The following is a 57,671-nucleotide window of genomic DNA, read 5'->3' as shown; positions in this document are numbered from 1 at the left end:
TTAGGAACCCAAATAATTAAAAATCATGATTGAAATTAAAAAATCTTCGTTAGTAATTGTCTTGGTGGCATCTTTTCTGCTCGCATTTTGCAACGCAGTTTTTGCTCAGGAGAGAAAAGAAATAAAGCCTAAGAAGTTTGTGAGCTTAGTTCACATGACCAGTGATTCAGATTTTGTGTATTACGCACTTTCAGAAAAAACAAAAACTTCAATAACCGTTACCGGTCCTGGAAAACTTATCGTGTTCAATAGGGTGCGATTAGAAGATAATCAAAAAGCTTCAAGGCCTTATTATCTTAAGTATATTATAGATGGAAAGCGTATTATATCCCAAAAGATTGGACCTCAGGAAATGTCGAAAAAGGTAAGCTATAAAAGTAATTTACCTGGAACACCGAGTAAAGTGGACAAAGAAGTCATTAATATTCCACCTGGTAAACATCAACTTAATTTTTATAAATACAAAACGAAACAAAAAGCCCATGTGAGGTTTGTTTTTCAGCCTACCAAAAAGTTGTTTTGGAAGGAGCTGAAGTCTATTTCCAATTTAAATAGGGTGAAAATTGAACACCAAAAAAATAAAAAACAACAAACCTATTACCGTATTGATAATAAAAGCGGCTTTAAATTCAGAAACGATAGTAGCCAAAAGCTAAGAATTTTTCTTCGGGCAGATTTTAACTATAAAATGCATGATGAAAATGTGATACGTTTTGCTTTGAAGAAAAATGGCGAGGTCATCAAAACTTACAAGGTTACTTGTAAAAAATCTGCGGCTGTACAGAATATTACAGACAAAGCGCTTATGCCCGGAGCATTAGAGAAGGTCTTTATTGACATTCCTTCTCAAGATAAAAATCAATATGAGATTGTTTTAAAGAACTCTGATAAATCTGCCATTATTCGCGTTTTTCTTGGAAATAAAAAGCAGGAGAAAAAAATAAATGCAGCCTAATAGCAAGGAATCCCCTCATTCCCAATTAACAATTCATTAATGAAATTAATAATGAGACAATTTATTTTAATAATTGGCCTATTAAGCTCTGGGGTTGGTATTTCACAAATACAGTCTGAATTTGAGATGGAGACGGCATCGGGTTACATGCACAATATTTTCAGGTCACCAAGTTCGTTTATTGATGAAGATGAACTTTTTGGAAAAGATGATTTGATAAGAAGTAGTATTTATCAAGACATGGGTTTTAAAGGGATTTTTAAGAAATTTTGGAAAAATGAAAATATAAGTCTGAGATTATACCCTAAAGGACGTTTATTTTTATCTGATACTGAAGCTACTTTCTATACGGTTTATTCAAGATTCAGATACGAAAAGAACTTCTCGAGAAAAACGAGACTTTGGTTGACATCTCATTGGAATTTAAGGGATCGGGAGGGCGAGAACTTGGATGACAATGAACTTAGAACGCCTTTAGGGTACAGACATCTAGATATTTCAGCTGGATTATTTTTTAGGTTATACGACCAGCACCGCGGGTTTATTAACCTTGAAATTGGAAATCGGAATTATCAGGATGCAGAGTCAAACGATTTGCAATATGACTACTATACTATTAATACGGTGTTCAGAAACGTATTTGAAAGACCTGAAGGATGGCACAGCTATGGTATTGAAGCTCAATTGTCAAAACGATTATATGAAAGAACGTATTTTGAGCCCGAAGTTCCCAAAGAAACACGGGATTGGAGTTATATAGTATTGGAACCTTTTTACCGTTGGCCTGTTAGTAAGAATTGGAGACTAAGAGGGGGTGTTGAGTGGTCAAAGCGAAAGGATAATAACAAGGGAACATTTACATATAGACAAATAAGACCATCATTAGAACTACGATATAAAAATGAAAAATGGCTAATCGAAACAGAGGGGAGTTATACAATTAGGGATTTTGATGGTCTAAACGCAACAAATAGTGCTGAGGAGATTCTAGGTAAACTAAATTTTAAATATTACAGACTAAAGGTTGATATTGAATACGAACTGGGAAGGAAGCTTTACTTAACGGCAAATATGTATGTGAATAATCGTAATTCTAATCGCACCAATATAAACACAATTACATTTAGAAGTTATGATTATTACTACGCGGGCATTGGACTAAGATTTGAGTTTTAGGAAAATGTTAGAATTGTTTTTTTGGAACTAAAATGTTAAAAAAATAACTAAAACAGAAAAAAACTTACTTTCTAACAATTAATAAGTATTTTTGCAAATACATTTTGAATGCTATACTTTGATGTTAGAAGATAGGGTGAATTGAGAATATTTTGTTTAAACAAGAAGAATTAAAATCAAAGGAAAATGAAAAAAAACTATTTAAGAGAGAAATTTTTATTAAAAAGTAAGATAAGCAAATTATGGATAGCACTTATCATGGTAATGCAGGTAATTACCTTATTGGCTCAGACTCCAGTTCAAGTAGCAGGTACTGCCAACAAGACCGCAGTACAAAGTGGTAATTGGAGCAGTGCAGCTACCTGGGGAGGTTCTGTTCCTTCAGATTTAGATAGGGTGCTCATCCCAAATGGCATAACGGTTACGGTAGACGGTATGATATCCCAAGAGATGAAATCCGTTAGAATTGCAAATGGTGGTAAGCTTCAGTATGCCACCAATGTCAATACCGAATTGAGGACAGAATTCTTAGTAAGTGAAATGGGTGGGGCTTTTGAAATTGGTACAGAAACCAATAAAATCAATCCCAATGTGACCGCAAGTTTGGTCTTTGCCGAAAAAGGGGGCACCTCAAAGGCCCAAGACAAAAACAATTTTGTGCCCGGCGCGGTCTTTATGGGGCCTGTACGAATGCATGGTGCCGACAAAACAAGTTGGGACGCCCTATCGGTACAACCTGCTGCTGGAGCTAATCAATTGGTCTTAAAGTCTGCGCCAAGTGGATGGCGTGTAGGTGATAAATTGGTCGTAGCTGGTACAGACCCCAATAGCTATACCAGTGATGAGATGGTGACCATAAGCAGTATTTCGGGAAATACCGTCACCCTATCCGAAAATCTAGCCAGAAGCCATCAGGCACCCAGCCAAATTGCAAGTCTGGTCGATGTTCATGTGTCCAATAACACCAGGAATATCATTATTTCATCGGAGGATAAACGAACCATAGCCATTGGGCAAAGCGGGTATCATAAACCTCGCGGACATATGATGTTTATGCATAATGCCGATGTTATTCTCAAATATGTCCAAACCGATGGCCTTGGTAGAACAGATAAGAAAATACCCTTAGATGATTGGGATGCCACAGGGCTGCCAAGAGCACCACAACCACTTCCGGAAGTTCCCGGTGGTTTTAAAAACCCTAGGGGGCGCTACTCCATCCATTTTCACAGGTCCATCCAATTTAAGACCACAGAGCCCGATTATACCATAAATCCACCACAAGCGAAAGTGGAGGGTTGTGTGGTTAACAACGATCCAGGATGGGGCTACGTCAATCATTCATCGAACGTAGAATTTAAGAACAATGTATCCTATGATGTCGTGGGCTCAGCGTATTGCACGGAAGCTGGAAATGAAATAGGTTCCTTTATTGGGAATATTGCTATTAGAACCTATAATTCCAATACACCTATGGAACCTGGGCGTCCTTCGGTCTCCTCGGGTGAGGGTAGAACCGATGCCATTGCCGATTCTCGGGAAAACCTGTCCGATTTTGCCTGGCAAGGCGATGGTTTCTGGTTTCACAGTACGGGTGTAACCGTTGAGAACAATGTAGTATCCGGTAGTACAGGGCACGCCTATGTGTATTGGTCAGAAGGCTTGGTGGAGCACCAATTGGGTATTACCAAAGGAGATATCGATATTCATGTACCGGCAGCAGAATTCGAAACATTAAACACCGAGCTCAAAGCCTGGAAAACCACACATCCTTATTGGAACTATGATATATGGTATATCAAATGTAGACCATTTAAGAACAATCAGGCTTATAGTATGGCCAGGGGTGTACATGGCTATTATATGATGACCACGTTCCACGAAGCTACCGATTTCTCGGATGCCGAAGCCCAAAGTGAATTCAACCTGGTACCTCCGGGTTATCGCGCAGCCAATAAAATGGTGATGGAAAATACTACCCTCTGGAGTATGAAACGGGTCGGTTTTGGCTTTACCCATTGTGCCCAAATAGACTTGGTCAATAATAAGGTTTACGGCTATGGTACCGATACAGGTGTAGCCCCTTGGCAACCGCCCTTAAACGATCCGTATACCCAATATATAGAAGTAGAACCTGCCGTATTGGGCATGGATCTGGATCACGACCACAATACCAGAAACTGGAATTTAATTAACAATACGGTCGTAGGTTTTGATGGCAGTGCCGTGGCGGTGGCGCTCCCAGTCAACGATGGGAACGTTGTTGTTAATGGTGGGGTGTTCGACAATAGCGGGGTTGATCTTAAGATCCGGGAAACCAACTGGGCTAAAACATGGCCGGACCGGGTAGTAAGCTACGAAGACGATTCTATGGATGGATTGCCAATTGGAGCTTGGAAAACGACGCCCTGGCGAACCATTACCATTCAGGGTAATATCCAGTTTAACAATTCGAATAAAAATATTGTTCTCGCGCCGCAATACCATATGACAAACCCGGGTCAAGATGGATTCGCCATTCTAAACGGCGGCGTTAAAATGCCTGGCTGGTTCTTGATACCAGACAACATTACGCTCAATTTTGGCCCATTCAGTAATGCCAGAGTCTATTTTGATGATCAACGGGCAGACTTTATTCCAGTACCCAACAGTACTTTAGGCAGGCCAATTGGAATCCCTGTTGGCGACCTGTTCCCCGAAAATTTTGTGAATCCAAAATACATAGGAAAGACAAACCAACAATTGCAAACCCAGTATGGTTCGTCATTTGGTGGTGTAATTATGCCGGCTGGCACTGTAACTCATGCCATGATTACAGGAGGAAAAGTAGACGGAAATGGCTTATCTGTTTCAGAGAATGCACTACAAAAAATAAGACTATATCCAAATCCGGTTAAGGATGAATTTGTTATCAATTTACCCAGCCTGAACCATAGTCGTGTAAAACTAGAGATTTTTTCCCTAACCGGAAAGTTGTTGAAGCGTACTTCAATAGATGCCGGGAATACGGAATTAACGGTTCCGGTTTCAGGTTTATCTAATGGTATCTACCTGGTAAAACTGCATATGGATCGCGCCAGTAAAATATTTAAAATAGTTAAAGATTAAAATTATGAACAATGAATATTAAACTACCACAGATTCTTTTAACCTGCCTTTTTGTGATCTGTTCCATGAGCTGCACAAAAGGCCAAACACCGATACAGGTGGCAGGAACGGCCACAAAAACAGCCGTTCAAAGCGGGAATTGGAACGATCCAGCCACTTGGGGCGGTTCGTTGCCTGGAAACGACGCGCGGGTGCTTATTCCAAGCGGGATTACAATTACTGTCAACAGTATGATTTCAGAAGAAATGAAGTCCATCCGCATTGCTAATGGCGCTAAACTGCAATATGCTACCAGTGTGAATACGGAATTAAGAACAGAGTATCTGGTGAGTGAAATGGGCGGTGCTTTTGAAATAGGAACTGCCTCCAATAAAATAGCTCCAAATGTTAAAGCACGTCTCGTATTTGCTGAACGAGGAGGAACCACCCAAGCTGAAGACCCCGAAAGGTTTGCTCCTGGTGCAGTGCTGATGGGGCCAGTAAGAATGCACGGGGCCGAGAAAACCAACTGGTTGGCCTTTAATAACGCTAATCAGCCCTCACAGGGCGCCACATCATTGGTCTTGAATTCGGCACCTTCAGGCTGGCAGGTGGGGGATAAATTGGCCCTGGCCGGAACAGATATCAATAGCTTTACCAGTGATGAGGTTGTTGAAATTACAGGGATTTCGGGTAATGTAATTAATATAAAGTCTCCTTTACAATTGGATCATAAGGCGCCGTCTCAGGCTTCGGACCTCGATGTGCACATTGCTAATATATCTCGGAATATTGTAGTGACATCTGAAAACCCAAGTGTAACTTCAATAAGTGGCGATTTTCGAAAACCACGAGGCCACATGATGTTCATGCATAATCAAGATGTTGATTTAAGATATGTTGAAGCCAATAATACGGGGAGGACGGATAAGTCAATCATACTCGATGACTGGGACTTTGAAGATTTGTCAAGGGGCCGTAATACAGGAAACCCCATTGCTAATGGTGGCAGGAACCCGAGAGGGCGCTATTCATTTCATTTTCACAGGGGAGCAGTCGATACCAGTGTCTATCCGGCAAAAGCCTTTTTGCCCAATCCGGCACATGTGGAGGGCTGTGTGGTCAATAACGATCCAGGATGGGGCTTTGTTAACCATTCTTCGAGGGTGAATTTTGTAAGGAATGTCAGTTATGATGTGATTGGTAGCGCCTTTTGTACAGAATCAGGCAATGAAACAGGATCCTTTATTGAAAATATTGCCATACGGACCTATAATCCGGCCGAGCCTATGACCGCCATTCCAAGGCCCAGAAACTCGTATTTTGATGGTGGTCCCACCCAGGCATTAGCGGATATAAGAGAAGGTAGGCAAGATTTTGCCTGGCAAGGAGATGGCTTTTGGTTTCATGGAACAGGGGTAACCGTAGAAGGGAATGTGGTTGCAGGTTCAACCGGACATGCCTACGTGTATTGGGTAGACGGACTCATAGAAAAGGGATTGGGCATGGCTCGTGGGGATATCGACACACACGTCCCGGCCAACGAATTCCCAGTTTTAAATCAAGCATTGAAAGATTGGAAAGCACAGTACCCGGGCTTTGTATTGGATATATGGTATTTACAGCCGAGACCCTTTAAAAATAACACGGCTTATACCTTCGCCAGGGGCGTACATACCTATTATGTACATACAGAGTTTCACCTTAGTAAGGAGGAAAGCAATGATCCCGAAGAATGGATGAATTTAACACCGGATATTTACCGAAAACAATTGAATCTTGTTTTTGATAATACCATATTGTGGAATATTCGTAGGCGGGGATTTGGACATAACCATACCTCCAATGTCACCATTCAGAATTCTCGGGTGGTGGGATATAATGCCTCTGGTGAATTTGAAAACTATGGTACCAATCCACTACCGGGCGTAATAGCCGAAGAACCTGTGGCTATTGGAATGGACTTAGATTTTTATCACAACACATATAATTGGACCCTGATAAACAATACAATAGAGGGGTTTTCTGGAAATGCCGTTGGATTAACTACACCCTTAAACGGTAAAGTAATTATTGACGGAGGTACGTTTAATAATTCGGGAACGGACATAGAAATAAAAAACCCTACTCATGAACCCAATGAGGACTTTCCTCTGGTATTTGATGGCAATCCAGGGGTTACCATTAAAGAAGAAGCTGGGCCCATTCGTTTTTTAAATGAAAACAAAAATATAGTACTGTTACCTCAGCTGCATAATCATATTTTCGATCAGGATGGTTTTGCACTATTAGCGGATGCCAAAGAAGGCGATTGGTACTTTACTCCACATGAGTTAACCTTTAACTTTGGACCTTTTATAAACTCAAGGGTTTACTATAATGCCCAAGATTCGGATTTTATTCCAATTACATCTGAAACACAATGCACTCTGGGAGGAGGAAGCATTGATTGTATCCCCAATAGATTTGTTGGAAAGACTAACACGCAGTTGAGTTCTCAAAATAACGGTAAGTCGTTTGCAGGATCCATTACCCCAGATAATGCTATTCCGCACACACAAATTGTTGGTGGTAAGGCTACCGGAGTTACTATTGATGGTTGCCCCTTAGATAATCTGCAAACCAATAATTTCAATATAGTTGTCAATAATGAAACATGTAAAGGACGTTCAAATGGGGAAATACTTATAACAAGCCAAAATTCAGAAGTTTATTATGTGAACATTGGAGGGAGCACACACGCTTTTTCAAAAGAATTCAAGATAGGTAACCTTGCTCCCGGTACGCATATGTTATGTATTGGTGTACGGGGGACTAAAAAGACTTGTGAATGGTGTTATGAAGTGGCAATTATTGAGGGTACACTTCTAACGGGGAAATCAAGTTTAAAGGTAAAACAAAATCAAAGTAAAATGCTTGTAGATATTGGCGAAGGTACTTCTCCTTTCAAAGTGAAGGTTAATGATAAGGAGGCTGGAAGTTACACTAATTCAACGTTTGAAATATTTGTAGCGGACAAGGATAAGGTTGAGGTTACATCTAATAAGAGTTGCGAAGGGAAACTCCAATTTACGGCAAAGTTATCTGAGACCATGGAATTGTTTCCTAATCCTGTAAAAGACAGTTTTTCGGTAGTTACTTTAGAACCAAATGTAGAGGAAGTCTATATCCAAATCTATAATATGAACGGACAGGTTATAATTCAAGGTAAGTATGAATTATTTGATAAAAGAGCAGAGGTGTCAGTCGACCAACTTGCCGAGGGAACTTATTTAGTGAAAGTTTATACCAAAGGAACTAATAAAATATTTGAAATGGTTAAACAGTAAATCAAAACCATCCGAAGATTGTAATCAACTTACTTTCTAACATTTAGTAATATATATGATATGTTGTTTCCAATAATTTCAATTTCTAAGGTAGGGTGGATTTAGAATTAGTTGTTCAAACAATTAAAGGTTAAAAATAAATTATGAAGAAAAAATATTTAAGAATGAAACTAACACATAGGTTATCACTGTTCTTATTAGCCATAGTATGCAGTGTGGTATCGCAAACCTATGCCCAAGGCCCTGTCCAGGTAGCTGGTACGGCTACTAAAACGGCAGCGCAGAGCGGTAACTGGAGTGATGCTGCAACTTGGGGCGGATCCGTTCCAGCCGATGATGCACGGGTACTGATCCCCAATGGCATCACCGTTACCGTAAATGACATCATTCCAGAGAAAATGAAATCCATTCGCATTGCCAATGGCGCCAAGCTTCAATATGCCACCAATGTGAACACAGAGCTAAGAACAGAATATCTAGTAAGTGAAATGGGCGGTTCCTTTGAGATTGGGAACAGCACAAACAAAGTAGCCGCTAATGTTACGGCCAGATTGATCTTTGCCTGGCGCGGGGGTACAACCAAAAGCCAAGATCCTAGTAGGTTTGCCCCGGGTGCCGTGCTTATGGGGCCTGTGCGCATGCATGGTGCCGAAAAGACCAGTTGGACCACCCTTGCGGTACATCCTACTTCTGGTACTAGCCAGTTGTCCTTAGGTACTACGCCTACTGGTTGGCGGGTAGGTGATGAATTAGTGGTTGCCGGTACCGATATTAATGATTACCGTAGCGATGAGAAGGTAAGCATAAACAGTATCGCTGGGTCAACAGTCACCTTAAGTGCTGCCCTGACCAAGAACCATCAGCCGCCATCACAACTAACCGGTATGGTAGATGTGCATGTGTCTAACAACACCAGGAATGTGGTTATTTCCTCCGAAAACCCAAGTGTTGCAGCCTTAAGCGGAACCAATGGTTTTGGCAAGCCTCGAGGGCATATGATGTTCATGCACAATCCAAACGTGATCTTAAAATATATAGAGACCGAAAATACAGGTAGGACAGACAAAGCCATAGATCTTGACGATTGGTCGGTTCCTTTAGAAGGTGAAGAAGGTCAGCCGGATCCCCGATGGAGTACCACGGTTCCCTATCCTGCGGGGCCAGGAATGAACCCTAGAGGTCGCTATTCCATTCACTTCCATAGGACTCTAGATACAAACACAAATAAAGCACTTGTAGAAGGCTGTGTAGTAAATAATGATCCGGGGTGGGCCTATACAAACCATTCCTCAAATGTTGATTTCATAGAGAATGTAAGCTATGAGGTGGTAGGCTCTGCCTACTGCACCGAGGCCGGAGACGAAGTTGGAAACTTTCTCCGAAATATTGCAATACGGACCTATAACCCGGCAGAACCCTTAAACTTAGGAAGACCGGCCGGTGGTGGTCTAGGGGTGGAGGCAGGAAGGACTAATGGCCTTACCGACGGCAGGGAACAGATATCCGATTTCGCCCATCAAGGTGACGGCTTTTGGGTGCACGGAACTGGGGTTACCATTGAAGGAAATGTGGTATCAGGTTGTAGTGGACATGCCTATATCTATTGGACGGAAGGGCTCTGGGAAAGCCTTCGCGGTCGACCTCAAATGCAGGATAATATTGATTTGTATGTAGATCCGGTTCAATTTAAAGATTTGAATGCGGAAGTAAAGGCCCGTGCCGCACAATATTCCAATTGGATTTTTGATGTGTGGTACATCCTTCCCAAGCCGTTTAAAGATAACATAGGCTACACATCGGCTCAAGGGTTCCGTGGCGATTATATCATGACAGAATTCCATGAAGTGGGCGAAACCACCAGTATCGAGTTCAACATGATGCCACCAAATTATAGGAATACCATGAACCTAGTCATAGAGAACACCTTGTTGTGGAGTATCCGCAGAACCGGTATGCAGTTTGAGAACTGTGCCCAGATTACCCTCAAAAACAACAAGGTTTACGGTTACGGTGCCTCAACTGCATTAGCACCATGGCGGCCGCAACCCAATCCATACCCAGGATTATTAGAGGTAGAACCCCATTCCATTGGATTGGATTTAGACCAATATCACAACACCCGTAGTTGGACTATTGAGAATAACATTATAGCCGGTTGGGACGGGGAGTCCCAAGCCGTTACACTACCCATAAACGCTGAGGTTGTGGTTAATGGCGGTACTTTTGATAACTCCGGAACCGATATTTTTATAAGGGAAGTGAACTGGGCCAAAGACTGGCTAGATAGGGTAGTCAACAATGAAGAGGTCACAGATCCCAATAATGGAACAAGAATGGTTATAGCAGACCCAACACCGCTAGATAAGACCACGCCCTGGAGGAATATCACCATTCAAGGAAATATCGTGTTCAATAATCCTGCAAAGAACATTGTACTGGATGCCCAGATGCACCTGCTTAACAATGCAGGCGATTCCTTTGCGCTTTTACATCCTGATGGTTCCGGAGTAAAAATGACGGGTTACTTTTTACTACCCGATAATATTACCTTAAACTTCGGACCCTTCAATAATGCCAAAGTCTACTTTGATGAGCAGGCAGCCGATTTTGTGCCAGTGCCTACTACCAATTTATTAGACCCACTATTATATGAGTCCGAAGCAAAGTACCCTGAAAGATTAACCCCTACGGTATTCCGGGGCAAGACCAATCAGCAGTTACAAAACCTTTACGGCACTTCCATGGGTGGTGTTATTACTCCGGCCACTGCGGTATCGCATGCCATGATCACAGGTGGGAAAGTTAGTAACGTAACGATTGAAGGCTGTCCCATTGATGCCCTGCCTTCAAATAATTTCTCAATTATTGGAAACAATGAGACCTGTGTAGGACGCTCTAATGGCGAGATTATTATATCCAGTCAACAGGTGGGTTCCTATACCGCAACTGTCAATAATAATACCCAATCTTTTTCTAGTCAGCATAAAATAACTGGATTGGCACCTGGAACCTATACGCTCTGCATTGCAGTGCCGGGAGCCACCGTGAATTGTGAACGTTGTTATGAAGTGGTCATTGGTGCAGGGATTAGTATAACCGGTAAATCAAGTATTAAAAATGGGCCCGGTTCACAAGGAACTGTTATGACTATAGATATAGATAAGGGAACGGCACCGTTTACAGTAAAAGTGAATAATAAAAACATAGGCCGTTTTAGTAGCTCAAAATTTGATATAGCCGTTTCCGAACAAGACCAGGTGGAGGTTACTTCAAGTAAGCAATGCGAAGGCAAATTGGCATTCACCGCCAAAGTCTTGGGAGGTTTCAAAGTGTTTCCTAATCCGGTGAGAAGTGCCTTTAATGTTCAGGTGGCATCCTCAAAATCAGATAAGATCCATCTTGAGATTTACGCCATAACGGGAAGTTTGGTCTACCAAGGAGATCATAGCTTGGTAGGTTCTACGGCGCGTATAAACTCCAGTAGCCTAAAGCAAGGCATTTATCTGGTTAAGGTATATGCAGATAATAAAAGCAAAGTATTTAAAATAATAAAACAATAGCATTTAAAAGTTAGAAAATATGAAACAAGGAAGCATCATAATAGCAGTAGTTTTTGTTCTTGCACTGGTGTCGTGCAGCAAAAGTGAAAGTCCCCAACCTCCAACCAATCCGGATCCCGAATTGGTAGCAGCCACTTTGGGCTTTCCAACCAACAACTTAATCTGTACCAACTTCCAATTGGAGTTTAGGTGGACCAATAACAATACGGGGACTGTAGAGAACCAGATTGAAATAGCCCAGAATGAGAGTTTTACCAACCCAATATTTAAGGAGAATGTTACCGGGACCTTTAAGACCTACACCTTAGAAAAGAATACTACCTATTACTGGCGTATCACTACAAAACGTCCAAATTCCGAGGCCTCAGTGACCTCGCAAACTTGGAAATTTGATACGGAGCCCAACCCAACTTCCAATAACATTCCTTATGCCCCTACCTTGATAGGACCAACAAATGAAGGAACGGTCTCAGGTAATACGGCAAGTTTATCATGGAGTGCCCAAGATGCAGATAACGACCCCCTGACCTACGATATTTATTTCGGAACCTTAAATCCGCCGCCATTGCTGGCTTCGGGTATTTCCGAGACTTCGAGGAGTGTTGACCTGCCAGCTACAGGAACCTACTACTGGCGTATCGTAGTGAAAGATGACAAACAATCGGCAGCCATAGGTCCCGTATGGCGTTTTACTGCTAATTAATTGCGTCTATTTAAATACCATTGGAATGCTTTCCAATGGTATTTTTTTAACAACCAAAACCAAAACTAAAATCAAAATGAGAACAGAATTCTTTTGTTTAAGTAGAAGACCCTTGCGACTTGGTCTTTTTATTATTTATGCCCTAGTTGGTATGCATATATTTGGCCAATCAGAAAAGTGGTTCGATACGGATTTAAGTTTCGAATCAAGGGTAGAAGCTTTGGTCAGTGAAATGACCCTGGATGAAAAAGTACAGCAGTTAGGTAACATAACAAGATCGATAAATAGACTTGGTATTCCTAAATATAATTATATGGGAGAGGCATTGCATGGTATTGCCGAGATGGCAGGAGGCCTTTATTTCCCGGCAACCTCGTTTCCGCAGTCCATCGCCATGGGAAGCACTTGGAATCCGGAACTTATGTACCAGGTTTCTACCGCCATATCGGATGAGGCAAGAGCGTATTACAATATGGGACAAATGGACCTGACATTCTGGTCGCCTAATATTAACGTATTAAGGGACCCAAGGTGGGGCAGGAACGATGAGGCCTTTACAGAAGACCCCTATTTAATGTCTAAAATGGGCGTGGCATTTGTAAAAGGTTTACAGGGCAATGACCCTAAGTATTTAAAGACGGTGGCCAGTCCAAAACATTTTGTTGCCAATAATTCTGAGTTTAACAGGCATGATGGGAATTCTGAGGTAAAGGAACGTTGGTTACGGGAGTATTATTTTCCAGCGTTTAAAGCAGCTGTGCAAGATGGTAAAGCATTCTCAACAATGTGCGCCTATAATAGGGTCAACGGAGTGCCTGCTTGTGGTAACGAGTGGTTATTAAATCAAGTTTTAAGGAATGAGTGGGGGTTCTCTGGCTATGTGGTTTCAGATTGTGGAGCCATTGAGGACGTGTTTTTAAGACATAAGTTTAAAGAGAACGCAATAGAGTCGGCCGTACTCGGTATTAACGCGGGTTGCGAGTTAAATTGCGGTGATGTTTATGAAAACTATTTAAACAAGGCCGTGAAAAAGGGGCTTATAGAAGAGTCTGTTATAAATGCAGCGTTAAAAAAATTATTGGTGTCCAGATTTAAAATGGGTATGTTCGATCCAAAGGAAGATGTCCCATATTCCAATATTCAAAAGGACGTTATAGAGAGCCCAAAACATCAAGCCCTTGCTTTAAGAGCCGCTCAAGAGTCCATAATACTACTTAAAAGCAACCATAATACTTTGCCGCTTTCAAAAGATATTAAGTCCATTGCCATTATAGGTCCAAATGCAAATGCTACAGAACTGGGAGGTTACAGTGGGAGGCCAAGTAGAAAAATAACCCCGTTGGATGGCTTAAAACAAAGGCTGGATGAAGGCGTTGCGCTTTTCTACGAACGTGGGTGTAATATAACTACTCCAGATAAACTGGTGTTTGATGTAGAAAATAGGGAACTAGCTGAGAAAGCGGTAGCAGACGATCTGGAAGCACAGGTTTGGATGGCTTTTTATGAGGATTATAAAAAGGAAGTAGCCGAAACAGACGACGTTTTGATACCACGGGCTGTAGAGTTGGCCAAAAAAGTAGATCAGGTAGTCCTTGTAATGGGAACCAATGTCTTTATTTCTGCAGAAGGCACCGATGCCGAAAACTTAGAGTGGCCTGGAAACCAAAGAAAGTTAATAAGGGAAATCTATAAGGTGAATAAAAATGTTGTTCTGGTAACCGTGAAAGGTTATCAAATTGATTTAAGATGGGAGAACGAAAATTTACCTGCCATAGTAGAGGCCTGGTATGGTGGCCAAGAACAAGGACTGGCCATTGCAGATGTATTATTGGGGAATGTAAATCCTTCCGGTAAGTTGCCGGTAACTTACTATGCAACCGATAAAAACCTGCCACATATCGCCGATTATGACATTACAAAAAATAGAACCTATTGGTTTCATGAGGAAAAACCCTTATTTCCCTTTGGATTCGGACTAAGCTATACCGATTTTGATTATTCTAGTTTGAAAATAACGAGTGCATCTTTGGATTCATCCGCTGGCCTTGAAGTAAAAGTGTCTTTCAAGGTGAAGAATATTGGCGGAATGGATGGAAAAGAGACGGTGCAGTTATATGTAAAAGATTTAGAATCAAAAGTCATCCAACCAAATAAAAGACTTAAAAGATTCAAAAAGGTTGATGTAAAATCGGGAGAAACCAAAGTCATTGAATTTACCCTTAACAATGAGGACTTCCAGTTTTGGGACGAAGCTGTTAAAGGTTGGAATATCGAGCCAGGAGACTTTGAAATTCAAGTGGGTAGTTCTTCAGAAGATATCCTTTTGAGAACAAAACTTGTGATTCAATAATACAGCCTACTTAAATTTAAGTTAAACAGTAATTTACTTTCTTACATATAGAAAGAAAGTAGTATATTTGCGTTCAATTGTAATAGTATAATAATAAATCATGAAAATTACGTACACCTCGTTTCTCATTTTTGCCATACTTTTAGTGGGTTGCAAAAATCAAGAAAACCCTTCCTATTTAAACACGAGCTTGTCGGCAGATGATAGAGCGGCCGATTTAGTCTCTAGAATGACCTTAGAAGAAAAGGTATCGCAATTAAGCCATTTAGCCCCTGGTATTGAGCGTTTAAAGGTACCGGCCTACGACATGAATTTTGATAATCCCTATGGTCAGATTTCAATAGAGTTTGAAAACGAAGATGCCCCGGAATACGAGCAGAAGCGCCCTTGGGAAAAGGAAAATTGGCACCATTGGGAGGATATGGGATTGGGATGCCTCGATGGCGGTTACTGGAATGAGGCCCTGCACGGGGTTGCCCGTTCAGGATTGGCAACCGTATTTCCGCAGGCCATCGGATTGGGGAGTACCTGGAATCCTGGCCTTATCCAAGATATGGCCGATGTTACTTCAACAGAGGCACGTATCCATCATAATACCTATGGCAAGAAGCTTACCTATTGGTCACCCACAATAAATATATTAAGGGATCCTAGATGGGGCCGCAATGAAGAGTCCTATTCAGAAGACCCCTACTTACTGTCCAGAATGGCCGTTGGTTTTGTTAAGGGCCTACAAGGTAATGACCCAAACTATTTAAAAGCCGTTGCTACGGTAAAGCACTTTGTTGCCAATAACAGCGAGTTTAATCGGCATACCGGATCATCCGATGTCAGTGAACGCTTGTTGCGAGAGTACTATCTACCGGCTTTTAAAGCATCTATAACCGAAGGCGGGGCCATGTCGGTCATGAGTGCCTATAACAGTTTAAATGGTATTCCGGCAAGTGCCAACACCTGGTTGTTGGATGATATTTTGAGAAAAGAGTGGGGTTTTAAGGGCTATGTGGTTTCAGATTGTGGTGCTATTAGCGATATCGTTCATGGGCACAAATTTGAAACAGATCCAGAAAAAGCTGTAGCCATGGCCGTTAAAGCAGGTACCGATCTAGAATGCGAAACCTGTGGGAATGAGCAATTTTTATACGATAAATACCTTCCGGGGGCTTTGGAAAAGGGCTATATAAATGAAGCGGAAATAGATAAGGCGGTTACAAGGTTATTCAGAACACGGATACTACTAGGGGAATTCGATCCTTCAGAGAAGGTGCCGTTTAATGCGATCCCCCAAAGTGATCTTGATAGCAAACCACACAAGGAATTGGCATTGCAGGTGGCCAGGGAAAGCATGGTATTGCTAAAAAACGATGGGATCCTTCCCTTAGATTCGAAAAAACTAAATAGTATTGCTGTCATAGGGCCCAATGCCAATGTTGCGGTGCTAGGCGGCTATAGTGGCACCCCTTCAAAAGAAGTTAGTGCCCTTGAGGGCATCAAGTCTATGGTTGGGGAACAGGTTGATGTGGCATTTGCCAAAGGCTGCTTGATTTCCCACCATATAAATGAAGAGGAAGTCAGTGCAGAACAGTTAGCAGAAATTGAAAGTTTCGATAAGGAGCGTGAACTTAAAAAGGCCGTTGCATTAGCTAAAAAATCTGATGTGGCCATTGTATTTGTTGGGACGAATCTCACTGTGGCGAATGAAGAAGCAGACCGATCCAATTTAAACCTTCCCGGCGATCAGCAAAAGCTCGTTGAAGAAGTTTATAAGGTTAACAAGAATATGGTGGTCGTTCTTATAAATGGTATGTCCCTGACTATAGATTGGATCAACAGCCATGTGCCCGGTATTCTAGAGGCCTGGTATCCGGGGCAATCTGGTGGAACTGCTATTGCCGAAGTGCTCTTTGGTGCCTACAACCCCGGTGGGAAGTTACCGGTTACATTCTATAAAAATTTGGATGACTTGCCGCCAATGGGAGATTATGATATCACGAAAGGACGCACCTATATGTTCTTTGAAGGTGATGTTATATATCCATTTGGACATGGCCTTAGCTATACCGATTTTGAATACAGTAATTTAAATGTAAAAGGCGATCAAGTTACCTTGAGTATTAAAAATACTGGTAATTTAAAAGGCGATGAAGTAGTTCAGCTTTATGTACGGAATCAGGCAACCCCAGCTGTCATCCAACCCATGAAAAAACTGCGCAAGTTCCAAAGGATTTCCTTGGGTAAAGGGGCGTCTAAAACAATAGATTTTACCCTTGATGAATCGGATTTTGCATATTGGGATGAATATAAAAAAGAATGGGTAGTTGCTTCTGGAGATTATGAGATCCTCGTTGGTTCTTCTTCAGCCGATATTAGAGTTAAAATGTCAATTACGCGATAAATAATTGAAAAAGTAAGAACATGAATTTCAGAAATATTACGTTGGTTATTTCCTTAGCATTTGTATTATTGGGAATTGAGGTAAGCGGACAAGAAAGTTTTTATGCTTATCACACAAAAGTGCAGCATTCGCCATCCGACTATGTTGGCAAGTATGCCGATTTAATTGTGGTCTTGGGTGAGAATAAATTGGAATTCTCCAGACCAACGGGGTATTTGCCAAAATGGGTAACCGCTAAGGGAACGTTTTTGGTAGATGATTTCTTCCCGGATAAGGATATAGACCGTAATTTTGAGTATACCTATATTAGGCTGCTCGAAGAAAGTCCAGAGAAGATAGTTGTGCACTGGCGTTATGTAAAGGATATTGCCATTTTTAAGGCGGCCAATAAAAATTTAGACCCTAAGTTTGAGCAGGGGCTTACCCATGTGGTACATGAACTATTTACCATTTATCCAGATGGTAGGGTAGAGCGCCAGGTAAAAGATGCTACAGGCTCTAGTTATAACAGTTGGTCCAGTGAAAATTACGCCGACAGGCAAAGCTTTCAGCTATCCAGTTCCGGCATTGATTACGATCCTGTGGTATGGGGTAATAAAGGCTGGGTAAAACCAGAACGCGTACCTCAGAATAAGGTTATTGCAACCAAGGGGCTTAAGGCACCGGTATTACATTGGAAATTCGATATGGATATTCTGGACGCCGGTGATGTAGATGGTATTGCCGATTGGGAAATGGAATATTATAAAGACAGTGCCCTTGAATCTGTTAACGAAGCTGTCGATACTATTTTAGGAGGTAGCTATATTGTTAAGAAAGGTGTGTCCGGTAGGGCATTGGCCTTTGATGGTTATTATACTGGCATTGAGCATATAGAGCCCTTCGAACTGCCAACTAATTTTTCAGTTGAAGGCTGGTTGGCGCTTGATGTATATCCATACAATGAGGCACCCCTAATCCATAATGCTGTTGGCTTTGGGGAACAGGGATTTTACTTGGGTGTAGATGCCTATGGACATCCATTCCTTAGGGTAAACGGAAAAACCATCAAAAGTGATACAAAGCTGCCCTTGTACCAATGGAAACACTTGTCGGCCACGGTACAGGAAAACAATGCCGTATTCTATGTAGACGGTGCTGCAATAGGAAGCACCAGTTTCAAGGGATCCCTAAAGAATGATAAAAGGCTGTCAATAGGGCTTAATGCAGACAAAGCCCGAGGCACGGATTATGTCCGTGAATTTCCTCAAAATTTGCCATTTATCTATGGTATTCAAGGCATTATAGATGAAGTTAAGGTTTACGATACCGCGCTGTCCGATAAGCAAATAGCCAAGCATTATACGCGGTTTGTACCAGCCGATAGAACCTCACCGGTAGCCAAAGCGGTCCTGCCCGGAGAAGTGGGGGTGGCCCAAAATTTTGGAGCCTATTACAAGACCCTTGATTATCATGAGCTGTGGGATAAAATGTGGAGGCTTACAGATAAGACGGATGTCGTTGTTAAGTTTGAAGATTCGCCCGTAAGTGTGGTGTATTGGCACGGTTCTAATTTTGCTGCCAACTGGGTGCTGGACAACAATAGGTGGATGGCCGACCAAAGCTCCGAAATATTCACCAGGCATGGCTGCTCAGAGCATATGTCCGATAAACAAAACCGACATAGCTATGCCAGAATTATAGAAAGTAATCCTGCCAGGGTAGTGGTGCATTGGCGCTATCCTTGCGTAGATATCGGCTATGTGTGTACCAATAAAAGAAATTATACTGATGAGTACCACACCATTTATCCGGATGGAACCGCCATTAGAAAAGCCGATTTCAATAATAAATTAATAGAAGCTCCCGGTTTTCAGGATGTACAGTTTTTTACCAATCCCGGAGAAGGTGCCCTAGACGTTGTTAATATAAATGCCGTTACCGTGGCTAATACAAAAGGAGAAATCGTGGAGTATGTTTGGGAAAAACCAAATGTGATGCCTGAAGGGGAGTTGGAAGACGCCTCCATACAGTGGATGAATTCCAAATCCGACTGGAAAATATATAAAATTTATGATGAAGAGGGCATCTTTGCTTGGGGCGAGAACGAACAATCAAAATACACCGATGACCCATTTGCAGGGCCCTGGAATCACTGGCCTATTAGCCTGTTGCCTTCAGATGGAAGATTTGCCATTGACACGGATCGCGTAACGCATTTTGCATTAGGTTCTGGTGGGCCTGGGCCAGAGGCTACTGTTTTCTATGGGTTCACAGATCAAACCATTCATACTTTAATTGACCCTGCCAAATACTTCCAAAATGCTCCAGAAATTTCCAATATTGATAATGGGAAAAGTATGGGCTTTATGAAAGCTGAAAAGGCTTATATGATTGCTGAGGCCAATCAAGGTGATATCAATATTAACATGGCCGCTTCAAAAGATTCACCAATCTATAATCCCGCTTTTGTTTTTGATAACATTAGACTGGAGATAAATCAAATTTCAGTCAATGGTAAAAAATTAGCCTTAGGAAAAGAGGCCAGGGTAGGCTATGAATATAACACAGAAGGAAAGCCTAAAACCATTGTATGGATAAAATATAACAGCGAAAAACCTGTTGTCATTGAAATAAAATAACGCCTTAATAGCATATTTGTCTGCAGAATGAATAGATATATTTTAATACTGACTTTGTTGTTGGCTACTGGTCATAGTATATCGGGTCAAGAAAGGAGTACAGAGCTTTCTGTTGGATATTTTGCACCCTATGGATTACAATTTGGAGGAAAAATAGGAGCATCATTCAATTACAAGCAATGGAAACTCAATGCTGAAGATGGGGCAGCCCCAATTCATAAATTGAACATTAATCCGCAACTGGGATATTTTGTAAACCCAGATGTACAACAAAATGTTCTTTTCAATACCGAATTATCGTATCAAAGAAAGAAAGCAAATAAAAGATTTGCTCCCATTGCCGCACTAGGTTTGGGTTACCTATTGGCTTTTCAGCAACTAGGGGGAACCGTAAACCTTGCGAATGGTCAAATACATACAGAAAAGGAAACCTTGCATTATTTTACCCCAACATTAAATCTGGGGTTTGAAGTTGAGCCAAAAAAATCGATAGGATATTATTTTAAACTTTTTTATGGAAGGAAATTTGGCGCTCAACGTGTAGATTCTTCCATTTTCGGAGTAGAATTTGGGATGCTCTTAAAAATGAAAAAGAAATGAAAAAAATAACAAGACAAGAGTTTATAAAAAGTAGCTTAATACTTGGCGTAAGTCTGCCATTTATTTCATCATTTTTAGTATCCTGTGAAGATGAACAAGGCGTGGTGCTTCCAAAATTTGAAACCAATTTTTCCGGAAAAGTTATTGTAATTGGCGCAGGAGCCTCTGGTCTTTGTGCAGGCTATTTATTGCAGCGTCATAATATAGATTTTGAAATAATAGAAGCCTCTTCAACTTTTGGTGGACGGGTGAAAAGAGCAACAGGTTTTGCAGACTTTCCCATAGACTTGGGCGCAGAATGGATACATGCCTCCCCATCAATACTGGCAGATATTGTTGATGACCCAACCAAGAATTCCAATATTGAGTTTATAACCTATAATCCGCAGGAAATCAGTGCTTGGAATAATGGAAAATTAAGAGAACATAATTATGCAAGCAATTTTTATAGCGAATATAAATTTAAGAATACGACCTGGTTTGGTTTTTTCGAAAGATATATAGTGTCCGAGTTTGTCGATAAGATTACATATAACCAGCCCATAGTTGAAATTGACTATTCGGCTAACAAGGTCTTAGTTAGGTCAATAGACAATACAGTTTACGAAGCAGATAAGGTATTGGTTACTGTGCCCATAAAGATATTACAGGGTAGAACAATCAATTTTATACCAGAAATGCCTGTCATCAAACAAGATGCTATCAATAGTATCAGCATGGGTGATGGCATAAAAGTATTCATTGAGTTCAAGAAAAGATTTTACCCAGATATACTTGCCATTGGAAGGTTGATAGAAACTTTGTCTAGTAGTGATAAGGTGTTTTACGATGTTGCCTTTAGAAAGGATTCTAATAAAAATATTTTTGGTCTTTTCGCAGTACAAGAAAAGGCGTCCCCATATACTGATTTAAACTCAGATCAAGAAATTGTGGATAAAATTTTGGTCGAGTTGGATGAGATATACGATGGTAAGGCATCAGCAAATTACATCAAGCATTTGGTGCAAAATTGGTCAAAAGAGCCTTACATAAAAGGGAGCTATTCAGCAAATGGTGATGGGCTAACCATTGATACGATAAAACAACCTCTAAATAACAGGGTATACTTTGCAGGAGAAGCACTGGCAAACAACGGTAGCGCAACGGTTCATGGGGCTTGTGAAGACGGGTTTCAGGCCATAAAACTAATATTAACCAGTAATACATAAACATTTTTTAATTTAAATAGAATATCATGACTATTACAATGCAACTTCAAAAAGTTGTTTTAGACGTACAATACACGCTAGTATATTCAATTTCTAAAATAATCTTTACGGCTCTTATTATGACCTTGGTTGTAAGTTCGAGCATGTATGCCCAAGAAAAAAAAATACATAAACTGCCATCAGGTCCTGAGGGGCCAGGGGAATTCGGAGCCTATTATGCGCGTTTGGAATATGACCCGGTTTGGGATAAGGACTGGCGTATTGGGGACCATCCGGATATTGTTGTGAGATTTGAAGACGGCGCACATAAATTCGTGTTTTGGAGGGGTACCAGTTATATCCCGTCATGGGTTTCAGAAAATGGTATTTGGTATACCAATGAATTTGTGGAACGCAGAGATGTACACAGCTCCAATACCACCAGTATTGTGGAACCTATGAGCGACAAGCAATGTCGATATTCCCAGGTGCGGATCATTGAAAATAACGATGCCCGCGTGGTCGTTCACTGGCGCTATGCGCCGGTAGATGTTACCTATGAGCATCCCTTTATAGATCAGGAAACCGGGTGGTTTGATTGGGTAGACGAATATTATACCATTTATCCCAATGCTAAAGGTGTGCGCAAAATTACAGCCCACAGTAGCAATTTAACAAAATGGATGGAATTCCAGGAGGCTATCGTAATCAACCAACCAGGTACCTTACCCCATGAAAATATTCAGAATGAGGCCATCTCCATAGCTAATATGGCCGGAGAACATATCACCTATGTTTGGGATGAAAATGGGGCGCCGTTTTTTGATAAAAACCCTTCAAGAGCAAACATTTTTAAGGTTAACCTAAAAAGTAAATGGCATCCCTTTGCTCTGGTCTCCCAACCTAAGGCCTTTGATAATTTAATTACGCCTTACAGAGGAACCGGAAAGAATTCCTTTTTCAATTGGTGGGATCATTGGCCTGTTTCGCAGGATGCAAGTGATGGTCGTGGCGCCGAATCGGCCGATAGACCCTCGCATTCCTCATTGGGGCATATTGCCCTGGCAATCGATCCTCCAGTGGATAGTTGGGGGACCTATGGATATCATACGGTGATCCGTAATAAAGCACTACAATGGACGGCAACAGACTGGGGCGCTTTGGATTTAATGTTTAAAAAACCTGAAAACTTGAAGGGCGGGATTACGCTTTCCTTTGATTATGCCAATTTATGGACCTCAGACATCAAACTTATCATGTATGATAGGGCTTCTGAGATCACCAAAGATATTGAACTTAAAAAATTAGGGACCGGTTTTAAGTTGCATAATAAGGGCTTTAATACCTATACGGCCGATATCATGCTGGAAGATTATCAAGGCGATGCCAATCTGGAAAGCATGTATGAGATTTATTTGGAGATAGCAGGCTCAGAAAATCCCAAGACCTTTTCCCTTGATAACTTAAGGCTAGCAAGCAAGACCCATGGTTTTGTCTATGACTTAGACTTTAATAAACCCGATGGTACGATGATTGAAAGCCTGAACTTGCCAGACAAGGCCCAATGGGAACCCTATGCCAAAACTAAAAATAGCGTGACCAAACTTATGTTGCATGGTATGACTACAGGAACGGTTGAAGATTTGGTGCCATTTGCAAGGAGTTGGGAGCATCCGGCAACATTGCTGCTTAGTGGAAATGATTTTATTAACGAAGGTTATGATCCAACCGAGATGGCCTATGTTCTAAAAGCGGAATCAGACCAAACATCTACCGTAGCGTTAACCTTAAAGGCCAGCGCAGCAAATCCGGTAATTGATCCGGCATTTATCGTGAAACATTGGGGAGACAAACCCTTCCATATTAAATTAAACGGAAACGCCTTAGAAAATGGTAAGGACTATAGGTTTGGTTATAGAAAGACATTACAGGGTACCGATCTGATACTTTGGCTGGATATGGAACGTACAAACGGGGAAGACCAAATAGCAATTGAGCCGTTTTAGTAGTTATGATCGGGATAGTTTCTTTTCTTGTTTAACTTATAGCAATAACAAGGCCCGAGTATTTAAATGTGCTACCTGATTTAAAAGGCTTTTTTGGGTGTTAAGAAGATAATTCAAATTGGAAAACGCGGTCCAAAATGATGGATAGCGCACCAACCAATGAGGCATCTTCCCCAAAAGAGGAGGGCAGGATATGCACTTCCCGTTCTAATTGCTTAAATCGGTTCAGGACCATGTTTTCCTTTAGCTTATCAAAAAATATGTCGCCGTTTTTTGTAAGCCCTCCGGTTAATATAATGGCTTCCGGATCAAATAATTTGATTAAGGCATCCAGTCCAATTCCAAAATACTTCATGGCATCATCAAAAATTTGTACCGCCAAAGGATCATTTTCCTTGGCTGCAGCCACCACGGTTTTAGCCGTTATGTCCGCTATGTTGCCATTAGATTTTTCGAGTATTTTACTATTCGGATCTGCGGCAACTTTTTCTTTGGCAATTTCGGCAATGGCATAACCCGATGACAGCGATTCCAGACTTCCCCTTAGGCCATCTTTACCAACCTGCTCGCTTTCTGCGTTAAGAATGATATGCCCGAATTCTCCCGAAAAGCCTTTGTGTCCGTAAAACGGTTTCCCGTCAACCACGATCCCGGAGCCAATCCCGTACCCAGCATTTACAAAAATGAAATTTTTAAACTGCTTACCGTGTCCTTGGATTAATTCCCCAAACGCTGTTACCCTAGAGGCATTATCATATATTATTGGCAAGCTTATGTACTTTTGTAGCTCTTGCCTGAAGTTTACTTTATTCCAATTGAAAATAGGCGAATACTCTATGATGCCGTTGTCGTAATTAATTAAACCGGCCACCGCAATACCAACTCCTTGAATTAAGGAGTCCTCTAGTTTGGACCTGGTCTTTAATTTTTCTATGATCTGATGGATCTGCACGCAAATTTTCTCAAAGCCGCCACTCAAATCGGTTTGGGTCTCTACTTCGATAATTATATCGCCGTTGAGGTTAGATATGGCACCCCGAATGCTGGTAGCCCCTAAATCTATACCAATAACATAGGCGTTGCTGCCATCGAACTGAAGCATTTTAGGAGGCCTACCGCCCGTTGAATTACCATCGCCCACAACCTTAACAAGTTCCAATTCTACCAAAGCATCAACAATTCTCGTGACCGTAGGGGCACTTAGTTTGGTAATCTTAACGATTTCAGCCCTAGACGTTAAGTCCGAATCGCGGATAATTTTTAAAATCTCAATTTTGTTCAGTTTGTTAATGTATGAAGCGTCCTTTCCTATCATAATCCGTGTCTTTTTACGTGATGGTTTTTAGGTGCTAAGATAATCATAATTCTTACTTTTTAACAGTAAATTAAAAATGATCGTGGATTCTACGCTTTATGAGGTGCATTTTAAGGGCTAATAATTTGATTCTTAGGGAGTAAAAAATAAAATTAGCTAAAAACACAATTTGCGATGTGCTTTTAGCCAATTAGAAACCTTAAACTAAAACCGGTATTTAGGGGTTAAAATAAACACGCTCCATTTCTGTCCAACCGTTAGAGCCTTCTAATGGTATTTGCATGGGGTCACACACTTTTAACCAAGCAATAGTTCTTTCTTCCTCACCCATTTTTTTCATATCCGCTTCAAAATCATTCCCAACGTATTCGTAATAGCCAAACTCATAGTATTCGCCATTGATTTCTTGCAGAAAGATTGAAAAATTGCGCATACCATATTTCGTTAATAAGTCGCGCACACCAGGATTGGAATCGGCATGTAATTTCTTGTACTCCTCAATAGACTCAGGCTTCAGTTTGATGACCATGCCAACACGCTTTGTTATTTTTTCGTTCTCAGGGCTATTGGTTGTTGAATTGCATGAAACCAATAAAAACAAGGTGAATAATAGACTAAAAGTTTTAAAATAAGTTTTCATAAAAATTAGTTTTTAAGATTAAAAATAGCAGGGAAGGAATTTATGTAGACATTAAGTCAATAATATCTTGGATTTTTATTTTTGGATTCGGTCCGCTGTTTTGAGCCACCATGGCTCCGGTGGCACAGGCAAAATTCAAGGCGTACTGAGGATCATTATGGTTTTGCAGTAATTGTGTTACCAATCCTGCCAAAAAGGAGTCTCCAGCACCAACCGTGTCAACTACGGTTATATCGTAGCCCTTACAATAGTAGAATTTCGCGTCATAAAAGAGCAAAGCGCCCTTTGCACCCATGGTAATACAGATACTCTTGGTTTTTGTGATTTGAGATATATACTGAACATTAAGTTCTGTTGAATTATAAGTGGACTTATATAATGAAGTGATTTCATCAAATTCTTCATCACTAAACTTTATAAGATCTGCATTAAACATGAGTTCCTTTAAGGTGGATGGCTCGTAATGTGGTGCTCTAAGGTTCAAATCCAAGATACTGTATTTAGTATGCTGCAAAAGTTCAAGTAAGGTAGCCCTAGACGTCTCATCCCTATTGGATAGGGTCCCAAAGATAAGGGCATCTGATTGGGATACCAATGTGGTTATATTTTGGTTCAATAGAATTTCATCCCAGGCAACCGGATGCTTTATTTCATAAGATGCATTGCCTTTATCGTCAAGAGAAACCTTAGCCTCACCCGTAGGGTAATGCTTGTTGGGTTGTATAAACTTTGTTGGGAAATTAAGCGCATTGAGGTAATCAATGATTTCTTTTCCGTCTTGATCGGCACCAACGGAACTAATGAGTTGTGTTTGACAGCCTAAAGAATTCATTCTAAGTGCTACGTTTAAAGGCGCTCCACCAATTTTTTTTACAGTTGGAAGTTTGTCAAAGAGCACTTCTCCATAACATACAACCTTGGGTATTTTCATCATTTGTCAAAATAAATAATAATAAAGGAGAGCGCTACTAGATGTAACGCCCCTCTTATCAACTAAACACTAAACACTTGAAATGCAATTTCTGACATGAAGAAACTGCTACAAGGCTTTTAAAAAAAATTTTAAAAACTTTGTAAAGGTATATAAAAAAGTTATATTTGCAATGCTGATATCTTAAAAATTATAAAAAATTTTAGTTATATTAGTCTAAATTTAACAGTGTATTTCAGAGTTTTATTATATTACTTTTGATAATTTAGAAAGTAAACTACTGTTCCTGTTATCATCCAAGTTGTGTGTAAATTTTAAACATCATATAGATAATGAACATTTCGATTGTAGATTCAATAATAATTATTGCGTATTTGGTAGGGATAGTAATTGTAGGTTTGCTGTCAACAAGAAAAGTAAAGATGACTGGTGAAGGGTATTTCCTTGCGGGCAGAGGTCTTAAATGGGCAACAATAGGAGCGGCCCTTTTCGCTTCAAATATATCTACAATTCATTTGACAGGTTTAGCCTCAGACGGTTTTAGTTTGGGATTGGTAGCCGGTAATTGGGAGTGGATGGCCACATTTACTTTATTGCTGTTAGGCTTAGTTTTTGCACCGTTTTATTTTAAAACCAAAATATCGACCTTGCCCGAATTCCTTGAAAGGCGTTTTGACTCCAGGTCTAGATCTTTGTTGGCCTTTATGGCCATTATTGGTGCCCTTTTTATTCATATCGGTATCAGTTTATATGCGGGGGCCAGTGTATTCTATAAGTTCTATGATGTCAATATATATGTGTCTATTGTGGTCATTTCGGTAATTACAGCTATTTATACCGTTGCGGGTGGCCTGAAAGCCGTAGTGGTTACGGAGAATATTCAAACCGTGATTCTGTTGCTAGGCTCGATCATATTAACAGTTTTGGCGATTTTTGCCGTTAAGGATGCCGGTTTTTCTGGTATTTCCGATTTGAAAGGAGCCATGAAACCGGGGCAATTGGAAATGCTCCATGGTGCCGATTCTACTATAGGTAAAGAACATGGGTATACTTGGTACGCTTTTTTCCTGGGCTATCCGGTTTTGGGAATTTGGTATTGGTGTACCGATCAGACTATTGTGCAAAGGGTGCTAGGTGCCAGAACCCAAAAGGACGCCCAATATGGGCCATTGTTTGCAGGACTTTTAAAGATACTGCCGGCGTTTATATTGGTGCTGCCCGGTGCTTTGGCCTATGTGCTTTTCAAGGAACATATCAACGAGCCCATTGAAACATTGCCCGTATTAATAGATAAGTTGTTGCCAATTGGCCTAAAAGGTGTTTTCGCCGCGGCCTTACTGGCAGCCTTAATGAGTACCATTGCCGCGGCCCTAAATAGTTGTTCTTCCTTGGTGGCCTTAGATATTGTGAAGCGTATGAAACCGGATTTATCAGATAAATCCCAGGTAAAAATAGGGAGGATAACAGCTGTTGTTGTCATGGTTGCAGCCATACTGTGGTCTACACAGGGCGGTAAGTTTGAAAGTATCTTTAAGGCCATCAACGATATGGCAGGTGCTTTGGCCCCACCAATATCTGCGGTCTTTCTTCTAGGCGTATTTTATAGAAGGGGTACGAAAGAAGCGGCCTTTTACACCTTATTGATAGGCTTTGTGCTAGGTATTGTGCTGTTCTTGATCGACTTTAAGCCAGTAAGCGGCTACAGCTACATAACAGATGGTATTGGGATTCCCTTCCTGATGCGAACTTGGTGGATGTTTTGCTTGTGTTGCGTGCTTTTTGTTGCCTTGAGTTTGCTTACCCCCAAACCGGATGAGGCGCAGATTGCCAATACTACCTTTGCAAACCCGGGTCAAATATTTGCGGGATCATTGAAAGGTCTAAGAGATGTTAGGGTGCTTGGGTTGCTGTTGTTTGTTACAATTGTTGTGCTGTATACAATATTCGGGTAACCAGATGCCGATGCATTTTATAAAATAAAAATATAAAAGTTACTTATTAACTGTAAAAAAGAAATTATGAGACAGGCTATAATGCCCAAACCAGGAGCCATAGAGTTTAAAGAGGTTGAAAAGCCGTCCAGTATTGGAGCCAATGAGGTGTTGATTGCCGTAAAAAAAATTGGTGTTTGCGGAAGTGATATCCACGTTTTTCATGGCAAGCACCCTTTTACGCCCTATCCCGTAGTTCAGGGCCATGAATATAGCGGCGAAGTCGTGAAAATTGGTAAAGCTGTCACCAAAGTTAAGCTGGGAGATAAGGCTACGGCCAGACCACAATTAGTGTGCGGAAAATGTGGGCCTTGTCTTAGAGGCGATTATAATATTTGTGATGTGCTAAAAGTACAAGGCTTTCAGTCGCCAGGTGTGGCACAAGACTATTTTGTGCTCCCCGAAGACCGCATGATAAAACTGCCTGATGCCATGTCATTTGAAATTGGTGCTTTAGTTGAGCCTACGGCGGTTGCAGCGCATTGTACACTCAAAGCGGGCGATTTAAACGGTAAAAATGTCGTGGTTACTGGCGCCGGACCAATTGGTAATCTTGTGGCGCAGTTTGCTCAGATAAGGGGCGCTAATGTATTAATAACAGACTTAAGTGAATTTAGGTTGAAAAAGGCCAAGGATTGCGGCATTGAATATACCTGCAACCCTAAAGAAGAACAATTGGAAGATTGCCTAGAAAAAGTTTTTGGAGACGCGGGCTTTGATGTCGGCTTTGAATGTGCCGGTGTGGAAATAGCACTCGATAATCTCATTCAGAATGTAAACAAAGGCGGCGATGTTGTAGCAGTTGCTGTTTATGGTGACCGCCCTAGGGTTGATGTTTCCATATTGGGGGATCGCGAGCTTAAACTCATAGGAACTTTAATGTATACGCATGAAGATTATGAAGCCGCCGTGAAGTATTTAGATAACGGCGCGCTGATCACAGAACCGCTTATAACCAAAAGATTTCCTTTTGAAGACTACTTAAACGCCTATAAATATATTGATGATCAGGGGGATCAAACTTTAAAGGTCATCATTGACCTTTAGCAAACAGAGCAATTAAATTATAATAATACATAGAACGAAATATGAAATCATTTACATACCACCAACCAACCGAAATTATCTTTGGAGCAGGAAAGGTTCAGGAAGTCGGAGACATAGTCAAGAAATACGGCAGCAGATGCCTTGTTGTTACTACACCAGCTATAGAGGCCACACAGCCCATGTATGATCGGGTCATAAAATTACTGGAAGATGCCGGAATTGCGGTGGCCCATTATGACCAGGTTATTCCAAACCCAACAACCCAAGTGAGTGCTGCAGGGGCTACATTAGCCCAGGAACATAAAGCCGATGTTATTCTGGGGCTAGGTGGTGGTTCCAGTATGGATGCCGCCAAGGCCATAGCCGTAGAGGCTTCACACGACGGAAGCGCTTGGGATTACCTGTTTTACAAGAAGGAACCAACGAAAAAAACCTTACCGGTAATTAGCATCAGTACTACATCGGGTACGGGCTCGCAAGTAACGCAGGTTTCTGTGATTACCAATACGGAAGAAAGAGATAAAAGCGCCCTCTATCACCCCTTGATCTTTCCTGCAGTGTGCATAGTAGACCCGGAACTAATGGTTACACTACCAAACTTCATAACGGCTCCTACTGGTTTTGATGTTTTCTGTCATGCTTTTGAGAGTGCCATTCATCCTGGAAGCGGAGCTTATATAGATTTATTGGCCTGGGAAGCCATAGAACATGTTGTCGAGTACTTACCTAAAGTTCTGGAGGATCCCAAGAATGTTGAATATAGAGAAAAAATGGCATGGGCAGACACCCTGGCCGGATTATGTATTGCCAGCGCGGGTGTTACCCTGCCACATGGTATGGGTATGGCCATTGGGGGCATGTATCCGCATGTTGCCCATGGGGAAGCCCTTGCCATTGTTTATCCGGCATGTACCAAATTTACGGCAAGTTCAGCGCCGCAGGCCTATGGAAGAATGGCTAAATTAATGGATCCAGAATTAGGGGATTTATCAAATGAAGCTGCCGCCGGACATGCGGAGCACGCCATTGTTAAGTTCCTTAAGGCAATAGGCATGTATAAAAAGCTTAGTGATGTGAATATGCCAGAACATGAAATCGAGGCGCTTGCTGAACAGTGTATGGTGCTTCCAGATTATGAAAATAATCCAAAGGTAGCTACCAAAAGCGAGATGATCGCCTTGGTAAAAGACTCCTTTTAATAACACCTAAGAAACCCATTTATAGTCCCAAATTTATTAAAACGCAGGTTTACTTATGGCATAACCAAATACAGGCAGATGGTACCTTAACAGGCCGCATCTGCCCAGCTAAAAGTACGCCATATGAATGACAAAAAGTTACCGACAGGTAATTCTATTTACATAAATAAATTTAATAAAATAAGGGTCTTACATCTTATTAGAAATGAAAAGCATATTAGTAGAGCCGAAATTGTAAAACGAACGGGATTGAGTGCACCAACCGTTACAAGAATATCTGATGATTTAATTAATAAGGAAAAGCTTGTTTCCGTAGTCGGTATCGGGGAATCCAGCGGCGGTAGAAAACCTAAAATTTTAAGATTTAATGCCGAGGAGAATTTTGTGGTAGGCATAGATTTAGGGACTACTTACATTCGTGGGGTGTTATCGGACTTAGACGGGAATTTTATTTTGGAACGTGAAATTCCAACTAAGTTTGAGGACGGATTTGAAAAAGTGATTGCGCAAATCGGTAATATTGTGGAGACGTTAACCTCCAGAAAGTTGGCAAAGGACAAGAAAGTCTTGGGAATTGGATTGGCTGTAGCGGGTCTGGTAAATAAAAACAACGGAATTATTGAATATTCGCCGGTGTTTAATTGGAAAAACGTCAATATTCTGGAAGCACTCAAAGCCTATACGGCCCTACCAGTATTCTTTGATAACGTTTCCCGTTTAACTGCCCTTGGCGAATTATGGTATGGTATAGGAAAAACCTATAAGCACTTTATAAGTGTAAACCTAGGGTATGGCATTGGCGCGGGTATTATTTCTAACGGCCAAGCTTTTTTTGGAGCCAATGGCTATTCCGGTGAACTGGGCCATTTAATAATGGACAACGACAGTAAATTCATGGGAAGAGGCGGTCTAAAGGGGACGCTTGAGGCCCTGTCATCAGGATATGGCATGGTACAGATTGCTAAAGAAGAACTTGAAAAAGATATGGGCTCAGGATTGTTGGAGCAGATGATTGCTTCCAATATTGAAAATGTGGACGCAAAAATAATTTCATCGGCAGCCGCGGCAGGCGATCCGGTGGCATTGCGCATTTACGATAGGGCTATGGGGTATTTAGGGATTGGTTTGGATACTTTGGTAAAGCTTTTCAATCCTGAGTGCATCGTGTTATCAGGTGGTCTCACAGGAGGAAAAAAGTTCTTGATAAATAAACTTGAAGAAGAAATTAATAAACACGCCATGGCAAGCCTCTCAACCAAAATAGAACTCTTGGAATCATCGTTTGGGGAAAATGCCGCATTAATGGGGGCCTTTTCTTTAATTCTTAATAAAGTGCTTAATCTGGAAATCAATTAAATGAGTCAGTTCAAATTTAAAATAGTCATGAAAAAATTAAACGTAAAAAAATATTTGAGGTATCTAATGGCATGTTATTGCCTGAGCCTTTTGGTAAATTCCTGTAAAAAAAATGAAAAGGTTGTCATACAGGAAGAGGTCGCTGTTAATGAAAAACCAAATGTTATAGTAATATATACCGACGACCTAGGATATGGAGATGTATCTAGTTATTTTCCAGAGTCTAAAATAAATACCCCTAACATAGATAAATTAGCGGCAGATGGACTTATGTTCACAGATGCCCATAGTCCGGCGTCTTATTGCACACCATCCCGGTACAGCATATTGACTGGGAACTACTGCTGGAGATCCACCAATTATGTGGAATTGCAAGAAGGCTATGGGCCTCCAATTATAGCAAAAGATGAAAATACCCTTGGTAACCTTTTCCAGAATAATGGCTATAAGACGGCAGCCATTGGAAAATGGCATGTTGGTATGGACTGGACATTTAAAAACCCTGAGGAAGAACCGGATGAAGCCAATGTAGATTTTGAAGCTCCATTAAAGTCTACGCCAATGGATCAAGGTTTCGATTATTTCTTTGGGACTTCAGGGTGTACAAGTGACGATTCGCCATTCGCTTTTATTGATGGCAATAGGTTACAAGGCCTGCCCTTAAAGGCGCTAAATAATATTAATGTGCCCGGTGATTTTAATTGGACCACCAAGGAGACCCATTACAAGGATGTCTTAGCTGCCCACGATTGGGCGCATGAAAAGGCCGATACTACCTTTACCAACAGGGCCATTAATTTTATGAAGCAAACAGTGGCAGAAAAGAAACCTTTCTTTGTGTACCTGCCTTTATCCCTGCCGCATATACCATGGTCTCCGGCAGCATTTGTAAAAGGAAAATCGGATGCCGGGCCAAGAGGCGATTTGGTGGTGCTAACTGATTATTGTGTTGGTCAAATAACCAAAACCATAAAGGACTTAGGAGTAGAGGATAATACCATCGTTGTATTTACAAGTGATAACGGTCCCAGAGAATCTTTTGACGAGCATCGTTCAGCAGGAAACTTAAAAGGTTATAAAGGTTGGATTGAAGAGGGTGGACACCGCGTTCCCTTTATTGTAAAATGGCCCAACAAAGTAAAGCCCAATACAAAGAGCGATGCCTTAATAGGGCAGGTGGATCTGTATGCCACATTTGCAAGTATTCTAGGTAGCCCGCTCGCCAAAAAAGATGCGCCTGATAGCTTTGATTTTGCACCAGTATTTTACGGTGAATCAATAGAAAAACCGGTGAGAGACAATTATATCCATTTGGGCTATGCTGTTAGAAAAGGAGATTGGAAACTCATTTTTGATCTGCAAGAACGTATTGAAGATGCCACAGAAGCTCATTTAGTACCCGAGGCATTGTACAATTTAAAAGAGGATTTAGGTGAAACCAACAACAGGATCAAGGAGCACCCAGAAATTGTTGCAGCGCTAACCAAGTTGTTCTGGGATACCAAAAACAATGGTTCTTCAAGGCCCATGTAAAAACCTTTAATGAGTTATATAGTATGCACAAGTCAAGTAAAATTATTGGATTTGCTTTATTTCTCGTAACTGTTCATCTAACCGCTCAAAACCAATTGGTATTCCATATGGATTTTGAGACTATGGCGGCTACAGATAATAAAATTGGGTATATCATGGAGGCTGAAGGTGTGCACGGAAAGTCGGTAAGTTTGGATGGTTTGACAAGTTATATGGAGTTGCCATCGAAAACAGTAAAATTCCCGGACAATAATTTTACTATTGAAGCCTGGCTGGCATTGCAGGAATACCCTTGGAACTGGACTGGTGCTTTCGATAACCTAGAAAATAACAAAGGTGTTTTTTTTGGTGTTGGCGCCTATGGTGAATTGGGACTTTTTCTGGGTAACGGAAAATCGGTTGTAAAGGCAGTGGCCGATTCCATAACCCGTTTGCCACATTTAAAGTGGAATCATATAGTTGCTACTTTTGAGGCTAAAAAAGGCATCACTCTATACGTAAATGGGCAAAAAGCTGGGTTTACGGTTTATGAAGGCGATATTTTGTTTAATAAGAACAATAGTGTCTGGATTGGTCGTGGTAAAACGGATACAAGTCCCCGGGATACCGAACGCGAAAATAGTATCAAAAACAAATCTAAAATGATTTTTGACGGTCTTTTGGACGAGTTAAAAATTTATGACAAGGCCTTTTCCCAGTCAGAGATTTTAGATACTTATAAACGCGTGAAATTAGCCAATGAACAACCTTTGGAATGGCGACGCATGCCCAAGGGACCAGAAGAAATGCCCAATAGGTTTGCCGCTTACCATACCCGTTTAAATTATGATGAAAAGTGGGAGCGCCTATGGCGTGTGGCCGATGATCCCGATATATTGGTTACATTTAAAGATTCCCCCGTTAGAATGATTTTTTGGAGAGGCATTAACTACGGGCCAACTTGGATAACCGAAAATGGCATTTTCACCAGTAACCAAAGCCTGGAATATTTTTTAGAGGAATCTGGCTGCAATGAACACATGTCAGATAAGCAATGTAGATATTCCCATGTTAGGATTCTAGAAAAGAATGATGCCCGTGTTGTAATCCATTGGAGGTATGCTTTGGTAAGTGTGCTTTATGATTTTCCTGACTATGATAAAACCACCAATTGGGGAGATTGGGCTGACGAGTACATAACTATTTATCCAGACCAGGTTGCGGTTAGAAAACAAATATTGCATAGTCATCGGTTCAAACAAGCGTTTAATGATCAAACCGTTGCGCTGGAAGGGACCTATCAGTTCAATGAATCCTTTGTGTTTAGCCAGCCCGGTGAGTCCGCCTATCAGAATATAGATAGTGTAGGAGTAACTATGGCAAATTTAAAAGGAGATATTAGATCGTTTAAATTACATCCCTTGCCCGAAGATGAAGATAAATGGGAAGAAGAAAATTGGGTAAAAGAAGCTACCATTAAAAAAATCAATTCCAAATCAAAAAATAAATCCTTTAACATTTTTGAAAAAGGTAGTATTGCTGAGCCTTGGGTAGACCAGGCATTTTATACGTGGAACCATTGGCCGGTTGCGCAATTGCCTTCAGATGGGCGTTTTACCTTTGTGGATGATCGTCCGGCACATACGGCATTGTCCAATGGGTCGCCCATTTGGAAAACCGAAGGCATAAAACATACCGCTGTGAGCCTATATGGTATGGGGCAACAGAGCATGGAAGCGCTCATAGACCTATCAAAATCATGGAATGAATCCTGTACGGTAAAGGTCTCCTCAGAGCAGGTTGAATTCGTAAAATACGATAAGTACCAACGTGCTCACATCTTTGTTAACCATGCTGATGATATCCAAGACTTTAGTATCCGTTTTAATGCTAATAGCCAGCAGCCTTTTGCAAATGGTGCCTTCATTATTAAAAATGTAGGCTCCTCCAATTTCTCAATTAGTTCAGATAATCCGGAGGTTAGGATCCATAAGGCTATAGAAAATAAAATGTCGGGGGATAACCTCGTGGTGTTTGTAAATCATATGTCTAAAAAACCATTCAGTATTAAGATTTCAACCAATAACTAATTAAAGGCATGAGTAAATTAACCTATCTTTTTTTGGTATTAATAGCAATTAACTGTGCTAAGGACAGCCGAATGAAAAATGAAGTATCCCTAAATTGTATGCCGCCTATATCTACTGCAAAAAATATATTGGTTCTTGGAAATTCCATTACAGAGGGGTCAGACTATCGGTATCTGCTATGGAAGCAATTAGTGGATGCGGGATACAAACATCATTTTGTTGGTAACCGGCTGGGAGCTGCGGATGATTACCCCATGTATAAAGGCCTTCGTTTTAGCAATAGGCACCAGGGCGTGAGTGGGATTACAACAGTGGAGGTAGCGCAACAGATGGACGCTTGGATGAAAGCCTTAAAAGCCGTTCCGGATATGGCATTAATCCATTTGGGAACAAATGATGCTGAGGTGGTTTTTGAAGGAAAGGCCACAATGGAGGAGGTTACTTCAAGTATGCGGGCTATTATTGGTGCATTACGCCGAAAGAATCCTAAAATGACCATCTATTTGGCGCAAATCATTCCCTTGAATACAGAGTTTCCCAAGCAGAACAAATTAGTGCCGCAGATCAATGCCAATTGGGCTGCCCTAGCCACAGAATTGCAAACCGATGATTCCCAAATTATTTTGGTGGATTGTCATAACGGTTTTGAATTAGGAGATTTGGGGGATGCCTGGCACCCTAATGAGCAAGGGAGTGCGAAAATGGCCCAACGATTTGCCAAAGCTATTTTACAATAATATGTGCCAATTATAAATTATAAGAGCAATGAAAACTATAGAACGAAGAGATTTTATAAAAAAAAGCCTTTTGGGGTCCAGTCTTTTAATGATAAACCCTATGGATGTCTTTGCAGCCGGTCATATCAACACCGGCCAATTACCTGTGTATTGTCAAGAATTTACATGGATTACCTTTTTGGAAAGAGAGGGGAAGACATGGTTTAAAACCCTGGGAGAAGCCACTAAGAATCCATCTATTGCTTCGTTAAGCGGCATGGAAGTTTTAATGGAAATGACCGAAGGTTATCCTATTGGGACATTTAAAAAACTGAATAAGAATAAAATCGATGTGGCCTCCATGTTTGTAAGCCTCACCGTGCATATTGAAAGTGTAGCACAGAAACAGGTTGGCGAAATGCTAAAGGTAGGGGCAAAATTAAAACAGTCGGGCATAGATGTTATGGTGGTTAGTCCGGAAGCTAAAGAAGAGGATCTGGTACCACATAAAACCGATGCCGAACTTAAAATACAGTCTAAGGCACTAGATGTGCTTGGTGCTGGGTTAAGTAAGATTGGCATAAGGATGCTCTATCATAACCATGATACCGAAATGGAAAATGATGCCAAAGAGTTTAACCATGTATTGGCACATACCAAACCTGAAAATCTGGGGCTTTGTCTCGATGCCGATTGGGTTTATAAGGGAACGGGCTCCTTAAGTGCCCTTTATGGACTAGTAGACGAACATGCCAAACGCATTGAGGAGCTCCATCTAAGGCAGACCCAAAATGGGATTTGGACCGAAACATTTGGAGAGGGTGATATTGATTACAGCAAGATTGCCGATATGCTTTTAAAACACAATCAAAGACCAGCGCTCTTTTTAGAACAGGCGGCCGACGATGAAACGCCACATACAATGGATGCTATAAAAGCCATCGGGATTAGTATTGATAATGTCAGGGACATTTTTTCAGATTTTAATAAGCAATAATCGCAAACTTCGGTTTGTATAAAATAGAAGCCTATGAAAGCCCAGTTAAAAAATGCAATATTTCTGTTGTTTGTAGCGGTTTTAGTTTACACGATTTTAAGTTTGTCTGTATGCTCAGAACGAAGAACACAGCTCGTACAAGAAGACTCTCGGGAGTTATTTAATGGTAAGGATTTGGATGGATGGCAAGGAGAGGCCAAGTGGTGGACCGTTGAAAATGGCCAACTTGTTGGTGCTACCCGTTCAAAACGGGATCCAGTAGACCCTTCATGGCTGGTAACCGAGCAAGTTTATGGCGATTTCGAACTAACGCTTTGGTGCAAACTCGCGGGTGACGGAAATAGAAATTCTGGTGTTTATTACAGGGGAAAGTGGAATGCAGATGGTCAGGTTATAGGCTATGAATTCGACCTGGGCGGCTGGGCCGGAGACAAAGAATTATGGTGGGGCGAATTGCACGATCCCTATGACAGGCAATTAAGCGTAGCAGATCTAAGTAAGGCCGAGACCAAAGCATTGTACAACCGAAAGGGGTGGAATCACGTTCGGATTAGGGTACAGGGCAACCATATCCAGCATTGGTTGAACGGCGTCAAAACGGTAGATTGGTATGAATCTGATCCTGCTATTCAAAAAAGCGGATTTATAGGTTTTCAAATTCATCCAGAATCAAAATATGAGGTTATTTTGAGAGATATATTGTTAAAAGACTTAAACCAGTAAAAAATTAAGCTCTGGAACTACAGTAGGTGTAAACTTTAAAATGGCCCTAAACATAACGTTAAGGCCATTTTTTTATACCAATGGAAGTAGTGAAAAGCGTTGAAAATAATTTGGCTGCTTTCTTGTTCTTACGTTGACCCTTCACAGCCTTGTATCTTTCATAAGATGCTCCAATTAAACCTAAGTCAATTACAAGTATTGTTTGAAGTTTTCTGAAGGTAATCCTTCATTTAATCCATACCTTTTTGTCAGAGTCATTTGGTGTTTTTCCAAAGGAGAATTTGATAAGTCTAGGGTCCGGTTCAAGGTAATGTAGCGTTGTTCCTTTTGAATGTTCTTTAAACAAAAAAAGGCCGCTCTAGGGCAGCCTTTAATTACTACTAACCGAAACACAGGCTATTCCTTAATTAATTGGAAGGACCGTGTGCCTTTAGAATGTTCAAGTATCATGAAATAGTTTCCAGATTGGAAATTACTCAAGTCTACTTTATGGGTCATGTTGCCATCAACTTTCACCTGTTCGGAGATTAATTGTCTGCCAGCGGTATCAAATATGTTAAGCCATACTTGATCCTTGATGCCACTAAACCTCACATTTACCTCATCAAATTTAACCGGGTTAGGGAACAGGGTTATTTGAATGCTTTGACTATTCGAATCTGCAATTGTTGGCGATTTAACATTTTTGGCACTAGAAGAGCAGTTTAGGTCAAATCTAACTTCCGCAAGGGCAACGCCAAATTCATCACCATGGTTAGAATTAACCTCTATTCTTACATAGCGGGCATTGACACCAGCAAAGTCTGGGCCTGTAAAGCCAGCATAGGAGTTGGCACCGGACGCTTGAGGCCAACTGTAGGTGCCTAAAGTAGTCATGCTCGATGGATTAGAGCTCGTATCAGAATACTTAATGGTAACATTGTTTAATCCTCTTGAAGGTGTTTCATTACCATTCCAAACATACATTTGTCCTAAGGGATAAGCTGCTCCAAAATCATATTGGATCCATTGGTTGTTTGGAGATGTGCTACCCCAACCTGTATTCCAAACATTATTATGTGTGCCATTGCTGCCTCCACTCAAGCCATTCCCGTTAACGGTTTTAATAGCTGTGGCCGAATCATCTGTAGTGCTGGCCGTAACGGAAACTCCGGTTGCATGCCCGGCACCCAGGTAATCATTATAGGTAAGACCGGAACAAGAATTCCCACTAGTTTGTGAGAAGTTAGCAGTAACCGTTTGGTTGCCGTTAAGAGTAATCGAAGTGGAAGGGTTAGTACCCGAAGCAGCTCCGCTCCAATTATCAAACTGATATCCAGCGGCAGGTGTTGCAGTAATGTTCACTACAGTTCCTGCATTATAGGTTCCTCCACCAGAAACCGATCCTCCTGCCGTGGGCGAAGCATTAACTGTTAAGGTGTATGTTATAGGTGCAAAATTTGCAGTAACTGTTTTATTTGCGTCTATAGTTAGAGGTAATGGATTTATGGTTCCGGAAGCGTCGCCACTCCAACCAGTAAACTGGAAGTTGTTATCCGGGGTTGCCGTTACGTTTGCAACCTGTCCGGCATTGTAAGTGCCACCAGCACTAACTGATCCGCCAGAAGTCGCATTTGTGGTTAAGCTATATGTGGTTGGTGATGACGAACAATTCAAATCAAATCTTACCTCTGCCAGTGCTACACCAAATTCGTCACCAAAGTTCGAATTAACTTCAATTCTAACGTAACGCGCACTAACGCCTGCAAAATTCGGCCCTGCAAAACCAGCATACGAATTTGCTCCAGAAGCCTGTGGCCAACTAAAGGTGCCTAAAGTAGTCATATTTGAAGGATTAGAGCTCGTATCAGAATACTTAATGGTAACATTGTTTAATCCTCTTGAAGGTGTTTCATTAGCATTCCAAACATGCATTTGCCCCAGGGGATAAGAGGCGCCAAAATCATATTGGATCCATTGGTTGTTTGGAGATGTGCTACCCCAACCTGTATTCCAAATATTATTATGTGTGCCATTGCTGCCTCCACTCAAGCCATTCCCGTTAACGGTTTTAATGGCTGTGGCCGAATCATCTGTAGTGCTGGCCGTAACGGAAACTCCGGTTGCATGCCCGGCACCCAGATAATCATTATAGGTAAGACCGGAACATGAATTACCGCCACTTGCATTTACGGTAATGTTTACGATTGCTGAAGTGGTTGCGGCAGAATTGTTGTCCGTTGCCACCGCTGTCAATGCATAGTTTCCTTGTGTCACATTGGCCCAGGTATAAGAATAGGGAGAACTGGTGGCTTCTCCTAATTTTGTGCTCCCCTGGAAGAATTCCACTTTCGTAATAGTGCCATCAGCGTCAGACGCAGTTGCTGCAATTGCAACATTATCGCCAGCAGTAAATGTAGCACCATCACTTGGGCTTGTTATGCTTACTGTGGGTGTTTGATTAGCAGCGTTTACAGTAATATTAACTATAGCTGAAGTGGTTGTAACCGAATTATTATCTGTGGCCACAGCTGTCAATGCATAACTTCCTTGAGTAACATTCGTCCAGGAATAAGAATAGGGCGAACTGGTAGCCTCACCTAATTTGGTACTCCCTTGGAAGAATTCCACTCTTGTAATAGTCCCATCAGCATCAACGGCATCAGCAGTAATTGCGATATTGCCACCAGCAGTAAATGTTGCGCCATCGCTCGGGTTTGTGATACTTACAGTCGGTGCTTGATTTGCAGCATTTACTGTAATATTCACTGTAGCTGAAGTGGTGGTAGCAGAATTGTTATCTGTGGCCACTGCTGTTAGTGCATAGGCTCCTTGAGTAACATTCGCCCAAGTATAGGAATAGGGGGAACTGGTGGCTTCACCTAATTTGGTGCTTCCTTGGAAGAATTCCACTTTTGTAATAGTCCCATCGGCATCGGCTGCATTAGCTGTAATGGTGATATTGCTACCAGCGGTGAACGTATCATTATCATTAGGACTGGTAATACTTACTGTTGGAGACTGATTTCCAGTGCTTAAATTAGTCACCGTACCTCCAATTAAAATAGGATGTGTCTGCGTACCAGAAGGTGTTATTTCGCCACCAAATGAAACCCCATATTGAGTTCTCAATGTTTGGTTATCCTTATTAAGATATTTATTCGGCGTGGTGTTCTCTGGGAATAATTCCCCACTAGGAACCTCACGTGGTACTAAAAAGGCCGAACTTGTAACGGGCGTAAAATCCCCTCTTTGCTGCTCAAAATAAACTTTCGAGTTATTAAATGGCCCGAAATTTAAAATAATGTTATCAGGTAACATAAAATACCCCGTTTGCTTAAAATCGCCATCCAATATGGCAAACCCATCCTGAGCCGGATTGGTCAAATGGAATTGCGGGTCTAAAACAATATTCTTATTGGGATTGTTGAACTGGATATTCCCTTGAATGGTAATGTTTCTCCATGGTGTGGTGTCCCAGGGTGCTTTTGGTAATGGATCGAAGTTTGTGTCTGAAGCATTAACAATATAGGTCGAGGTATTCCAGTTTTTACGCCAGTTTACTTCCCTGATTTTTATATCCGTACCACTGTTGTCAAAAGTACCGCCATTAACAACTACGTCGGCATTGGCCGGTAATGTTACAGCAATAGCTTCGCCATTGAATCCTACTACGGTATTATTTTCAAGGACCCAATTTCTGGTATTGTGATAGTGGTCAAGATCCATTCCAATTACAGCTGGCTCCTGTTCAACATAGGGATACGTAGACGCAGACTGATTCCATGGAGCCAATGCCGTGGATGTGCCATACCCGTAAACCTTATTGTTTTTCAACGTAACCTGAGCAGAATGGTTAAAGCCTACACCTATCCTTTTCATGCTCCAAAGCGTCGAATTCTCAATAACCAGCTTCATGGTGTTTCTATAAAGCGTCGGGGTTACATTAAACTCCGATTCTGTAGGGTCGATTGCTTCGTGAAACTCTGTCATTAAGTAATAGCCATGAACACCTCTGGCCATACTGTATGCTTGATTATTCTTAAATGGTCTTGGTAAGATGTACCAAACATCATAAATCCACGCTGGGTATTGCGCCTGGTGGTTTTTAAGGTCGGCATTTAAGGCTGGGAATTCGGCCGGAGGCACATAGAGGTCGATCTTGGTTTGCATGGTCGGTCTGCCTCTGTTTGGTTCAAATAAACCATCAGACCAGTAAACGAACGCGTGTCCGGAACTACCTGAAACCACATTGTTCTCTACGGATACACCGGCACTATGAAACCAGAATCCATCGCCTTGCCATGCAAAGTCCGAGCGTCCTTCACGCTGGTCTGCAACAGCTCCGTTTCTCGTGGCATTAAAAGGGTGGCCAGCAGGTCTTCCAACGTCCATTGGTAGTGACGGATTAAAAGAACGGATAGCAATATTGCCGTTAAACGAACCTAATTCGTCCCCAGCTTCCGTACAAAATCCTGAGCCTAATACGTCGTAGGATACATTGTTGATAAAATCAACATTAGAAGTGTGGTTTACGTAACCCCATCCCGGGTCATTATTTACCACACATCCTTCAACGGTAGCTTTGTTGGTATTAAAATCCAATGACCTGTGGAAATGGATAGAATATCTTCCCCGTGGGTTTTTGCCACCTCCAGCTACAGGTGGATACGGGCCACTTCTAGCATTTTCGTCATCTGGAACTTCCCAATCATCAAGTTGAATGGATTTGTCGGTTCTACCGGTATTTTCGGTCTCTACATAGTTTAAAATAACATCCGAGTTGTGCATAAACATCATGTGTCCTCTGGGTTTTCCAAAGCCACTGGTGCCACTTAGGGCGGTGGTACTTGGATTGGAAGATGACACAATAATATTTCTTGTGTTATTTGATACGTGAACCTGCACCAAACTTGCAATTTGAGAGGGTGGTTGGTGGCTTTTGGTCAAGGCGCTGTTCAAGGTTACAGTGCTACCGGAAATACTGCTAATTTGAACCACTTCATCGCTTGTGTAGTCATTGGGATTTGTACCAGCTACTACTAATTGGTCGCCTGAACGCCAACCTGAGGGTACGGCTCCCAAAGATAATTGGGTAGCGCCGGCGCTTGGGTTAACTGCTAAAGATGTCCAGCTCGTCTTAGGCGCGCCATACATTCTAACGGTACCCATTAATACAGCCCCTGGAGCAAACCTGCTCGGATCTTGGCTTTGGGTGGTGCCACCTAACCAGGCAAAGGTTAGTCTTGCGGTTCTGTTCGCATCAATACTGTTTGTGGATGTACCGATGATAAAGTTACTACCGGCTTCGGTAACAAGATATTCGGTACGGAGTTCTGTGTCAATACCATCAGCATAATTTAAGGTGCCATTGGCGGCAACACGCACTGATTTATAATCAGTGTTGATAAGGCCATTTACGGTAACCGTATGATTGGCATTAATTAAAACTCTGGCATTGGCACCGGGCACCTGATTTCCTACCCAGGTTGCGGGGTTGGTCCAATCACCAGTTTGTGCCGACTGGGCAGTGGCGGTTCCAGCCACTTGAACGGCATTTTGTGCAGATGTTGTAAGCACAACAAAGCACAAGAGCATTGTTATCCATAGGCCTATTTGTTTTGAGGGCCTAGGATACCTAAAATAGTCATTTGTCATTTTAGATTAAATTAAGTTAATAAATTATTTAATTCTCAATTTAATCCCTCAAAAATTGAGGATTACAAGGTATAAAATATAAACTTAATAAACAATAGTTATAAAGTAGCTTTATTTTGAATAATAATTACATAAATATTTGATATATATAATATCAAGTAAATAAATGAATGAAATTAACATATGTTAATTATAATTTTAAATATGAATAATTGTATCTTATTAATGTTTAATTAAAAACTTAATTCAAAAAATCTTCGATTGGAAAATACCAATCGAAGATTAAACGTTAGGGTAGTAAAGGTGTTGTTTGCTTGCTGGGTATTTTTATGTCGATATTTTCTTTGGAGTCTGTCCTGCCTCAAACAAAAAAAGACCGCCCAAGGGCGGCCTTTAATAGCTACTAACCGAAACACTGGTTATTCCTTAATTAATTGGAACGACCGTGTGCCTTTAGAATGTTCAAGTATCATAAAATAGTTTCCGGATTGTAAATTACTCAAGTCAACCTTATGGGTCATGTTGCCATTAACCTTTACATGTTTCGAGATTAATTGTCTGCCAGCTGTATCAAATACATTCAGCTTTACCTGGTCCTGGATGCCATTAAATCTTATAGTTGCCTCATTAAATTTAACCGGGTTGGGGTATAAAGTGATTTGAATATCTTGAATATCTTGATTCGCTTCTGCTTTTGTGCGATTAGGCTTAGTACTAGAACCACAACTAAGATCAAATCTTACTTCACTCAAAGCAACATGTTCTGGGTCGTTGTGGTGTGAATTCACTTCGATTCTTACATAACGTGCGCTCACACCATTAAAGTTAGGGCCATTAAATCCGGCATAGTTTGCTGCACCCGTAGCTTGTGGCCATGCATAAGTTCCTAAAGTAGTCATGGTAGCTGGATTAGAGCTAGTTGCCGAGTATTTAATAGTTACGTCATTTAAACCTCTTGCAGGTACTTCGTTTCCATTCCATACGCGCATTTGTCCTAGCGGATAAGCGGCACCGAAGTCATATTGAATCCATTGACCGCTGGTACTGTTAGCCGTAGTAGTCCAGCTATCTGCCCATTCTACATTGTGATTTCCAGTACCGGGAGTGCTTAAGCCACTTCCGTTTAAGGTTTTTAAAGCAGTTGCAACACCGTCATCTTCAGTGCTGGCAGAAGCCGACATCCCTGTAGAATGTCCGGCACCAATATAATCAGTGAACGGTAAGCCGGCACAAGAACCTCCGCCAGCATTCACGGTTATGTTAATAGCAGCAGATGTGGTTGTTGCCGAGTTGTTATCTGTGGCTACAGCGGTAATGCTGTAGCTACCAGCAGTGACACCGTTCCAATTAAAAGTGTAAGGTGCTGTTGTGTCAGTACCTAATGATGCGCTTCCCTGGAAGAACTGAACTTGAGTAATTGTACCATCAGAATCAGAAGCATTGGCATTAATTGTAATATTATCACCAGCCGTAAAGCTCGCATTATTAGCTGGGCTTGTAATGCTCACCATTGGCAACTGATTAGGAGGATTCACAGTTATATTAATAGCAGAAGACGTGGTCGTTGCTGAATTATTATCTGTAGCTACAGCAGTAAGGGTATAGCTGCCTGCAGTGACACCATTCCAATTAACAGCGTAAGGTGCTGTTGTATCGGTCCCTAAAGATGTGCTTCCCTGGAAGAACTGAACTTGTGTAATTGTACCATCGCTATCGGATGCATTGGCATTGATAGTGATATTGTCGCCAGCCGTAAAGGTTGTATTGTTAGCAGGGCTCGTAATACTTGCTGTAGGTGGCTGGTTTACTGAAATATTAATTGCAGTAGATGTCGTGGTTGCCGAGTTGTTATCTGTGGCTACAGCGGTAATGGTATAGCTTCCAGCAGCAACGCTGTTCCAATTAACAGTGTAAGGCGCTGTTGTATCAGTGCCTAAAGAGGTGCTGCCTTGGAAGAACTGAACTTGCGTTATCGTACCATCAGGATCAGAGGCATTGGCATTAATCGTTATATTATCACCAGCGGTAAAGTTAGCATTGTTAGCAGGGCTAGTAATATTCACTGCTGGCGCTTGATTTGATGCGTTACAATTAAGGTCAAATCTTACCTCTGCTAAGGCTACGGCGTCTCCGCCATGGATAGTATTAACTTCTATTCTTACATATCGAGCGCTTACGCCACCAAAGTCTGGTCCTGCAAAACCGGCATAAGAAGCGGTGCCTGGAGCAACCGGCCAGGTGTATGTGGTTCCGGTGCCACCTAATGTCGTCATACTAGCTGGATCGGAACTTGTATCCGAATATTTGATAGTCACGTTGTTTAAACCTCGATTAGTGGCACCGTCTTCATTACCATTCCATACATGCATTTGACCAAGGGGATAAGCCGAACCAAAATCGTATTGTATCCATTGTCCAGATGTAGCGGTGGTTAGCCATCCGGCATCCCATGTCGTATTATGTGTGCCATTACTACCGCCACTGATACCTGTGCCATTTATAGTTCTAATTGCAGTGGCCGTTTCGTCAACTGGACTAGAAGTAGCCGATATTCCTATGGTATGATCTATACCTAAATAATCGTTATAGGTAAGGCCAGAACAACCGCTTCCACCACCGCTACTATTTACTGTGATATTCACAGCAGCCGATGTTGTTGTTGCTGCGTTGTTATCTGTTGCTCTAGCTGTAATCGCATAATTACCTGCAGCTACATTGTTCCAAGTAAAGGAGAAGGGTGATGTGGTATCAGTGCCTATTACGGTGCTTCCTTGTAAAAACTCTACTTGTGTAACAATGCCGTCTAAATCAGTCGTTATGGGATCGATAACAATGTTTGAACCTGCTGTATAATTGGCGTTGTTGGCTGGGTTGGTTATACTAACCATTGGAGATTGATTAGTTGTGCCACCGCCTACGGTAATGTTTATTACGGTAGATGTTGTAGTCGCAAAGTTATTATCTCGAGCTACTGCGGTTAAGGCATAGTTGCCTATTTCCAAATTCTCAAAATTAAATGAATAGGGTGCTTCAAAATCTGTAAATCGAAGAATTCCGTTTACATAGAAATCCACTCTACTTATAGAATCTCCTGCATCAGGATCGCTGGCACTGGCATTTACAGTGAGATTTGAATCTGCAGGGAAATCAGTACCATTATTAGGGCTAGTAATGCTCACATTTGGGTAATTGGTTACTACAACATTAATTGGAGACGATGTTGTTGTTGCCGAGCTATTATCTGTGGCCACAGCCGTTAAGGTATAGTTGCCATTTTGTGCGCTACCATTCCAAGTGGCAGAGTAGGGCGCTGTAGTGTCTATGCCTAATGATTGGGTGCCCTGGAAGAACTCAACTTGGGTGATATTCCTGCCATTAGCTGCTGAAGCAGAAGCGCTAACTGTTAAAGGGGTGTTAACCGCATATACATTTCCGGTTGGGCTTGAAAGGTCTACAAAAGGGTTGGGCGTTGTAGAATTCGCCGTTATATTCGATGCTTGACCACCTATTAGGCTTGGGTGATTTTTAACAGTACCATCTGTTGGGAGTATGGCGCCTCCAAACGACATGTTATAGGTATCTCTAATCTGCTGGTTTGTTTTACCAATAAATTCAGCTAGGATTCCTACTTTTTCAGGGCCAAGTACGTCATCGGCTTCATACCCGAAATTAAGAGGAGATCTCGATCTATCCTCTTTAACAGGTATAAAATCGGCTGCTTGTTCGTTAAAATAAATTTTAGAGTTATTAAAATCTCCAAAATTAAAGGTGATGTCATCTGGCAACATAAAGAAAACACTTTGTTTAATTCCTGTTCCAACACCATCTGAATGCCAGATGGAAAATGCATCTTGTGCAGGGTTTAGTGCATGGAATTGAGGATCCATAACAATGTTATTGTTTGGGTTTTGAAATTGGATGTTTCCTTCAATACGAATTCTTCTCCAGGGGGTGGTATCCCATGGTCCGGCCGGATTTATTCGTGGGTTAAATGTTGCATCTGCGGTATTAAGAATGACATCCGGTTTTGTTTGCCAGGCCATCATCCAATTGACCTCACGTATCTTAATATCGATACCCGCATTATTGAATGTCCCCCCATTTACAGTTGTATTGGCATTGATGGGTAAGGTTAATGCTTGGGCCTGACCATCGAAACCAACAATGGTGTTATTTTCTATTGACCAGGTCTTAGAGTTGTGGTAATGGTCAAGGTCCATACCTAAAACCGCAGGCTCTACTTCTAATATTTGTTGTTGCCAAGTAGGTAGTCCGGAGGTCACATTCCATGGTGCATTGCCAGTACTGGTTCCATAGCCATATATTTTGTTGTTTTTAAGTGTGACTTGTGTCGAGTGATTGAATCCAATCCCAACACGTTTCATGCTCCATAGTGTGGTGTTTTCAATCACTAATCTTGCTGCATCTCTATACGATGTTGGTGTGGCATTATAGCCTTCATAATCAGCGTTATTGGCGCTAGGATTAAAATTCTCGTGGAATTCGGTCATGATGTAATAGCCATGGACCCCTCTTGCCATACTATAAGCCACATTATTATTAAATTTTCCGGGAAGAAGATACCAAACGTCATATCTCCAATTTGTGCTGGAAGATCTTCGTGTCTTTAGTTCGGTATTACGCGTTAGGGTAGCTCCAGACGGAGGAACAAACATGTCTATGTGATCCCTTAAATTTGGTTTTCCTTTACCTGGCTCATCAAGCCCTTCTGGCCAGTAGACATAGGCATGACCTGAGGCGCCTGATACCACATTGTTTTCCACGTTAACAGCAGTATTGTGTAACCAAAAACCATCACCATGCCAGGCGAAATCCGATATTTGTTCTCTGGCATCAGCCAGAGCTTCAGTTCTGCCAGCGGCCTTAGTTACGCCATTTGGCCGACCGGTATCCATAGGTAAGTCCGGATTTACAGTTCTAATAGCAATGTTTTCCCTAAAACTACCTAATTCATTGCCAGCCTCCGTACAAAAAGCCGATCCTTTTACATTATAGGCTACATTTTGGGTGAAGTTTACATGAGAGGAATGATTTACAAAGCCCCATCCCGGATCGTTATTCACCACACAACCTGTTACCTCTGCAAGAGGAGGTGTAGCAGTATAATCTGGTGCGGTTGTTGTAAATTGTATGGATCTGTGAAAGTGTATGGAATAGCGTCCTCTGGGGTTTTTTCCGGCTCCAAGTGGATATGGTCCGAGTCGCAAAGTTTCATCAGCGGGTACAGACCAATCGTCTAATAGAAATCTTTTTTCTGTGCGTCCTGTGTTTTCGGTCTCGATGTTATTGAGCTTTACATCGATGGCGGTGCCCATAAACATCATATGTCCTCTAGGTTTCCCATAACCATTTGTGCCAGTCAAAGCGGATTCACTGGTATTGGCAGAGGAAATAATGACGTTTCTAGTGTTATTAGATACGTGAACATCAACGAGACTTGCAATTTGCGATGGTGGCGTATGGTTTTTGGTTAAAGCACTTGTTAGTGTCACGGTATTACCAGATACGTTACTTACTTTTGCAATCTCATCGCCATAATAGCTTTGAGAACTTGTGCCGGCAACGACTATATCGTCGTTATTTCTCCATCCTGATGGTGTGGTGTTAAGTATTAATTGTGTTGCGCCAGCCGATGGTTTTACGGCAAGGGTAGTCCAATTTGTTTTTGGGGCACCATGCATACGTACCTGACCCATAAGGACTGCTCCAGGAGCAAATCTACTTGGGTCTTGAACTTGTGTTGTGCCTCCAAGCCAAGCAAAGGTGAGTTTGGCAGTTTTATCGGCTTGCACCTGATTTGAAGTTTCGCCAATTTTAAAAGTACTGCCTTTTTCACCAACCAAAAACTCAGTTCTGAGTTCGGTATCCCTGTCGGTAGCATAAATTAGAGCGCCACCATTGGCAATTCGTACCGATTTGTAATCGGTGTTAATTACTGCGTTAACAGTTACCGTGTGGTTAGGGTTAATTAGTACCCTTGCATTACTTGCTGGAACGCCTTGCGGGTTCCATGTAGTGGGGTCGGTCCAATCTCCAGTTTTCGCAGAGGATACATTAGCTGTTCCTGCTACTTGTACTGGAGTTTGTGCTGTGGTTGTCAACGACAAACAGCACATGATCATGAGTATCCATAAATCTCTCCTACGAGGGATATATGAAAAGCTACTAAAATAGTTCTTTACCATTTTAATTGAAATTAAGTTAATAAATTATTTAATTCTCAATTTAATCCCTCAAAAATTGAGGATTACAAGGTATAAAATATTAACTTAATAACCAATAGTTATAAAGTTAACTTAATTTTTATATAAAATAGTTAGTTTGTTGTTATACTTTATTTAAAGTAATTAAATTCTTGAAATTAATAAGAATATTATAAAACTATATTTATAAACAAACATATCTTATTAATGTTTAATTATAAACATATTGCGAAAAAAAATCTTCGATTGGTATTTTCCAATCGAAGATTAAAAATCAGGGCGGTAATGTGTAGTTTATTTGCTTGATATTTTTATGTCAACACTTTCTTTGGAGTCTGTCCTAACCCAAACAATTAAATCTACACTATCTAAGGAATCCTTAAATCCATAGCGCCCATCTTTGGCGTTTAATGCTTTCCCATTTACAGTTATCGATTCTAAATTACGTTGCCCCCAATTTTCTATAACAAAAGCTGGGTTTTGTACTGGAGATTCATTGGAACCGGCTAAAGCAATTTCAAGCGTATTAACTTGCTTATCTAATTCAATGGTATACGCTTTTTCTTCCGGTTTATAGTAAGCTTTGGAATTATTATTGGCTAAATTAATTGCTGCTGGATTGGACCAGCTTTTGTTTAAGTTCACTACAGATTCAATGTTGTTATCTGTCATTCCGCAAAGCATAATCTTAGTGATGGAGCGATCGGTTGTTTTGTAAGCATTCCAAAAGTAATGCGATAAGGAAGCATGGGATCCGCGGTCGGCTACCATGGCATACCTACCATCGGTTGGTCTTGGGGCAACTGGCCAATGGTTCCACCACGGGAATACACTAATATGCCTTCTTTGTTCGCCAGCATATAGATCCATGCTTTGCGGTTGGCCTCCATCGATGCCTCCAGCAATATCTTGGGGTCTTAAAGAGGAGAATGGCTTATGCTTTGCCTTTGTATTAACGATTTGGTTGGTGATGTTTTTAGGGTATTCCGGCCATAATTTTGGTGCTTCATGTTCCCAGGAATAGGTGGAGCTTTCGCCGTCTATATTTGAAACCGTAAGGGCACCATATTCCAAGACGCTTTCTGGTCTTTGTCCCGGCTCCATAACCACCATACTTTCTTGCCACTCATGCGCGGCATTTGGAGCATTACTCAATATCACGTCTTCACGAACGGCAGTCATATCCGGGTAAATGGTGTAAGTTTCATTGGTCCAATCGCCCCAGCCCGTTTCAGGATCTTCAAAAGCAAAATTTCCTAAAATATCGACTAACCCATAACGCCACTGCACCACAACCCTTGCAGGAGAGCTCTCAATAATTTTTACACTGGAGTATTTGGTCTTCTTATCAGACATGGGCTCGCAGCTACCATGGGCATTCCAACCTTCGTTAAACCCGTTGTTAAAGAAAATACCGTTTTCGCTTACCCAGCTAGGAATGTAACTGGTTCCTCTCCAGAAAATAAATTTACAATCGGATTCATCAAATTGAACAACAATATCAGCGTCTTTATCTACGGCCCATGGGGCATCCCAGGATGGATAGTATTTTAAAGTTGTATTTACCGCTCTAAATACGCCAGGAGACTGTGGTCCGGTAGGGAATTTTCTTTTAGGCAGTGCTGGGGCTCCTAAGGACTTAGACGCTTTTTTATATGCAGTTGCAATAGTATTAGCATCTAAGGCTACGTCATATAACTTTAACTCATCTAATAGCGCGTCTAAATAGGTAAAAGACTTTTCGGTTCCCTCAGGACGAATGGTACCGGTTGGCCGCTGAGGCTCTCTACTTTTTCCAATTAGTGTTGGTAGTTCCGCATGATGGTTGTTTAATTGAAACTTACCTTTAAATGTTTTTTGGGCGACTTGTTTGCCGTCAATGTATATGGCCATACCTTTTTCTGGTGAATAGGTAGCAGCAACATGCGCCCATTTGTTTAATTCAAGTCTATCATCACTCAAAAGCACTTCTGTTTTACCTTCAAAAGTTCCCAGCATCAGTGCGGGTCTTCCCCAATCATCTAATTCTAAGCTATAGCCTTGTGTGGCGCCATCAGTGATCAATCTTCTATTGCTATAAATTGGACAGAAATTTTTGGGATAGGCCCCTAAAGCAACCCACGACTCTATAGTAAAGGCCTTTAGTTTATCCCTTTTAAAATCGTCTAGTGCCTCGTCAAATTCTTCTTCAATTACAATGTGTGCGGTATAGCCATCTAATAAAACCGCATTGCCTTTTACACCAGGAACACTTTCGTAATATTTTCCGTTTAAGCTGTGTTCTTTTCCGTTGGCCTCGGTGACATAGGCAAAAACTTCTTTTGGAACGTAGGTTTCCCCGCGTTCTAAATTGGCTTTTTCACGTTCCACTTTTATATTATCAAAATCAAAGTGCTGTATGGGTTCTTGGGCCCAAATACATGTGCCCGTAAATAGGAGTAAAAAACTCCAAATCATTTCGTTTTTCATTTTAGTTCTCATTGTTTCGTTTATTATATACATTATTTTCTCACGATTTTTAATACATAGGCGTGTTCACATGGTTTAGTTTCTGGCATTTTAACCATTAAGCCTACAGCCGGTATAAGTTCCCAGTCTAGAGGTTTGCCATCGCCCAGCATGGTTATGGATTCAATTTCATCCGGATACAGATAGTATCCACCAATATGTCCCGGTAGGTCTTCATCTAAATCTACATAACCCCAGGCTTGCTTACCCGTTATTTCTCCGGAATGACGCACCAGGCTTTTTATGATCACCGATTCTCCCGGCCAACCTAAGATCGTGGCGTACAGAATGTTTCCCTTGGTTGTAAAACGGATGTCCTTACTGCCAAAATCAGCACCTTCATTGTCGTCTTCGTCCGCCTCCTCTTCATGGTCTTCGTTCATATCCTTTAGGTCGTCTATGACCTCTATTTCTGCTTCAGACCCTTCGCTACCTGGACCTTCGCCAGATTTAGACCAGGCCCTTGTGCCATAGATAGCCTCGCCATTGATCTTTAGCCATTCGCCCATTCCCAGTAAGGCTTCTTTGGCCTTTTCCGGAATACTGCCATCCCATTTAGGGCCAACGTTTAACAGTAGAGCCCCGTTGTTGCTTACTCTATAAACAAGGTTATCGATAAGGTTGTTTACGGGTTCGTATTCAAGATTTGACCTGTAACCCCAGGCAGGTCCGTTATCTATAGTGGTATCGGTAATCCAATCGTACTGCGTTAACTTGGTGGCCGCACCTAATTCAAGATCGAATAGTCCTGCGCCCGTTGGAAGGTCGTTGTGTTTATAGGAAATAATGACTTCCTCATTACGCTTTAATCCGGAATTGTAGTAATGTGCTACAAAGTCCTTTACATAGTCTTCCCTAATGATATCAAGGGCAAAATCAAACCAAACAAAATCCGGTTCGTATTTGTCAACGACTTCAACCAGTTTGCCTTTCCATTCATCGAGATATTCTTTATTGGGCACATCGCCTTCTTCATGAATGGGGCCATATAACCCAGAATATTCTGGGTTACTGGCATCTTTTGTCTTGTCCCAAGTAGGGAAGAAGTACCAATTAGCTGAATGATGAAATGCCGTTACGAATTTCATCCCTTTACCTTTTATAGCTTTTCCTAGTTCTCCAACAACGTCCCTTTTAGGCCCCATTTTTGCACTGTTCCATTCTGAATATTCTGTATCCCACATGGCAAAGCCATCATGATGTTCGGCTACCGGACCCGCAAATTTGGCTCCCGATTTTGCAAATAGATCGGCCCATTCCTCGGCATTGAAATTTTCGCCGGTAAATTTCGGTATGAGGTCCTTATACCCGAATTCCGGCGTAAGCTTGCCATGGACCCGCTCAAAATCCCTTCCCCAGGTACTTTCAGGATCCATATAGGCCACACTGGAGTTCCAGGTAACGTTGCCGTTAATTCCGGAGTAGCAATAAATGCCCCAGTGGGTGTAAATTCCAAATTTACCGTCTTTAAGCCACTTTGGGGTTTCGTGATTTGTTAAGGACTCCCATGTAGGCTCGTAATAATCAATAGTGTCTGTTTTCTTCTCATCCACAGTCTTGTTGCAGCCTAAAACCAGGGCTAGGCCAAGATATGTGATAATTTTTTTTTGAAGTTTCATTTGTATCTGTTTATGATTGTTTTTAATGTCATTGTTTCTTTGGTTGAGGGTCATGGTTGCGGTTTTGGAATCAATTCCTTGTTTATTGCTGCTTATTACCTTTCTTTAGGGTTATATGAGTTGGTGTGTTGGCCGTAAAAGGCATATAAATTACCATGGTTTCGGTGCCATCGGTATCCATGTAAATGCCTTTTTTAAAGGCTATGCCCTCGGCCTTATTGTTAAGGGTAAGTTGAACATCCTTGTGGGGTCCCCAATGCTTTATTACCAAACAAGGATTGTCTAAAGGCTGCGTTTCCGAGGCATCTAATGTAAAGGTCATTGTGTCTGCTGTGCTCGTAAAAACAAAAGCCCTTTGTTCTCTTTGATAGCTTCCGGACAATCCGGTTTCATCTTTAATCTCTGGGGCATTTGCCCATGATTTCTGTAGCCTCCGTAATTCTGACAGATTCCGGTTGGTCATCCCTTCAAGTCTTACCTGGGTTAGATAGGCGCCATCCGTTATGGTACCCGTTTTATGGTGTCCGCCTGGCTCTCCAAATAGCGGTGGGATGGTTTTCAATAATGAAAAGTGGGCTATTCTGGTATCTATGCCGTCCTTTTCCACTTCCAGGGAAGAATAGCGTTGGCCAACAGGCCAATGTGAAAGGCGGTCCCAATGAATGTAGGGTCCCCAGTATTTTACATTTTCTTCTGCAAAAATCAAAAATGGTTTGTAAGGACTTCCTTTTAAATTAATTACCTGAATGGTTGGTTTAATAGTGTTAGGGTCGTTGTCCCATGAATAATAATCAAGTTTTCTGGAACTTGTAGACCAATCCCAATGTTGTATTTCTGTAAGATTCGCATTGGTTACGGTACTTTTAAAAGGAAGCACATCTCTTGGGTTTTCTCCGGGACCCATCAAGATCATGCCTTCGGACCATTCAACAAAGTTGTTACGATCTTCAGTCCAAAATCGCATGTCATAAGCAGTTATACCATCTGGGTAGCAGTACATGTACCAGTCAGAAATATCGCCCCAGCCGGTGGAGGTATCCGTATGATTTATGATTTTATTGGGTTTTGATAGCGGATATCTCCAATGCACCACGGCTCTTGCCGGCGTATTTTCAATAATTCTGGCATGGCTGAATTCGTGTTTTTTGTCCGACATAGGTTCGTAACAGCAGTCATTTTCAGGGCCTGTTGGTCCAAAATTTTCATTAAATTCTGAATTGAACCTTCCTTTGGACCCGTTGGTATGAAATGGCGAGTAGGTAGCCGCTCGCCAGAAAATGGTCTTTACGGGTGCGTTGTCATATTCAACTACAATATCCGCATAATCTCCATCTCTATGCAGGTTATCCCATCTTTGGGTGTATTTTAGTTTTTCATAGTGTGCTCCGAATTTGCCCTTCGAGGTTCCTTCGGGAATCAGAGCCATTTCAATATCTGGGTTTTCTACGATTTCCCTGCCGGGATAAAAGTTAATTCTTGAATTTTCAATTTGTTGGGCTGTTAAGGCTAGATCATAGATTCTGAATTCATCAATAAGTCCTTCTAAGGTATATGGTGTAGCATTGGGGTCAAGCGTTTCTGAATGCCCTATTTTTATGATGTCGCTGCGTAATTTTATGGCATTTCCTTTGCCCGATGCAGTTTCCTTTCCATTCAAATAAAGCCTCATGGCTTTGGAATCCTTTGTGCCTACAATATGAACCCATTTGCCATAGTTTCCTTTTAGGGCGTTATGGGCGGTAATTGTTGATTTTCCCGATTTCCAATGCAGGCCACCTTCGGCATCGGTAAACAGCCCTATATTTTCTTGGCTTAATATACCCATTAGATCGAAGGGAGCTGCGGCAAGGGCTATCCAGACTTCAAAGGAGTAAGTGTCTTTATTTCCTATAGTTGATTTATGTTCAACAAAATTGTTATACCCATCTAAAGACAGCGCTGTTCCTGATATGCCTTGAGACCAGTAAACTTTATTTCCTTTTATGAAGGATTTAGTTTTTTGAATATTTTCTAATGTTTCTTTGTTGTTGCCCTCATCAAACTTCCACCAGAGGATGGGCTCTACAATGTTTGGGCCCAATAAAGGTGAAGGTTTGGCTGCTAAGGGCTTGGCATAGGTATTCGGAATGGGCTTTGATGTAATAAGCTTGATACCTTTAGTAGACAGCCTGTATGTTCTTTGTATTACGTAGTTAGGGTCATTCCAGGCATCGGGGTCTTGTGTGCCCTGTTTTATGATTCTTTCAACGATGCCGTTTTCTTTAAAGGTGAATGTTTCAATAACGAATAGGTTGCTATTGGTAATTCTAGGGTTTATACTATGGAATTCTGGTAAGTACTTCCATTGAATAACCGTCTTTTTTTCTGTTTGCTCTATGATTTTAACATAAGAATAGAGGTTGGTTTTATCGGGCATGGTTTTATTCCCGTCACCAGACCTCGAGATAATCTCCTCAAAGGGGAAGCTTCTATTTTTTGAGTGTAGAACGGGTAAGTAGCTTGTGCCTCTCCAAAATTCTACCTTAAGTAAATCGTTTAATTCTACCATAATATCTGCATGTTCTCGAGTACGTGAATAAGGCTCCCAATGCTCTTGTTTCGTTATTTTGGTATAATACGCTTTTAGGACGCCTTGAGCTTGCGCACTTAGTGTGCTGGCGAGCAATAAATTGCAAATGGCAAGAAATAAAAACGTCAGCTTCTTACTGGGCATAATTTTAGTTTTAAGGAGTTGCTGTTTAATTTAATTCGTCCTGTAAATTTCATAGCGACTTAGGGTATTTTTAAAGAGAGTTGTTTTAAATAATGTGAATTGAATAAACATTTACTTAGTAATGTTACAAAAGTAAGTATATTTTTTTTATAATTAACTTAATGGAGGGGATTATGTTCTTTTTAACATTTACAAGAAGGGTTTTTCCTAGATTTTAAAAGGATTTATGTAAACGCGTCATTAGGGTAATTATTTGAGTATACAGTAATTTATATGGACTAAAAATGTGTTATTATTAATTATAGGGTGTTAAAAATATGGTATTGTTAAATTACGGTAATATAGCTTTGTTTTTAGGGGTTTTAGAAGGAATGGTTAAGATTTTGTTAAATATGAAATAAAAAATCTTTCTTACTAATGTTTAAAAAGTAAATTAAATTATCTATATTTACCAAAATTTTTATACTAAACTAAGTTAAGATTA

Annotated in this window: 30 protein-coding genes (1 of these 30 running past the window's edge); 22 read left to right on the top strand and 8 right to left on the bottom strand. The window is 41.2% G+C overall.

What is annotated here, in order from left to right; all coding sequences use genetic code 11:
• The 13 genes from pgsW to Q0983_RS09130 form a co-directional block, all read left to right on the top strand.
• Positions 1–33, top strand: partial view of a poly-gamma-glutamate system protein gene (gene pgsW / locus Q0983_RS09190; RefSeq protein WP_299551746.1) — the final stretch only. It extends 1,080 nt beyond the left edge of the window; only the last 33 of its 1,113 coding nucleotides appear in the window; its start codon lies off the left edge, out of view; its stop codon occupies positions 31–33.
• Positions 26–955 (top strand): hypothetical protein, encoded by a 930-nt coding sequence (locus Q0983_RS09185; RefSeq protein ID WP_299551744.1) that lies wholly within the window; start codon positions 26–28, stop codon positions 953–955. The genes pgsW and Q0983_RS09185 overlap by 8 nt, the downstream gene beginning before the upstream one ends.
• A gap of 39 nt (positions 956–994) precedes the next feature.
• Positions 995–2,131: a hypothetical protein gene (locus Q0983_RS09180; RefSeq protein WP_299551742.1), complete on the top strand. Its 1,137-nt coding sequence runs from the start codon at positions 995–997 to the stop codon at positions 2,129–2,131.
• A 186-nt stretch (positions 2,132–2,317) separates the two neighbouring features.
• Positions 2,318–5,239, top strand: coding sequence for a G8 domain-containing protein (locus tag Q0983_RS09175; RefSeq protein WP_299551739.1), 2,922 nt, complete (start codon positions 2,318–2,320; stop codon positions 5,237–5,239).
• Between the two features lie 11 nt (positions 5,240–5,250).
• Entirely contained in the window at positions 5,251–8,547 is a 3,297-nt protein-coding gene (locus Q0983_RS09170) for a G8 domain-containing protein (protein ID WP_299551736.1), read from the top strand.
• Positions 8,548–8,711: 164 nt separating this feature from the next.
• Complete coding sequence (locus Q0983_RS09165; RefSeq protein WP_299551733.1) at positions 8,712–12,107, top strand: G8 domain-containing protein; 3,396 nt, start codon at positions 8,712–8,714, stop codon at positions 12,105–12,107.
• Between the two features lie 19 nt (positions 12,108–12,126).
• A complete protein-coding gene (locus Q0983_RS09160) occupies positions 12,127–12,810 on the top strand; it encodes a hypothetical protein (protein WP_299551730.1) in 684 nt (227 codons plus the stop codon).
• A 76-nt stretch (positions 12,811–12,886) separates the two neighbouring features.
• Positions 12,887–15,160: a glycoside hydrolase family 3 C-terminal domain-containing protein gene (locus tag Q0983_RS09155; RefSeq protein WP_299551727.1), complete on the top strand. Its 2,274-nt coding sequence runs from the start codon at positions 12,887–12,889 to the stop codon at positions 15,158–15,160.
• Between the two features lie 100 nt (positions 15,161–15,260).
• Positions 15,261–17,555, top strand: a complete 2,295-nt coding sequence (locus Q0983_RS09150) for a glycoside hydrolase family 3 C-terminal domain-containing protein (RefSeq protein WP_299551724.1) — start codon at positions 15,261–15,263, stop codon at positions 17,553–17,555.
• Positions 17,556–17,575: 20 nt separating this feature from the next.
• Entirely contained in the window at positions 17,576–20,176 is a 2,601-nt protein-coding gene (locus Q0983_RS09145; RefSeq protein ID WP_299551721.1) for a LamG domain-containing protein, read from the top strand.
• 27 nt (positions 20,177–20,203) lie between these two features.
• Entirely contained in the window at positions 20,204–20,776 is a 573-nt protein-coding gene (locus Q0983_RS09140) for a hypothetical protein (protein WP_299551718.1), read from the top strand.
• Positions 20,773–21,984: an NAD(P)/FAD-dependent oxidoreductase gene (locus tag Q0983_RS09135; protein WP_299551715.1), complete on the top strand. Its 1,212-nt coding sequence runs from the start codon at positions 20,773–20,775 to the stop codon at positions 21,982–21,984. The genes Q0983_RS09140 and Q0983_RS09135 overlap by 4 nt, the downstream gene beginning before the upstream one ends.
• A 26-nt stretch (positions 21,985–22,010) precedes the next feature.
• Positions 22,011–23,969 carry a hypothetical protein gene (locus Q0983_RS09130; RefSeq protein ID WP_299551712.1) on the top strand — a complete coding sequence of 653 codons (1,959 nt, stop codon included), beginning with the start codon at positions 22,011–22,013 and terminating at the stop codon, positions 23,967–23,969.
• Positions 23,970–24,069: 100 nt separating this feature from the next.
• Here Q0983_RS09130 and Q0983_RS09125 read toward each other — a convergent pair whose 3' ends face one another.
• From Q0983_RS09125 to Q0983_RS09115, 3 genes are all read right to left on the bottom strand, one after another.
• Entirely contained in the window at positions 24,070–25,284 is a 1,215-nt protein-coding gene (locus Q0983_RS09125; RefSeq protein WP_299551709.1) for an ROK family transcriptional regulator, read from the bottom strand.
• A 217-nt stretch (positions 25,285–25,501) separates the two neighbouring features.
• Positions 25,502–25,924 carry an L-rhamnose mutarotase gene (locus Q0983_RS09120; RefSeq protein ID WP_299551706.1) on the bottom strand — a complete coding sequence of 141 codons (423 nt, stop codon included), beginning with the start codon at positions 25,922–25,924 and terminating at the stop codon, positions 25,502–25,504.
• 40 nt (positions 25,925–25,964) lie between these two features.
• Positions 25,965–26,858 carry a carbohydrate kinase gene (locus tag Q0983_RS09115; protein ID WP_299551703.1) on the bottom strand — a complete coding sequence of 298 codons (894 nt, stop codon included), beginning with the start codon at positions 26,856–26,858 and terminating at the stop codon, positions 25,965–25,967.
• Positions 26,859–27,187: 329 nt separating this feature from the next.
• Between Q0983_RS09115 and Q0983_RS09110 the strand changes: the two genes are divergently transcribed.
• From Q0983_RS09110 to Q0983_RS09070, 9 genes are all read left to right on the top strand, one after another.
• On the top strand, positions 27,188–28,807 hold the full coding sequence (locus Q0983_RS09110; RefSeq protein WP_299551700.1) for a sodium:solute symporter: 1,620 nt from the start codon (positions 27,188–27,190) through the stop codon (positions 28,805–28,807).
• 66 nt (positions 28,808–28,873) lie between these two features.
• Entirely contained in the window at positions 28,874–29,893 is a 1,020-nt protein-coding gene (locus tag Q0983_RS09105; protein WP_299551697.1) for an alcohol dehydrogenase catalytic domain-containing protein, read from the top strand.
• A 41-nt stretch (positions 29,894–29,934) separates the two neighbouring features.
• Complete coding sequence (locus tag Q0983_RS09100; RefSeq protein WP_299551695.1) at positions 29,935–31,092, top strand: iron-containing alcohol dehydrogenase; 1,158 nt, start codon at positions 29,935–29,937, stop codon at positions 31,090–31,092.
• Between the two features lie 123 nt (positions 31,093–31,215).
• Positions 31,216–32,448: an ROK family transcriptional regulator gene (locus Q0983_RS09095; protein ID WP_299551692.1), complete on the top strand. Its 1,233-nt coding sequence runs from the start codon at positions 31,216–31,218 to the stop codon at positions 32,446–32,448.
• Positions 32,449–32,475: 27 nt separating this feature from the next.
• The gene (locus tag Q0983_RS09090) at positions 32,476–33,981 is read left to right on the top strand and encodes an arylsulfatase (protein ID WP_299551689.1); all 1,506 of its coding nucleotides are present in this window, start codon (positions 32,476–32,478) and stop codon (positions 33,979–33,981) included.
• Between the two features lie 23 nt (positions 33,982–34,004).
• Entirely contained in the window at positions 34,005–36,050 is a 2,046-nt protein-coding gene (locus Q0983_RS09085; protein WP_299551686.1) for a LamG domain-containing protein, read from the top strand.
• A gap of 8 nt (positions 36,051–36,058) precedes the next feature.
• Positions 36,059–36,787 carry a GDSL-type esterase/lipase family protein gene (locus tag Q0983_RS09080; RefSeq protein WP_299551683.1) on the top strand — a complete coding sequence of 243 codons (729 nt, stop codon included), beginning with the start codon at positions 36,059–36,061 and terminating at the stop codon, positions 36,785–36,787.
• 28 nt (positions 36,788–36,815) lie between these two features.
• Complete coding sequence (locus Q0983_RS09075; RefSeq protein WP_299551680.1) at positions 36,816–37,763, top strand: TIM barrel protein; 948 nt, start codon at positions 36,816–36,818, stop codon at positions 37,761–37,763.
• 33 nt (positions 37,764–37,796) lie between these two features.
• Entirely contained in the window at positions 37,797–38,486 is a 690-nt protein-coding gene (locus tag Q0983_RS09070) for a DUF1080 domain-containing protein (protein ID WP_299551677.1), read from the top strand.
• A 396-nt stretch (positions 38,487–38,882) separates the two neighbouring features.
• On the opposite strand, the gene Q0983_RS09065 is transcribed toward Q0983_RS09070, so the two are convergent.
• The 5 genes from Q0983_RS09065 to Q0983_RS09045 all read right to left on the bottom strand — a co-directional run bounded on the left by Q0983_RS09065 (position 38,883) and on the right by Q0983_RS09045 (position 57,187).
• Positions 38,883–44,063 carry an Ig-like domain-containing protein gene (locus tag Q0983_RS09065; RefSeq protein WP_299551674.1) on the bottom strand — a complete coding sequence of 1,727 codons (5,181 nt, stop codon included), beginning with the start codon at positions 44,061–44,063 and terminating at the stop codon, positions 38,883–38,885.
• Between the two features lie 479 nt (positions 44,064–44,542).
• The gene (locus tag Q0983_RS09060) at positions 44,543–50,329 is read right to left on the bottom strand and encodes an Ig-like domain-containing protein (protein WP_299551671.1); all 5,787 of its coding nucleotides are present in this window, start codon (positions 50,327–50,329) and stop codon (positions 44,543–44,545) included.
• Between the two features lie 312 nt (positions 50,330–50,641).
• A complete protein-coding gene (locus Q0983_RS09055) occupies positions 50,642–52,828 on the bottom strand; it encodes a LamG domain-containing protein (RefSeq protein WP_299551668.1) in 2,187 nt (728 codons plus the stop codon).
• A 20-nt stretch (positions 52,829–52,848) separates the two neighbouring features.
• Entirely contained in the window at positions 52,849–54,474 is a 1,626-nt protein-coding gene (locus tag Q0983_RS09050; protein WP_299551665.1) for an alpha-L-fucosidase, read from the bottom strand.
• An 82-nt stretch (positions 54,475–54,556) separates the two neighbouring features.
• Entirely contained in the window at positions 54,557–57,187 is a 2,631-nt protein-coding gene (locus Q0983_RS09045; protein ID WP_299551662.1) for a LamG domain-containing protein, read from the bottom strand.
• Positions 57,188–57,671 lie beyond the last annotated feature (484 nt).

The sequence above is a fragment of the Seonamhaeicola sp. genome, assembly GCF_028281565.1.
In the GTDB taxonomy this organism is placed as follows: Bacteria; Bacteroidota; Bacteroidia; order Flavobacteriales; family Flavobacteriaceae; genus Seonamhaeicola.
The sequence above is the reverse complement of the archived record's forward strand: the minus strand, read 5'-3'. Positions and strand labels throughout refer to the sequence as shown.

What these genes read in the sequence shown, in the direction of transcription:
- Q0983_RS09135 (WP_299551715.1), top strand. Translation starts at nt 20,773, where the DNA reads ATGAAAAAAATAACAAGACAAGAGTTTATAAAAAGTAGCTTAATACTT.
- Q0983_RS09150 (WP_299551724.1), top strand. Translation starts at nt 15,261, where the DNA reads ATGAAAATTACGTACACCTCGTTTCTCATTTTTGCCATACTTTTAGTG.
- Q0983_RS09115 (WP_299551703.1), bottom strand. Translation starts at nt 26,858, where the DNA reads ATGATGAAAATACCCAAGGTTGTATGTTATGGAGAAGTGCTCTTTGAC.
- Q0983_RS09105 (WP_299551697.1), top strand. Translation starts at nt 28,874, where the DNA reads ATGAGACAGGCTATAATGCCCAAACCAGGAGCCATAGAGTTTAAAGAG.
- Q0983_RS09185 (WP_299551744.1), top strand. Translation starts at nt 26, where the DNA reads ATGATTGAAATTAAAAAATCTTCGTTAGTAATTGTCTTGGTGGCATCT.
- Q0983_RS09095 (WP_299551692.1), top strand. Translation starts at nt 31,216, where the DNA reads ATGAATGACAAAAAGTTACCGACAGGTAATTCTATTTACATAAATAAA.
- Q0983_RS09125 (WP_299551709.1), bottom strand. Translation starts at nt 25,284, where the DNA reads ATGATAGGAAAGGACGCTTCATACATTAACAAACTGAACAAAATTGAG.
- Q0983_RS09060 (WP_299551671.1), bottom strand. Translation starts at nt 50,329, where the DNA reads ATGGTAAAGAACTATTTTAGTAGCTTTTCATATATCCCTCGTAGGAGA.
- Q0983_RS09120 (WP_299551706.1), bottom strand. Translation starts at nt 25,924, where the DNA reads ATGAAAACTTATTTTAAAACTTTTAGTCTATTATTCACCTTGTTTTTA.
- Q0983_RS09070 (WP_299551677.1), top strand. Translation starts at nt 37,797, where the DNA reads ATGAAAGCCCAGTTAAAAAATGCAATATTTCTGTTGTTTGTAGCGGTT.
- Q0983_RS09155 (WP_299551727.1), top strand. Translation starts at nt 12,887, where the DNA reads ATGAGAACAGAATTCTTTTGTTTAAGTAGAAGACCCTTGCGACTTGGT.
- Q0983_RS09170 (WP_299551736.1), top strand. Translation starts at nt 5,251, where the DNA reads ATGAATATTAAACTACCACAGATTCTTTTAACCTGCCTTTTTGTGATC.
- Q0983_RS09145 (WP_299551721.1), top strand. Translation starts at nt 17,576, where the DNA reads ATGAATTTCAGAAATATTACGTTGGTTATTTCCTTAGCATTTGTATTA.
- Q0983_RS09110 (WP_299551700.1), top strand. Translation starts at nt 27,188, where the DNA reads ATGAACATTTCGATTGTAGATTCAATAATAATTATTGCGTATTTGGTA.
- Q0983_RS09175 (WP_299551739.1), top strand. Translation starts at nt 2,318, where the DNA reads ATGAAAAAAAACTATTTAAGAGAGAAATTTTTATTAAAAAGTAAGATA.
- Q0983_RS09075 (WP_299551680.1), top strand. Translation starts at nt 36,816, where the DNA reads ATGAAAACTATAGAACGAAGAGATTTTATAAAAAAAAGCCTTTTGGGG.
- Q0983_RS09165 (WP_299551733.1), top strand. Translation starts at nt 8,712, where the DNA reads ATGAAACTAACACATAGGTTATCACTGTTCTTATTAGCCATAGTATGC.
- Q0983_RS09080 (WP_299551683.1), top strand. Translation starts at nt 36,059, where the DNA reads ATGAGTAAATTAACCTATCTTTTTTTGGTATTAATAGCAATTAACTGT.
- Q0983_RS09140 (WP_299551718.1), top strand. Translation starts at nt 20,204, where the DNA reads ATGAATAGATATATTTTAATACTGACTTTGTTGTTGGCTACTGGTCAT.
- Q0983_RS09065 (WP_299551674.1), bottom strand. Translation starts at nt 44,063, where the DNA reads ATGCTCTTGTGCTTTGTTGTGCTTACAACATCTGCACAAAATGCCGTT.
- Q0983_RS09045 (WP_299551662.1), bottom strand. Translation starts at nt 57,187, where the DNA reads ATGCCCAGTAAGAAGCTGACGTTTTTATTTCTTGCCATTTGCAATTTA.
- Q0983_RS09160 (WP_299551730.1), top strand. Translation starts at nt 12,127, where the DNA reads ATGAAACAAGGAAGCATCATAATAGCAGTAGTTTTTGTTCTTGCACTG.
- Q0983_RS09130 (WP_299551712.1), top strand. Translation starts at nt 22,011, where the DNA reads ATGACTATTACAATGCAACTTCAAAAAGTTGTTTTAGACGTACAATAC.
- Q0983_RS09100 (WP_299551695.1), top strand. Translation starts at nt 29,935, where the DNA reads ATGAAATCATTTACATACCACCAACCAACCGAAATTATCTTTGGAGCA.
- Q0983_RS09090 (WP_299551689.1), top strand. Translation starts at nt 32,476, where the DNA reads ATGAAAAAATTAAACGTAAAAAAATATTTGAGGTATCTAATGGCATGT.
- Q0983_RS09180 (WP_299551742.1), top strand. Translation starts at nt 995, where the DNA reads ATGAAATTAATAATGAGACAATTTATTTTAATAATTGGCCTATTAAGC.
- Q0983_RS09050 (WP_299551665.1), bottom strand. Translation starts at nt 54,474, where the DNA reads ATGAAACTTCAAAAAAAAATTATCACATATCTTGGCCTAGCCCTGGTT.
- Q0983_RS09055 (WP_299551668.1), bottom strand. Translation starts at nt 52,828, where the DNA reads ATGAGAACTAAAATGAAAAACGAAATGATTTGGAGTTTTTTACTCCTA.
- Q0983_RS09085 (WP_299551686.1), top strand. Translation starts at nt 34,005, where the DNA reads ATGCACAAGTCAAGTAAAATTATTGGATTTGCTTTATTTCTCGTAACT.